General features: G+C 69.6%; 40 protein-coding genes and 1 rRNA gene (1 of these 41 only partly in view). 22 read left to right on the top strand and 19 right to left on the bottom strand.

Annotated features, from left to right (window positions below; genetic code table 11):
* Nucleotides 1-212 precede the first annotated feature (212 nt).
* The 4 genes from rrf (at nucleotide 213) to ACFC1K_RS12030 (ending at nucleotide 3,244) form a co-directional block, all read left to right on the top strand.
* Nucleotides 213-329: ribosomal RNA gene (gene rrf / locus ACFC1K_RS12045) — 5S ribosomal RNA — on the top strand.
* A gap of 258 nt (nucleotides 330-587) precedes the next feature.
* Nucleotides 588-1,553, top strand: a complete 966-nt coding sequence (locus ACFC1K_RS12040; protein WP_310287881.1) for a ThuA domain-containing protein — start codon at nucleotides 588-590, stop codon at nucleotides 1,551-1,553.
* 176 nt (nucleotides 1,554-1,729) lie between these two features.
* Nucleotides 1,730-2,470 (top strand): IclR family transcriptional regulator, encoded by a 741-nt coding sequence (locus ACFC1K_RS12035; RefSeq protein ID WP_310287884.1) that lies wholly within the window; start codon nucleotides 1,730-1,732, stop codon nucleotides 2,468-2,470.
* A 3-nt stretch (nucleotides 2,471-2,473) separates the two neighbouring features.
* Nucleotides 2,474-3,244, top strand: a complete 771-nt coding sequence (locus ACFC1K_RS12030; RefSeq protein WP_310287887.1) for an IclR family transcriptional regulator — start codon at nucleotides 2,474-2,476, stop codon at nucleotides 3,242-3,244.
* A gap of 6 nt (nucleotides 3,245-3,250) precedes the next feature.
* On the opposite strand, the gene ACFC1K_RS12025 is transcribed toward ACFC1K_RS12030, so the two are convergent.
* Nucleotides 3,251-3,922: a TetR/AcrR family transcriptional regulator gene (locus ACFC1K_RS12025; protein ID WP_310287889.1), complete on the bottom strand. Its 672-nt coding sequence runs from the start codon at nucleotides 3,920-3,922 to the stop codon at nucleotides 3,251-3,253.
* Nucleotides 3,919-4,836 (bottom strand): shikimate dehydrogenase, encoded by a 918-nt coding sequence (locus ACFC1K_RS12020; protein WP_375871799.1) that lies wholly within the window; start codon nucleotides 4,834-4,836, stop codon nucleotides 3,919-3,921. Before ACFC1K_RS12020 ends, ACFC1K_RS12025 begins: the two co-directional genes overlap by 4 nt.
* Nucleotides 4,837-4,972: 136 nt before the next feature.
* On the opposite strand from ACFC1K_RS12020, the gene ACFC1K_RS12015 reads away from it, so the two are divergent.
* On the top strand, nucleotides 4,973-5,731 hold the full coding sequence (locus ACFC1K_RS12015; RefSeq protein ID WP_375871798.1) for an IclR family transcriptional regulator: 759 nt from the start codon (nucleotides 4,973-4,975) through the stop codon (nucleotides 5,729-5,731).
* A 4-nt stretch (nucleotides 5,732-5,735) separates the two neighbouring features.
* Complete coding sequence (locus ACFC1K_RS12010; RefSeq protein ID WP_375871797.1) at nucleotides 5,736-6,500, top strand: IclR family transcriptional regulator; 765 nt, start codon at nucleotides 5,736-5,738, stop codon at nucleotides 6,498-6,500.
* A 61-nt stretch (nucleotides 6,501-6,561) separates the two neighbouring features.
* Here ACFC1K_RS12010 and dctP read toward each other — a convergent pair whose 3' ends face one another.
* Nucleotides 6,562-7,617, bottom strand: coding sequence for a TRAP transporter substrate-binding protein DctP (dctP, locus tag ACFC1K_RS12005; protein WP_375871796.1), 1,056 nt, complete (start codon nucleotides 7,615-7,617; stop codon nucleotides 6,562-6,564).
* A gap of 362 nt (nucleotides 7,618-7,979) precedes the next feature.
* Here dctP and ACFC1K_RS12000 point away from each other — a divergent pair, with 362 nt between their 5' ends.
* Entirely contained in the window at nucleotides 7,980-8,117 is a 138-nt protein-coding gene (locus tag ACFC1K_RS12000) for a hypothetical protein (protein ID WP_375871795.1), read from the top strand.
* 76 nt (nucleotides 8,118-8,193) lie between these two features.
* Here ACFC1K_RS12000 and ACFC1K_RS11995 read toward each other — a convergent pair whose 3' ends face one another.
* The 4 genes from ACFC1K_RS11995 to ACFC1K_RS11980 form a co-directional block, all read right to left on the bottom strand.
* Complete coding sequence (locus tag ACFC1K_RS11995) at nucleotides 8,194-8,637, bottom strand: type II 3-dehydroquinate dehydratase (protein WP_375871794.1); 444 nt, start codon at nucleotides 8,635-8,637, stop codon at nucleotides 8,194-8,196.
* 79 nt (nucleotides 8,638-8,716) lie between these two features.
* On the bottom strand, nucleotides 8,717-9,997 hold the full coding sequence (locus ACFC1K_RS11990; protein WP_375871793.1) for a TRAP transporter large permease: 1,281 nt from the start codon (nucleotides 9,995-9,997) through the stop codon (nucleotides 8,717-8,719).
* 3 nt (nucleotides 9,998-10,000) lie between these two features.
* The gene (locus tag ACFC1K_RS11985) at nucleotides 10,001-10,657 is read right to left on the bottom strand and encodes a TRAP transporter small permease (protein ID WP_375871792.1); all 657 of its coding nucleotides are present in this window, start codon (nucleotides 10,655-10,657) and stop codon (nucleotides 10,001-10,003) included.
* Between the two features lie 206 nt (nucleotides 10,658-10,863).
* On the bottom strand, nucleotides 10,864-13,560 hold the full coding sequence (locus tag ACFC1K_RS11980; protein ID WP_375871791.1) for a PQQ-binding-like beta-propeller repeat protein: 2,697 nt from the start codon (nucleotides 13,558-13,560) through the stop codon (nucleotides 10,864-10,866).
* 308 nt (nucleotides 13,561-13,868) lie between these two features.
* On the opposite strand from ACFC1K_RS11980, the gene ACFC1K_RS11975 reads away from it, so the two are divergent.
* The 4 genes from ACFC1K_RS11975 to ACFC1K_RS11960 all read left to right on the top strand — a co-directional run bounded on the left by ACFC1K_RS11975 (nucleotide 13,869) and on the right by ACFC1K_RS11960 (nucleotide 18,413).
* The gene (locus tag ACFC1K_RS11975) at nucleotides 13,869-15,317 is read left to right on the top strand and encodes an aldehyde dehydrogenase family protein (RefSeq protein ID WP_375871790.1); all 1,449 of its coding nucleotides are present in this window, start codon (nucleotides 13,869-13,871) and stop codon (nucleotides 15,315-15,317) included.
* Complete coding sequence (locus tag ACFC1K_RS11970; protein ID WP_375871789.1) at nucleotides 15,314-16,192, top strand: citryl-CoA lyase; 879 nt, start codon at nucleotides 15,314-15,316, stop codon at nucleotides 16,190-16,192. Before ACFC1K_RS11975 ends, ACFC1K_RS11970 begins: the two co-directional genes overlap by 4 nt.
* Nucleotides 16,189-17,952 (top strand): thiamine pyrophosphate-binding protein, encoded by a 1,764-nt coding sequence (locus ACFC1K_RS11965; protein WP_375871788.1) that lies wholly within the window; start codon nucleotides 16,189-16,191, stop codon nucleotides 17,950-17,952. The genes ACFC1K_RS11970 and ACFC1K_RS11965 overlap by 4 nt, the downstream gene beginning before the upstream one ends.
* A gap of 158 nt (nucleotides 17,953-18,110) precedes the next feature.
* On the top strand, nucleotides 18,111-18,413 hold the full coding sequence (locus ACFC1K_RS11960) for a hypothetical protein (RefSeq protein WP_375871787.1): 303 nt from the start codon (nucleotides 18,111-18,113) through the stop codon (nucleotides 18,411-18,413).
* 6 nt (nucleotides 18,414-18,419) lie between these two features.
* Here ACFC1K_RS11960 and ACFC1K_RS11955 read toward each other — a convergent pair whose 3' ends face one another.
* The 3 genes from ACFC1K_RS11955 to ACFC1K_RS11945 form a co-directional block, all read right to left on the bottom strand.
* Nucleotides 18,420-19,784, bottom strand: a complete 1,365-nt coding sequence (locus tag ACFC1K_RS11955; protein WP_375871786.1) for a hypothetical protein — start codon at nucleotides 19,782-19,784, stop codon at nucleotides 18,420-18,422.
* Nucleotides 19,785-19,828: 44 nt separating this feature from the next.
* The gene (locus tag ACFC1K_RS11950) at nucleotides 19,829-20,527 is read right to left on the bottom strand and encodes a DUF2510 domain-containing protein (RefSeq protein WP_375871785.1); all 699 of its coding nucleotides are present in this window, start codon (nucleotides 20,525-20,527) and stop codon (nucleotides 19,829-19,831) included.
* An 87-nt stretch (nucleotides 20,528-20,614) separates the two neighbouring features.
* Nucleotides 20,615-21,472: an aldo/keto reductase gene (locus tag ACFC1K_RS11945; RefSeq protein ID WP_375871784.1), complete on the bottom strand. Its 858-nt coding sequence runs from the start codon at nucleotides 21,470-21,472 to the stop codon at nucleotides 20,615-20,617.
* 122 nt (nucleotides 21,473-21,594) lie between these two features.
* Here ACFC1K_RS11945 and ACFC1K_RS11940 point away from each other — a divergent pair, with 122 nt between their 5' ends.
* Nucleotides 21,595-21,984 carry a PPOX class F420-dependent oxidoreductase gene (locus ACFC1K_RS11940; protein ID WP_375871783.1) on the top strand — a complete coding sequence of 130 codons (390 nt, stop codon included), beginning with the start codon at nucleotides 21,595-21,597 and terminating at the stop codon, nucleotides 21,982-21,984.
* Here the strand turns inward: ACFC1K_RS11940 and ACFC1K_RS11935 are convergent, their stop codons facing one another.
* Nucleotides 21,985-22,470, bottom strand: coding sequence for an SRPBCC domain-containing protein (locus ACFC1K_RS11935; RefSeq protein ID WP_375871782.1), 486 nt, complete (start codon nucleotides 22,468-22,470; stop codon nucleotides 21,985-21,987). It abuts the gene before it with no gap.
* A 142-nt stretch (nucleotides 22,471-22,612) separates the two neighbouring features.
* Here ACFC1K_RS11935 and ACFC1K_RS11930 point away from each other — a divergent pair, with 142 nt between their 5' ends.
* Complete coding sequence (locus ACFC1K_RS11930; protein WP_375871781.1) at nucleotides 22,613-23,746, top strand: peptidoglycan-binding protein; 1,134 nt, start codon at nucleotides 22,613-22,615, stop codon at nucleotides 23,744-23,746.
* 11 nt (nucleotides 23,747-23,757) lie between these two features.
* Here ACFC1K_RS11930 and ACFC1K_RS11925 read toward each other — a convergent pair whose 3' ends face one another.
* Nucleotides 23,758-24,219 (bottom strand): isoprenylcysteine carboxylmethyltransferase family protein, encoded by a 462-nt coding sequence (locus tag ACFC1K_RS11925; protein WP_310287932.1) that lies wholly within the window; start codon nucleotides 24,217-24,219, stop codon nucleotides 23,758-23,760.
* Between the two features lie 135 nt (nucleotides 24,220-24,354).
* Here ACFC1K_RS11925 and ACFC1K_RS11920 point away from each other — a divergent pair, with 135 nt between their 5' ends.
* The 4 genes from ACFC1K_RS11920 to ACFC1K_RS11905 are packed head-to-tail and all read left to right on the top strand — an operon-like array spanning nucleotide 24,355 to nucleotide 28,337.
* Entirely contained in the window at nucleotides 24,355-25,545 is a 1,191-nt protein-coding gene (locus tag ACFC1K_RS11920; RefSeq protein WP_375871780.1) for a M20 family metallopeptidase, read from the top strand.
* Nucleotides 25,542-27,050: an aminotransferase class I/II-fold pyridoxal phosphate-dependent enzyme gene (locus tag ACFC1K_RS11915; RefSeq protein WP_375871779.1), complete on the top strand. Its 1,509-nt coding sequence runs from the start codon at nucleotides 25,542-25,544 to the stop codon at nucleotides 27,048-27,050. The genes ACFC1K_RS11920 and ACFC1K_RS11915 overlap by 4 nt, the downstream gene beginning before the upstream one ends.
* 10 nt (nucleotides 27,051-27,060) lie before the next feature.
* Nucleotides 27,061-27,501: a VOC family protein gene (locus tag ACFC1K_RS11910; protein WP_310287936.1), complete on the top strand. Its 441-nt coding sequence runs from the start codon at nucleotides 27,061-27,063 to the stop codon at nucleotides 27,499-27,501.
* 29 nt (nucleotides 27,502-27,530) lie between these two features.
* On the top strand, nucleotides 27,531-28,337 hold the full coding sequence (locus tag ACFC1K_RS11905) for an isocitrate lyase/phosphoenolpyruvate mutase family protein (protein WP_375871778.1): 807 nt from the start codon (nucleotides 27,531-27,533) through the stop codon (nucleotides 28,335-28,337).
* Here ACFC1K_RS11905 and ACFC1K_RS11900 read toward each other — a convergent pair whose 3' ends face one another.
* The 3 genes from ACFC1K_RS11900 to ACFC1K_RS11890 form a co-directional block, all read right to left on the bottom strand.
* Nucleotides 28,338-30,026: an MDR family MFS transporter gene (locus tag ACFC1K_RS11900; protein WP_375871777.1), complete on the bottom strand. Its 1,689-nt coding sequence runs from the start codon at nucleotides 30,024-30,026 to the stop codon at nucleotides 28,338-28,340. It abuts the gene before it with no gap.
* Complete coding sequence (locus tag ACFC1K_RS11895) at nucleotides 30,023-30,664, bottom strand: TetR/AcrR family transcriptional regulator (protein WP_375871776.1); 642 nt, start codon at nucleotides 30,662-30,664, stop codon at nucleotides 30,023-30,025. The genes ACFC1K_RS11900 and ACFC1K_RS11895 overlap by 4 nt, the downstream gene beginning before the upstream one ends.
* Before the next feature lie 156 nt (nucleotides 30,665-30,820).
* Nucleotides 30,821-31,924, bottom strand: coding sequence for a substrate-binding domain-containing protein (locus ACFC1K_RS11890; RefSeq protein WP_375871775.1), 1,104 nt, complete (start codon nucleotides 31,922-31,924; stop codon nucleotides 30,821-30,823).
* Nucleotides 31,925-32,164: 240 nt separating this feature from the next.
* Here ACFC1K_RS11890 and ACFC1K_RS11885 point away from each other — a divergent pair, with 240 nt between their 5' ends.
* On the top strand, nucleotides 32,165-37,564 hold the full coding sequence (locus tag ACFC1K_RS11885) for a family 16 glycoside hydrolase (protein WP_375871774.1): 5,400 nt from the start codon (nucleotides 32,165-32,167) through the stop codon (nucleotides 37,562-37,564).
* Nucleotides 37,565-37,657: 93 nt separating this feature from the next.
* Here the strand turns inward: ACFC1K_RS11885 and ACFC1K_RS11880 are convergent, their stop codons facing one another.
* Nucleotides 37,658-38,695, bottom strand: a complete 1,038-nt coding sequence (locus ACFC1K_RS11880) for a TerC family protein (RefSeq protein ID WP_375871773.1) — start codon at nucleotides 38,693-38,695, stop codon at nucleotides 37,658-37,660.
* A 262-nt stretch (nucleotides 38,696-38,957) separates the two neighbouring features.
* Here ACFC1K_RS11880 and ACFC1K_RS11875 point away from each other — a divergent pair, with 262 nt between their 5' ends.
* Genes ACFC1K_RS11875 through ACFC1K_RS11865 form a run of 3 tightly spaced genes read left to right on the top strand, consistent with a single transcriptional unit; the run spans nucleotide 38,958 to nucleotide 41,813 of the window.
* Nucleotides 38,958-40,670 carry an IlvD/Edd family dehydratase gene (locus ACFC1K_RS11875; protein WP_375871772.1) on the top strand — a complete coding sequence of 571 codons (1,713 nt, stop codon included), beginning with the start codon at nucleotides 38,958-38,960 and terminating at the stop codon, nucleotides 40,668-40,670.
* Nucleotides 40,657-40,809, top strand: coding sequence for a hypothetical protein (locus tag ACFC1K_RS11870; RefSeq protein ID WP_375871771.1), 153 nt, complete (start codon nucleotides 40,657-40,659; stop codon nucleotides 40,807-40,809). The genes ACFC1K_RS11875 and ACFC1K_RS11870 overlap by 14 nt, the downstream gene beginning before the upstream one ends.
* Nucleotides 40,806-41,813: a zinc-binding dehydrogenase gene (locus tag ACFC1K_RS11865; protein WP_375871770.1), complete on the top strand. Its 1,008-nt coding sequence runs from the start codon at nucleotides 40,806-40,808 to the stop codon at nucleotides 41,811-41,813. Before ACFC1K_RS11870 ends, ACFC1K_RS11865 begins: the two co-directional genes overlap by 4 nt.
* Nucleotides 41,814-41,873: 60 nt before the next feature.
* Here ACFC1K_RS11865 and ACFC1K_RS11860 read toward each other — a convergent pair whose 3' ends face one another.
* From ACFC1K_RS11860 to ACFC1K_RS11850, 3 genes are all read right to left on the bottom strand, one after another.
* The gene (locus tag ACFC1K_RS11860) at nucleotides 41,874-42,263 is read right to left on the bottom strand and encodes a DUF5684 domain-containing protein (protein ID WP_310287958.1); all 390 of its coding nucleotides are present in this window, start codon (nucleotides 42,261-42,263) and stop codon (nucleotides 41,874-41,876) included.
* Nucleotides 42,264-42,315: 52 nt separating this feature from the next.
* Entirely contained in the window at nucleotides 42,316-43,158 is an 843-nt protein-coding gene (locus ACFC1K_RS11855; RefSeq protein ID WP_375871769.1) for a lysostaphin resistance A-like protein, read from the bottom strand.
* Nucleotides 43,159-43,242: 84 nt separating this feature from the next.
* Entirely contained in the window at nucleotides 43,243-43,413 is a 171-nt protein-coding gene (locus ACFC1K_RS11850; protein ID WP_310287964.1) for a hypothetical protein, read from the bottom strand.
* 279 nt (nucleotides 43,414-43,692) lie between these two features.
* On the opposite strand from ACFC1K_RS11850, the gene ACFC1K_RS11845 reads away from it, so the two are divergent.
* On the top strand, nucleotides 43,693-43,807 hold the 5' end (the start) of the coding sequence (locus tag ACFC1K_RS11845; protein WP_375871768.1) for a hypothetical protein. Its footprint extends 293 nt past the window's final position; only the first 115 of its 408 coding nucleotides appear in the window; its start codon is at nucleotides 43,693-43,695; its stop codon lies beyond the right edge, outside the window.

Below are 43,807 nucleotides of genomic sequence, written 5' to 3'. Positions count from 1 at the left end.
TGGGTTGATAGGCCAGATGTGGAAGCACGGCAACGTGTGCAGCTGACTGGTACTAATAAGCCGATGACTTGAAAACACTTCCCCCCACCCCCCTTCTGTGCGGGTGGGTTGAGAATGCTCGCGTCCACTGAGTGGTTCCCGATGTACGGTCGGGAACACAACCAAAAAGAGAACTTTTCACGTTGTGAAAGCACCGAACTCATCGAAAGAGTTACGGCGGCCATAGCGAGAGGGAAACGCCCGGTCCCATTCCGAACCCGGAAGCTAAGCCTCTCAGCGCCGATGGTACTGCAGGGGGGACCCTGTGGGAGAGTAGGACACCGCCGGACACCCATTCACGGAATGGCCACCCACACAGGGTGGCCATTCCGCGTTAAGAAGCCCCACGAATCCCGTAGAAATACGGGAATCGTGGGGCTTCTGCCATGTTGGCGGCCGGCATGTGATCAGGTGCTTGCAGCTCCTCGGCTTACTGGGTGGGACGCGCGTTGCTGCGCGCAATCGGCTGCGCCTAGATTCGCTGCCGACCCGGGCCGTTCGCACATGATGCCCCGAGGTCCCAGCACGAACGGATCAAAGGAGATCACATGAAATCGCTCATACGCTCCGGTGTCGCCCTCGTCGCCGCGGCAGCACTCGGCGCGGGATTGGTGGTCGGGGGAGCGGCCTTGAACAACGGGAAGGGCAACGGGAACGGACTGGGCGGCCAGCCCGCGACCGCCAGCCAGATCTACACGGACGAGATCAAGGACTACGGCGTCTGCCGTGGGACCGACCCCGCCTGCTACAACGAATGGGGCAACGGCTGGAAGGAAGGCGAGCAGAAGCGCATCCTCATCTGGAGCCGCACCGCCGGTCCGCGACACGCTCACCTGGGCACCGCCCTCGGCCCCGGCCTCAATCCTCCGCTGAACGCCAACAACGTCGCCCAGTCGGCGCTCATCGCGTGGGCCGCGGAGCGCGGGATCGCCGCGGACTACACCGAGGACCTCTCGCAGTTCCGGTTGAACAACTACCAGGCGGTCGTCTTCCTGAGTTCGAACCGCGACACGCTCGACGACACCGCGCAGACGTCGCTGATGCAGTACGTCCGCGGCGGCGGCGGTTTCGTCGGAATCCACAACGCGTTCGGCGCCGAGTACTCGTGGGAGTACTACGAGGGCCTGCTGGGTGGGGCCAACTTCTACAACCACGGCCCGAACCGCGACGGCACGGTCGAGACGATCAACAACAAGGACGTCTCGACGTCGTTCCTCCCGCCGACGTGGGCATTCAAGGACGAGTGGTACAACCTGACGCCGTACCCGAGCTTCGTCAACGTCCTCCTCGAGGTCGACAAGGCGACGAGCGAGGCGACCCCCGCGGGTCACGGCGAGTCCCACCCGGTCAGCTGGTGCCAGTACTACGACGGCGGTCGTGCCTGGCTGACGACGCTCGGTCACGACGCCGCAGCCTGGACCGATGCCCCCCTCGCCGGCGACGAATTCTTCAAGCAGCACGTGCTGGAGGGGCTCGAGAGCGCGATGGGCATCAAGCCGTTCTGCGCGGCGTGACCGGCCAAGACGGAGGTTCATAGGTGCTGACCGCGGGGGCCCGGATACGTCGGATCGACGGATCCGGGCCCCCGACGCATGCCGTCGGGGCGCACGCGTCCCATTGGGTGGAACCAGATGCCCGGTGTGGGGGTGGACGCTTGCCGCACCGCGTGAGTCGCACGGATACTGCACACATGCGATCCGCCCTCAGAGACGAGCCGGTATCGGTGCTCGATCGGATCCTCGCCATCCTCGACACCGTGCGCGAGTCGCACGGCTCCACCACGATCACCCAGCTCGCGCTGGCCACCGGCATCCCCAAGTCCACCGTGTCGCGGCTGGTCGGCGACCTCATCAGGCAGCGCTACCTCACGCGCACCGAGGAGGGCGTGGTGATCGGGCTCCGGCTCTTCGAGCTCGGCGCGCGAGCGAGCACGCCGCGGCGCCTGAGCGTCGCCGCGCTGCCGGTGCTCGCGGAGCTCTTCAACGCGACGGGAGAGCACCTGAACGTCGCCGTCCAGGAGGGCCGCGAGATGCTGTCGGTCATCTCTGTGCGCGGGCGTCTGCGCCCGGTGCCGTCACGCGCCGGAGTCCGCGTGCCCTCGGTCACCACCGCCCTCGGCAAGGCGGTGCTGGCGTTCACCGACGACGAGGGCGTGCTCGGCAGCGTCTTCACCGGCCTCGACTCGAGCCGGCGCAACACCTTCGAGAAGGAGCTCGTGTCGGTGCGGACGGCGTCGGTCGCGATCGATCTCTGCGAGACCTTTCCGGGGGTGGTCGGCGTCGCGAGCCCCGTGCTCTCGCCGGACCGCGTCCCCGTGGCGGCGATCTCCGTCGCCGGCCCCGTCACCGACATGGATCCGCATCGGATGGCTCCGCTGGTGCGACACGCGGCGCTCGCGCTCACGCACCGGCTCGCGCTGCAGGTGGCCTGAGGGATGCGCGCCGAACGCGGCGACGATGCTCTCGGCGTGCTCGACCGCATGACGTGCATCCTCGAGGCGTTCGACCAGGACGACAGAGGCCTGGGCATCTCCGAGCTCGCGCTGCGCGCGGGGCTGCCCAAGTCGACGGTGTCGCGGCTGGTGGCGACGCTCGTCCGCCAGCGGTACCTCGAGCGCGACGGCAGGCTCATCCACCTGGGGCTGCGGCTGTTCGAGCTGGGACAGTTGGCCGAGCAACCCCGCGAGCTCAGGATCGCGGCACTGCCCGTCATGACCGACCTGCGCAACAGGACCGGTGAGAACGTGCACCTCGCCATCCGCGACGCGCGCGCCATGGTCTGCATCGCGATGGTGCGCGGACGAGGAGGCGCGATGCCCGCCGTGCGCACCGGGACGCGGGTCCCGATCCACGCCAGCGCGTTGGGCAAGGCGGCACTGGCGCACGCGGCGCCGGCCGAGGTCGACGAGGTGGTCTCGGAGGAGCTCGATGCGTTGACGACCGAGACGGTGACCGATCCGGTGCTGCTCGAGCGCGAGCTCGCCGACATCCGGCGGGGCGGCACCGCTGTCGAGGATCGTGAGCTCGACCCCGACGTGCGCGGGATCGCGGCCGCTGTGCTCGTTCCCGGGAGCGGCCTCGCAGGCGCCATCTCGGTCTCGGGACGTGCCGAAGACTTCGACGCGAGCAGATACGCCGCTGACGTGCGCGCAGCGGCGAAGACGGTCGCGCAGCGGCTCGCCTCATTCGGGCCCGCCCGCGGCTGACCCGTCTCAGACAGGCGGTCGTGCGCCCGGGCGATCGGTCATGGTGGCGACGATCATGTCGCCGATGAGGCGCCGGTGCGAGTCCTGCAGGTGCGGATCCAGCATGTCGCGGTCGAAGATCGCGGCGAACGTGTGGCGGTTGGCGACGTGGAAGCAGGCATAGGCGCTGATGACCATGTGGACATCCACCGCATCGACGTCGTCGCGGAACGCCCCCGCGCGCACACCTCGCTCGATGACCTCTTCGAGCAGCGTGATCGCGGTGGCGTTCTCGCGGAGGATGGTGTCGGACTGCTTCAGATGCTCAGCTCGGTGGATGTTCTCGATGCTCACCAGCTGGATGAACGCCTGGTGCGTCGTGTGGTGGTCGTACGTCGCCTCGGCGATCCTGCGGAGCGCCTCATCAGGGGCGAGCTCGCCGATCTGGATCCCCCGCTCGACCTGGCGGATCTGCGCGTACACGCGCTCCAGCACCGCGAGGTACAGGCTCTCCTTCGAGGCGAAGTAGTAGTAGATCATCCGCTTGGTCGTGCGGGTGCGGGCGGCGATCTCATCGACGCGGGCCCCTGCGTAGCCGTTGGCGGCGAACTCGGCGGTGGCGACCCGGAGGATGTCCTCCTTGGTGCGCAGCGCCCTGGCCGTGGACGCGTCCTCGCGCACGTCGCTCGATTCGCTCATCGCTCGCCCTTTCCCCGGCCTGACTGCTCCTCGGCGCTGATGAGCACGCGGAAATGGCGCTGCATCCGCTCACGATCGGGCTCCCTGCCCGTGATGATGTGGAGACTGGCGCATGCCTGCCCGACGGCCATCAGGCCGCCGTGCAGCACCGGATGGCCGCGGTGCACCGCCTGCCGGAGGAGCTCGGTCTCGAGTGGTCGGTAGACCACGTCCGAGACCCACGCACCCGGGCGGAGCAGCTCGAGATCGAACGCGACCCCCGGGTGGTGAGCCATGCCCAGCGGAGTGGCATTGACGACACCCGTGGCGGCCGCGACGGCCCGGGGAAGATCGTGCGGCGCGACAGTTGAGACGACCTGCGACGGGAAGAGCGCTGCCATTCGGCCGGCGAGGTCATCCGCCTTCGCCGGGTCGACGTCGGCCAGCCGAAGCTGCCGGGCGCCGTGAGAGAGGAGCGCATAGGCGGTCGCCGCACCGGCGCCTCCGCACCCGAACTGCACGACGTCGTCGAACGACGCTCCCGGCAGGCCGGCGATGAGCCCGTCGCGATAGCCCATCCAGTCGGTGTTGCGGCCCACCAGGCGCCCGTCGGTGAAGACCACGAGATTCACGGCGCGGAGGTTCGCAGCATCCGTATCCAACTCGTCTACGAGGTCGAGGACGAGCTGCTTGCACGGGTGCGTGATGTTCATCGCGGCGAACCCGGCGTCACGCGCCTCGACGAGGATCGCGCCGACGTCCGTGGCGGGCCGGCCGAGTTCGATCAGGTCGAAGATGCGGTACTCGTAGTCGAGACCGAGCGCCCCAGCCTCTGCCTCATGCATGGGGGGCGTCAGCGACTCCTGGATCCCCTCGCCGATCAGGCCGACCACGTAGCGGTTCGCCGGGATGACCGGGGGAATCGACGTGCGCATGACACCTCCTTGTGGCGACCGGAACCGGCCGGCACCCGTGATTGCTGTTGCACCATTGCCTCGATCCGTACTAACTAGTACGTTCGAACGCAACGGATGATCGACGACGATTCAACCTGTTGGGAGGGGGAGCTCGATGCCGAGTCTCGCCGAATGGAACACGACTCCCGCCACGCCGGCGCGGCCCGTTTCCGTGCTCGATCGCATCATCGCGATCCTCGACGCGGTCAAGGGGTCGGCCGGATCGATCACGATCACCGATCTCGCGAGCCGGACGGCGATGCCGAAGTCCACGGTCTCGCGGCTGGTCGCGGAACTCGTGTCGCAACGCTATCTGTCGCGGACCGAGGACGGCGTCGCGCTGGGACTGCGCCTGTTCGAGCTGGGAGCCCGGGCGAGCCTGCCGCGCCGCCTCGTCGCGGCTGCGGCGCCCGTGCTCCGGAATCTCCGCGACGTCACCGGCGAGCGCGTGGGCCTGTGGGTGCAGCAGGGAACCGACATGATCTCCATCGCCGCCGTCGCCGGTCGCCTGCCGATGCTCCCGACCCGTGCCGGCATGCGATCCCCGGCACTCACGACGGCCAGCGGCAAGGCGTACCTCGCCTTCTGCGCAGACCCGGCGGTGGTCAGCCGGGTCAGCGCGCCGCTGCCGGAAGACGACGCCGACAGCTTCCGGCGGGAGCTCGCGGACGTGCGCGCCGCCGTGATGGCGACCGACATGGAGGCCTCGTATCCGGGCATCCTCGCCGTCGCCACACCGGTGCTGTCCAGTGATCGTGTGGTGCTCGGGGCGATCTCGATCGCCGGGCCGAGCGGTGCGATGGACCCGGATCGGGTCGCGCCGCTGGTGCGCGCCGCCGGGAGCACGGTGACCCGTCGCCTGGCCGCGGCGTGAGCTGATGCGCACCGCGAGCTGGAACGAATCCGTCAGCGTCCTCGATCGTGTGACGGCGGTGTTCGACGCCTTCGGCGAGCAGGACGAGGGACTCGGCGTCTCCGAGCTGGCGCGGCGTGCGAACCTGCCGAAGTCCACGGTGTCGAGGATCGCCGCAGACCTCGTGGCGCAGCGGTTCCTCGACCGCGACGGGGATCTGCTGTACCTGGGCATCCGGCTCTTCGAGCTCGGTCAGACGGTCGAACAGCCCCGCACGCTGCGGCGGCTCGCCCTGCCGGTCATGTCGGAACTGCGCGACATCACGGGGCAGACCGTCCACCTGGCGGTGCTAGAAGGGGCCGACGTCGTGTTCGTCGCCATCGTGCGCGGTCAGCCCACGGCGAGTCCCCTGGCCAGGATCGGCGGCCGTCTTCCCGCGCATTCGACGGCCCTCGGCAAGGCCATCCTGGCGTTCTCCCCAACCGCGGAGGTCAACAGGATCACGACTGGAGAGCTGGAGAAGCGGACGACTCACACGATCTCCGACCCGGCGCTGCTGACGCGCGAGCTGGTCGGCATCCGGCGACTCGGCGCCGCGACCGAGAAGGAGGAGTGCGCGGTGGGCCGGGCCTGCACCGCGAGCCCGATCCTCGACCACGGCGGCGTGCCCGTCGCCGCGATCTCCGTGGCAGGTTCGATCGCGGACCTCGACCCCGACCGCGTGGCACCCGCGGTGCGTGCCGCGGCGATGACGCTCGGCCGCCGGCTGTCCTCCGACCGCGGGGTGTGACGACGAAACGACGAGGGGTGGGTGCGCGAGCGCACCCACCCCTCGTCGTCGCTGTGTGGGCTCAGCCCGCCATCTCGCGGATGGCCTGGTACGCCTCGAGGTTCTCACCGGTGTAGTGGTCCTCGAAGTACGCCTCGGCCTGGCTGATGAAGGCGTCCATGTCGATGTCCTCTGTCTCGATCACCGTGAACGCGTCGTCGGCACGGTACTCGTCGAGGATCTCCTCGGTCGCCTCCTCGACGCACGTGCGGTTCTCGGGGCGGATCTCGTGGATGGTCTCCTCGAGCAGCGCCGCCTGCTCGTCGCTCATCTTGTCGTACGTCTTGTCGCTGACCAGGAGCCAGTGGATGCCGACGTTGTGGTTGTTGAGCACCGCGGTGTTGAGCACCTCGTCGTAGCTGGACGAGTGCGTCGCGACGATCGGGTTCTCCTGGCCGACCGCGATGCCCTGCTGCAGAGCGGAGTAGACCTCCTCGACCGCGACCGACACCGGGTTCGTCACGCCCAGCGCCGCGGCGTTGGCGAGGAACTGCGGCGAGTTCGGGAACCGCATCGGGACGCCCTCGAGGTCGTCAGGGCTGGTGACCTCGACGTCCTTGGTGGTGAACGTGCGGTTGCCGAAGAACCAGCCGTCGACGATGTTGACGCCGGTGGCTTCGTGGAACGAGGTGAACAGGTCCTCCGAGCCTTCGTCGATCCACGTGAAGGCGTGGTCGACGTCGTCGAAGGCGTAGGCGGCGTCGACGACGCCGATGGGCTCGAACGTCGAGCTGAGCGCGGACGCGCCCTGCAGGTCGATGTCGATGTCGCCGGCCTGGACGAGCGGGAACCGGTCGGCGTCCGGGCCGAGCTGGCTCGCGGGGTAGAGCTCGACGGTGAAGCCGACGTCGGCGCCCTCGAGCCGGTCCTTCAGCAATTCGACGCCGCAGTAGTAGTTCGGCGTCTCCTCGTTCTGGCTGGTCGCGACGGTCAGCGTGACGGGTTCGTTCGCTGCCGCGCTCTCGGTGTTCGCGCTCTCGGGGGTGCCTCCACCGGCGCAGCCGGCGGCGACGAGAGCGGTTGCTGCGAGCGCCGACGCGGCAAGAAGGCCGCGGCGAGTCGAGCGGGCTGTGCTCATGGGACTCTCCTCTGATTTCTTCGCACGTCTTCGTGCAAGTTCTGACGTGACGTTGGGTGGCCGGAGCGCAGCATCCTCTCGACATCGCTCGCACGGTGCGGACGGGTGTCGACACGGTGTCACGTTGCGGCCCGGTGGCAGTGCCGACTCTTACGGACTTCGAACGGGCGGCAAAGCGATGTCCCGGCGAGTGGAACATGCGGCCTCGACACCTGCCGGATGGTCCGCGCCGCTGAATGGAACGACCCGCGCGAGGGGAAACACCGTCGCATACGCTCGGGCGCGACGATCGGCGAGACCGCGCTCCGGGGAGGCTCCTGTGACCGCATCAGACCGCCCGCCGGTGCGCATCGGCGTCATCGGTGCGGGCTTCATGGGGTGCCAGCTGTCGGACCGAGGTCGTCGGCGGCTTCCACGGCGCCTCGTACATGACCGGGACCGCCCTCACGAAGGCCCTGGTGTTCGGCGTCGAGGCCGCCGACGCGATCGCCCGCGGCTGACGGCACGCGCCGGGGCGCAGCATCCGTTTCACAAATCATGGATGCTGCGCCCCGGCGTGTACGAAGGCGCCGGCGCCTACTCCCCGGCGGTGAGACGGTCGGCGGCGTGGATCGCGAGCTCGTAGCCGTACGTGCCCGCACCGGCGATCACCACGTGCGCGACCTTCGAGACGATCGAATGCCGGTGGTCGGCGTCGCGTGCGTGGATGTTGGTGATGTGCACCTCGACGACGGGCGTCGACAGCATGCGCAGCGCGTCCAGCAGCGGCATCGATCCGAAGCTGAAGCCCGCCGGATTGATGACCACCGCCGCGTGCCGGCGGAAGGCTTCGTGCACCCACTCCACCAGCTCGTGCTCGGCGTTGGACTGCGCGAAGAACAGCTCGAAACCGAGTTCGCCCGCGACCCGCTCGCAGTCCGCCCGCACGTCGTCGAGCGTCGCGCGTCCGTAGAGTTCGGGCTCGCGGACACCCAGCATGTTGAGATTCGACCCGTTGAGCACGAAGAGGTTCCTCGTCACGGATGCCTCCTTTCAGGCGGTTCCCATGTCTCCGATGTCCCCGCGACCTGCGCCGCGGGGACATCGGATCGGGGGGGGGCTAGAGCAGGCCGAGGAGCGTCGGCAGGAACGTGACGATGACCGGGAAGATCGTCAGGAGCAGCAGGACGGTCCCGAGCGGGATGAGGAACGGCAGGATCCCGCGGAAGAGCTCTCCCATGGGTCTGCGCGTGATCGAGCCGACCACGAACAGGACCGCGCCGACCGGTGGTGTCAGCGACCCGATCATCAGGTTGAGGATCATGATGACGCCGAGCTGGACCGGGTCGATGCCGAACTGCGCGACGATCGGCATGAGGATCGGGACGAGCACGAGGATCACCGGCGGTGCTTCCAGCGGGATGCCCAGCAGGATCAGCAGCACGTTGAGCATGAGCAGGAAGATCAGCGGGTTGTCGGTGAGGCCGGTCAGCCATTCGCCCAGCGCGCGAGAGACCTGCTCCCGTGCGAGCACCTGGCCCATGAGGTTGGACGCGCCGAGGATCAGGAGGATCCCGCCCGCGATGACGACCGTCTCCTTGGCCGACTTCCAGAACACCTTCCAGGTGAGCGTGCGGTAGATCGCGCCCAGGATGAGCATGTACACCGCCGCGATGCCCGCGCTCTCCGTCGCCGTGAACAGCCCGCTGAAGATGCCGCCGAGGATGATCACGGGCAGCATCGCCGGGCCGATGACGCGCACGGCGGCCTTGCCGAACATGCCGCCGTCGAAGCGACGGCTGGAGGCGACGTCCGGGTGCCGGCGCACCCAGAAGAAGATGTACGCGGCGAGGCCGATCGCCATGAGCATCGCGGGGATGATCGAGCCCGCGAACAGCGCACCGGTCGAGATCGAGGCGGTCGCCGCGAAGAGGACCGCCGGGATGCTCGGCGGCATGACGGTGCTCATGAGCGACCCCGACGCGGTGAGGCCGGCTGAGAAGCCGTAGGGGTAGCCGGCCTTCAGCATCTGGGGGATCTGCACCTTGCTCGTCGATGCGGCGTCGGCGAGGGCGGAGCCGCTGATCCACGAGAAGCCGATGGCCGTGCCCAGGTTGACGTAGGCCAGGTTGCCGGGAAGACGCGGCAGCAGCGCGCGCGCCAGGTCGTACAGACGCGTGGCGATCCCGAGGTTGTTCGCGATCGTGCCGACGAAGATGAAGAGCGGGACGGCCAGCAGCGGGAAGCTGTTGATGCCGTTGACGATCGACGAGATCGCGTAGCCGGCCGACAGGCCGTGGCTGTAGAAGTACAGCATGCTCGAGGCGATCATCGCGAAGGCGACGGGCACCCGCAGCAGCAGGAAGACGACGAACAGCAGGATGTAGAGCCAGAGGTCCACCGGTCAGCCCTCCATCTCGCCGATGTCGAGCTTTCGCTCGGGACGGTTCGCGTAGGGGATCTTGAACGACGAGTGGATGGCGGCCGACAGGAAGCCGACGAGGGCGAAGATGTAGAGCACGCCGAGGGGCATGTGCATGGCCGCGCTCAGCCGGCCCCATTCGGTGTCGATCTTCACCCATGCCTCGTAGGCCAGCGCGAGGCTCGTGACGACCATGATCACGGCGGAGATGACGCGCAGGGCGACGAAGAGCCGGGTCCCGGCGAGCATCTCGTCGAAGATCTCGAGCACGATGTGGCCGTTGCGGCCCACGAGGTAGCCGGTGGTAATGAAGGTCAGCGCGATCATCGACAGCAGCGCGAGCTCGCCCGCGCCGACCCAGCTGATCGCGGGGAAGTACCGGCCGAGCACCTGGTACATCACGCCGAACACGATGCACGCGAACAGCGTGACCCCGATCGTGATCTCGATCGCCGAGAGCACGCGGATGAACATCGGGTCTGCCGGCACGCCCTGGTTGAGCTTGGGCGTCGTGTAGAAGGTGTTCGTCGCCGGGTAGATGGAGTCCCCGGGCGCCGCGTCGCGGGCGTCACCCGCCGCCTTCTCGGGCTCGGTGCCGGAGCCCTCGTCGGGCTCGGCGCCGGGTTCCTTGTCGGTCATGGCGTCACCGCCGCGGTGTCAGGGTGCATTGCCAACCTCTCTGTCGATGCCTGGGAGCGTGCGCACGCGCATCGCTGCCCCTGCGACTCTGGCGGCCGCGATGGCGCGTGCAAAGCCGAGTTTCGTCGAATGGGACACCGGCTCCGCACGTGACGATCCGCCCCCGTCGCGAACGACGGAGGCGGATCGATCGGTGGCGGGAACGACTACTTCGTGACCGTCACGGTGGCCGTGGAGGACAGCTGCTCCTGGACCCCTGCGGCGTTCATGACGTTCGCCCGCACGGTGAGACTCACCTCCCCGGCCGGCACGTTGTTGTCCACGGCCGCGGCGTCGAACTGGAGGATGATCCGGTTCTTGTTGGCGGTGACCTTGGAAGCCTCGACCGGCGTCGACGACAGCGGCGTGACGAGCACCGCACCGCTGTCGTAGGTGTAGCCGGGCGGAAGCTCGACGTGCGCGGAGACCTTGCCGTTCACGCCGGTGAACAGCCCCGTCCCCGACCCGAGGTTCAGCGTGCTCGGCGTGAACTTCAGCGCGCCAGGCTGATCCTGGGGCGTGAGGTACACCTCGATCTTGCCGGTGGGCCGCGGGTCCGTGCAGTCGTTGAAGAAGTACTCACCCGCACGATCGAACGTGTGCTGGTACGTCTCCCCCGGCTGCAGCTTGACGTTGAACTCGCCCTCGAAGAACTGCGTCGCGCAGTGCGGCTTCGCGTTGGGGAAGTTCGGGAACGTCTCGGCCCCCGGATTGCGGAAGGTCACCGTGGTGCCGACCGGCACGCGCAGATGCGTCGGCTGCATGCCGTTCGTCGCCACGCTGTCGCGTGCCGCCGCGGTGTCGGCGGTGCGGCTGGTGCGCGCGAGGAGCACGGTGTTGCCGACCGTCGAGCCTTCGACGGCTGCTCCGCCCACCGGACGGCGGATCGTCAGGGGCGCGGTGTCCGGTCCTTCCTGGCTCCCGGAGTCCGTCGTGTACGTGCCGCCGAGCTTGAAGGCCCAGAGCGAGTCGCCCTGCGTCACCGAGCCGCCGTACGGGTTCGTCGAACCCGCGGCGAACACGGCCACGTACTGCTCGCCGTCCACCTCGTAGGTGACCGGCGCCGCCGCGATCCCCGAGCCGGTCTGGAAGTCCCACAGCACGTCACCGGTGACGGCGTCCATCGCCAGCACCCTGCCGTCGATCTGGCCGACGAACAGCAGATCGGATGCCGTGGTCAGCGGTCCCTGGCCGTGCGACATGTCCGTTCCGAGGTGGTTGGTCCACGCCACCTTTCCGGTGGACGCGTCGTAGGCCAGGATGCCGCCCGTCTGGTACTGCCCGATGGCGCGCAGGCCGTTGGCGGAGGCGCCGTTGTAGTGCGCGACGGGGTTGGTCCCGTACGGGTAGTAGACGAGGTTGGTGCTCTGGCTGTACGAGTGGTTCGACCAGTCGGCGCCGCCGTTCTGGCTGGTGGTCGAGAGGATCGGCGCGTCCCACTGCGGGTCGTACATGCAGCCGAGGCGATGGTCGGCCGGGTACCCCTCCGGGTACGTGAGGAACGGCTCGTCGACCGCGACATAGCTGTCGGGGTTGAAGACGAGGTTGCCCTCTGCGTCCGGCTGGTAGCCGTTGTAGTTCGGCACCGCACGCCACGGGTCGCCCGGGATGTTCGCGGCGTCGAGCTTCTCCCAGACGACGCAGTCCGGCAGGAGCCGGGTCTCGGGGAACGGCTGCGTCGGCGAGTGCGCCTGGCGCGAGTCCGTGATCATGGCCTTCTCCGTCACCGGGAGGACCGGCTCGCCGTTGGTGCGATCCAGCACGAACTGGTGACCCGACTTGCTGCCGTAGAAGACGACCTTCCGCTCCTCGCCGGCGATGCGGATGTCGGCCAGGGTCGGCGGGTGGACGTTGTCCATGTCCCACACGTCATGGTGGATCGACTGGTAGTGCCACTTGTACGCACCCGTGGAGGCGTCCACGGCGACCATCGTGCTCGAGAACAGGTTGTCGCCCGGGCGCTGCGAGCCGTCCTGCGACGAGTTGCAGCTGCGCGCGTTGCCGAACGTCATGTAGTACATGTTCAGCTCGGGGTCGACGGCGCCCTGCATCCAGGACGTGGCACCGCCCTCCTCGGAGCAGTCCGTTCCGTCCGGGAGGACCGGACCCCAGGTCTCCGAGGCGTCGAACGTGACGCCGTCGACGCCCGTGAACTGCTCGCCGCGCTGGGGGCCTCCGAAGAAGTGCCACAGATACGACCCGTCGCTCGCGTCGAGCGCCACGACCGCGCCCCGATCGCCGTCCGCCGCGTGCGCATACACGATTCCGTCGTAGTACACGGTCGCGACCTTGCCGACGCGCCCGAGGTCCTCACCGCCGGGTCCGGTGGGCTGGACCGCCCAGACCTCGGCGCCCGTGGCCTGGTCGAGCGCGACGACGCGGTTGCCGCCGGCGAGCGTGAAGATCTTGCCGTCCCCGGCGGATACACCGCGGCGGGTGCCCGACAGCCCGTAGACGCGGTTCTCCCACTTCCAGATGGAGTCTCCTGTCACACCGTCGACCGCGATCACGCCACCGCTGGGCGTGTCGAGGTAGATCACGCCGCCGACCACGATCGGAGTCGTCTGCTGCCCGGTGTTGCCCGAAGCCGGGGCCACCGCCGACACGTGCGTGCGCCACGTCGGCGCGAGGTCCTTGAGGTTCTGCTTCGTGATCTGGGTGAGGCCCGAGTAGTGCTGATTGCCGAGATTGCCTCCCACGGTCGGCATGTCGGCTCCGGTCGGTTCGAGGCCTGTGAGCCCCGCGGGCGGGACCGGTTCTGCCGGCCGCAGCTGCCCGTACGCGGGTGAGGCCGCGATGGCGAGCACTATCGCCAGCGCGCCGATTCCCGCGGCTCCCAACCTCGTGGTCAGTCGTTTGCGCATCCCTTGCTCCTTGATCGTCTTCGATCTGGCGCCGGGTGGGACTGCGCCCGCCTGGCGCCACTCTGGGGAATGCCGTCCGGTCCTCTCGATCTGGGGATCGGCCGCACCGGCCGGCGCTCGGGACGCTAACCGCGAGGGCGGGATGCGGCAACCGCGCGACCCATCGAGTGGTACAACTCCTCTCCGAACAGGCCCGAAACGGTGGGCTGATCCCGCGCTTTCTGCCCAGTGGGACACCCTTTGTCGGCCGCGTCGGCGTCTGAATAGCATTCGGCGGTCGGCATCAGATGCCCATGGACGGAGTTGTCATGGCTGCTTCAACAAGCAAGTCCCTCTCGCTCGAGCAGGAGCAGGAGCTCGATGAGGTGTTCGCCCGTGCGAAGGCCGCGCTGGCGATCATCGAGACCTACGATCAGGCCAGGGTCGATCGCCTGATCCAGGCCGTCGCCTGGGCGGTCGCTAACCGGACCTCGTTCCACCGGCTGGTGGGGATGGGGATCGAGGAGTCGGGACTCGGCGACTTCGACAGCCGCATGAACAAGCGGATGAAGATCCGCGGCGTGCTCCGCGACGCCCTGCGCAGCCCGTCCGTCGGTGTCATCGAGGAGGACCACGAGAGGGGACTCGTCAAGTACGGCAAGCCGGTCGGCGTGATCGGCTGCGTGGTCCCGACGACCAACCCCGACCTGACGCCCGCCGGCAACGCGATCTACGCAATCAAGGCGCGCGACGTCGTCGTGTTCTCGCCCCACCCACGATCGAGGCACACGACCTTCGAGACCGTCCGGCTCATGCGCGAGGCGCTGGAGGCGGAGGGTGCTCCGGCCGACATCCTGCAGTGCATCACGCTGCCCAGCCTCGCCGCATCCCAGGAGATCATGCGCCGCGCCGACCTCGTCATCGCGACCGGTGGCCAGGGACTGGTGAGGGCGGCGTACAGCTCCGGCACGCCGGCGTACGGCGTCGGGGCCGGCAACGCGACGGAGTTCGTCGACGAGACCGCGGACCTGCAGGAGACGGCTCGCAACTGCATGCTCTCGAAGACCTCCGACTTCGGCTCAGGCTGCTCGGCGGACGGGAACGTCCTCGTCCCCGCGTCGAGGTACCACGACATGCTCGCGGCCCTGCAGGCCGAGGGCGGGTACCTCGCCACATCGGACCAGCGCGCGGCTCTGGGGACGGTGATGTGGGACGACGAGGGGCACCGGCTCCCCGACACCGTCGCGATCTCGCCGCAGGAGCTCGCCCGAGCCGCGGGATTCGAGATCCCCGCTGAGAGCCGGTTCATCCTGGTGGAAGGGGACGGGATCGCCGAAGACAGGCAGTTCTGCAAGGAGAAGCTCACCACGCTCATGGCGGTGCACGCCTACGCGGGCGGTTTCGAGGACGGCGTCGAGGAGGCCAGGCGGCTCTACGAGATCGGCGGGAAGGGCCACTCCTGCGGCATCGCGTCGACCGACGACGCGCACATCGACTACTTCGCGCGGCACATGCCGGTGTCGCGGATCATGGTGCGCCAGCCGAACTCGAAGGCCAACGCCGGCGCGTTCACGAACGGCATGCCCATGACCTCGTCGATGGGCTGCGGCACCTGGGGAGGCAACATCACCTCCGAGAACGTCTCGCTTCGCCACTACCTGAACACGACGTGGGTCTCTCGCACCATCCCCGAGGACCGCCCATCCGACGAGGAGCTGTTCGGCGACTTCTACGACGCCGCGCTCGAGTCGCCGCACGCGGCGAGGGTCGCGTCATGATCTCGCTCTCTCGCGAGCCGGCGCAGGACTCGGAGGAAGTGCTCGACGAGGCGCGGCGGTGGTGGCAGACCGACATCATCGACATCCATCCCGGAGAGATCGCGCTGCGCGGATACCCGATCCAGGAGCTCATCGGCGGCGTCGGCTTCGTCGACACCATCTGGCTCATGCTGCGCGGGGAACTGCCCTCGCCCGCCGAGGCGGCACTGCTCGAGACGGCGCTGGTCGCGTCCGTCGACCATGGTCCGCAGGCGCCCTCGATCGCCATCGCGCGGATGGCGACGACGTGCGGCGCCCCCGTGAACGGCGCGATGGCCTCTGCCATCAACGTGCTGGACGACATTCACGGCGGGCCGGGCCAGCAGTGCATGGAGCTGTATCTCGAGATCGATGCCGAGATCGATGCCGCAGGCGGGGTCGATCAGGCCGTGCGGGCCGTGCTGCGTCGCCACCGCGATGCGGGGATGACGTATGTTCCGGGTTTCGGCCACCGATTCCATCCGCTGGACCCGCGCACGCCGCGGCTGCTGTCGCTGGTCGACGCGGCGGCAGCGGACGGAGTGGTCGCCGGCCGGTTCGCCGCGATCGGGCGCGCCGTCGAGGACGCGATCAGCGACGGCAGGCCGCGGCGGATCCCCATGAACGTGGACGGCGTCACGGCGGTCATCTACTGCGAGCTCGGCTTCACCCCCCAACTCGGGCGCGGCGTCTTCATCCTCTCGCGGTCGGTCGGAATCCTCGCCCACGCCGTCGAGCAGATGACCCAGGGCGGACGCATCAAGGGACCGGTGCCCCCATCGATCGGTTACACGTACACGGGACCGGCGCGCCGATCGGTCCCCGTCAACGGCGACGCAAGAAGGAGAACGCCATGAAGGACCTGGTCTCGAACCAGATCGTCAGGTACCTGGAGGCCCGTGATGTCGAGCATGTCTTCGGGCTGTGCGGTCACACGAACATCGCCCTGCTGGCGGCGCTCGAGAAGAGCGACCGCATCTCCTTCGTGAACGTCCGGCACGAGCAGATCGCCGCGCACGCCGCCGACGGCTACGCGCGGGTGACCCAGCGTGCGGGGGTGGTGCTGACCCATCTCGGCCCCGGTCTGACGAACGCCGCGACGGGGGTCGCGAACGCGGCCCTCGATTCGATCCCCCTTGTGGTCATCGCCGGTGACGTGCCCACCCACTACTTCGGGAAGCACCCCCACCAGGAGATCAACCTCCACGCGGATGCTGCGCAGTACGAGATCTACCGGCCGTTCGTGAAGCGTGCGTGGCGCGTCGACCGGCCCCACCTGATCGCGGAGGTGCTCGACAAGGCCTTCACCCTGGCCGAGAGCGGGCGCCCGGGTCCTGTGCTCGTGGATGTGCCCATGGACGTCTTCTCGGCGGAGGTCGACATCGCGTCGTTCGACAAGGTCGTCGGCGGCACCCGCTCTCTCGCGAAGCCCAGCCTCGATGAGGCCGCAGGCGAGCGGATCGTGCGCAACCTGCTCGACGCCGAGAGGCCGGTGCTGTACGTGGGCGGCGGGATCATCGCGGCGGATGCCTCGGCAGAGCTCGCCGAGTTCGCCGAGCTTCTCTCGCTCCCGATCGCGCACAGCCTGATGGGCAAGGGGGCGGTGCCGGACGACAACCCTCTCGTCCTCGGCATGACCGGATTCTGGGGGACGGCGTTCACCAATGAGACGACCCGGACGGCCGACTGGATCCTCGCGCTCGGGACGCGGTTCGCGGAAGCCGACTCGAGCTCGTGGTACGCGGAGTACACCTTCGACATCCCCGCCACCCGGCTCATGCAGATCGACATCGATCCCACCGAGCTGGGGCGCAACTATCCGCTCGAGGTCGGCGCGCTCGCAGACCTCAAGTCGGCGCTCGCCGTGCTGGTCCGGATCGCGCGCCGACTCGCGCCGACCGGGGTACGACGGGACGGACTGCGCGCGAAGATCGCTGAGAGCAGGTCTGCGGTGAAGCGCGAGAACGCCCCGGCTCAGGCTTCCGATGCCTGGCCCATGCGACCGGAGCGCATCCTCTCCGAGACGCGCGACGTCCTGCCGGACGACGCGATCATCACGACCGACGTGGGCTGGAACAAGAACGGCGTGGGCCAGCAGTTCGACATCCTCACGCCGGGCACGTTCCTCACGCCGGGCGGCTTCGCCACGATGGGCTTCGGCGCCCCGGCCGCGGTCGGAGCGAAGATCGCGCGCCCCGACCGCGTCGTCGTCTCCCTCGTGGGAGATGGCGGATTCGGCCAGAATCCGGCGGTGCTCACCACCGCCCGCGAGGAGAACGTCGCCGTGGTGTGGGTGGTGATGAACAACAACGCCTTCGGTACGATCGCTGGCCTCGAGAAGTCCGCATTCGACACCACGTACGGGACGGTGTTCGGCAGCGCCGAGGATCCGATGTACACCGACTTCGCCGCGATCGCGCGGGCGTACGGGATCACCGGCATCAAGGTGGAGTCCGCGGCGGAGTTCCGCCCGGCGCTCGAACGCGCGATCGCCCTCGGCGGCCCCGTCGTGATCGACGTGTCGATGGTCAACGTGCCGACTCCGACCACCGGTCACTGGAACATCCTGGACATCTACTCGCCGGGCAAGGCGATCGAGCACGTCGCGACGCACTGAGGCCATGGCCACTCGCTGAGCACCCGGTGCGGCCGGTCCGCCGGTGGTGCCCTGAAGGAGGACCCGGGGTATCCGCGGCGGCGGTCGCGCGAAGGCCCCCGAGCCGAGCAGAATGGCCTCGACGGTCGCGTGGCCGTCAGGACGAAGGTGAGGTCGGCGTGGCAGCTATCGACGGCAAGTGGGCGATCGAGGTCGCGACGCTGGCGGGATCCCACCACTTCGATGTCACGCTGACGACGGTCGGAACCTCGCTTTCGGGCACCGCGATCGGCCCCACTGGCCCGATCGCGATCCGAGGCGGCACGGCCTCGGGCGACACGGCCGACTTCACGCTCGACCTCGTCGCCCCGCTCCCGATGTCGCTCGCCGTCACGCTGCACGTCATCGGCGACCGGCTCACGGGCACGGCCCAGGCGGGGCCGTTCCCGCCGTCGACGATCGTCGGCACCCGCACCGGCTGAGCCGGCTCAGACGAGCATCACGGACTCGCTGATCACCCACGCGCCGTCGACGAGAAGGAGCGTGTAGACCCAGTACTCGTCGACGAGGAAGGGCTCTTCGAGCGGCTGGCCGTCGACGTCAGTCAGCGAGTCGTAGGTCTCGTGCACCTTGATCTGCATGCTCTGCATGGAGGGCCGCTCGATGTCGGTCGGGGTGTTCTCGAAGTTCGCTACGCCTTCCGAGTATCTGCGTGCTGCGGGAGCGAAGCCCGCGCACCCGTTCACGTTCAGTGCAACGCGGAAGGACTCCGTCGTCGTCGCCATGTAGGCGTCGCAGTCGGCCTCGACCCACGCCTGGTTGTAGCCGCGGATCGCGTCGACGGCGGCCCGCTCGTTCTCGTTCGCCGGTTCGTCCTCGGCCGCGGCGCCGTTGTCCCCCTCGGCGATGCGCCAGTCGCCGTCTTCCTCGACGAGGTGGTACCGGTACGGCGCACCCGCCTCGTACGGCGGGTCGATCGGCTCACCGAACTCATCCGTGTCGAGGGTACACACCTGCACCACGTCGAGCATGATCTCGCCGACGTGCGGGTCGACGGCGGTGTGGGAGCGGATGTCCTCCTGGTGCACGTCCATGGGGCAGTACGCGTTCTGGTCGGAGATGAACTGCTGGAAGGTGGGGCAGTCGGTCCACCCCATCTCCTCTCGGTAACCCGCTGTCGTCGAAGCGAGCAATGCGTCGCAGTCGCCGGCGGTATAGGCCGCGCGCCAGTCGACCAGCATCCGCGCCACCGCCTGCTGCTCCTCCTCCGTCACTTCGCCGTCGTTGCGCCCGCCCGGCACATCATGGACGGCATCGAGCTTCCACGCTCCGTCGTAGTGGACGAAGTGATACCGGAAGTCGTGCTCCGAGGTCACGGGATCCGTGGTGGGCTGCCCGTTCTCGTCGACGTGGCTCGTGACCGTGGTGTGCACCAGCGCGGCGATCTTGGCGCGGCCCCTTCCCTCGGCAGACACGGGCTCCACCGAGACGGAGTCGAGCGCCTCCGCCCGGCCCTGCGCGTTCCTCGTGAACGAGTCGCAGTCGACGAGACCGATGCGGTCGCGGAACCGCTGGGTGGTGACCTGCACGAAGAGGTCGCAGTCCTGTTCCGCGAACGCCTCTTCGTACTGGGCGACGGTGGCCATCGCGTCCGCCTCGTTGCCGGCTGCCGGCGAAGCCGACGGCGCCGCGACAGCATGTCGGTTCGACCCCGCCGGCAGGCCGGTCGCGGCTGACGCCGGTGACGCGATCAGCCCCGACGTCACCAGCGCGACGACAGCGATCAGTGTTCCCGCCCGCAGGCGCGGGAAGGCACCCATGCCACCCGTCCGCGAGCCCCCAGAGCTCCCCATGGCCGGATCATAGTCCGCTGCCTGCGCGGGGGCACTACCCCCGCTCACTCGAGGTGGTCGATGAGCCAATCGTCTCCATCGGCGACGACCGTGTACTGCCAGTCGATGGATTCGTCGACGGGCTCATCGAGGGCGTTGCCGCCTTCGTCGACCAGCCGGCTGTAGGTCTCGGTGGTGCTCACGACGATCGCTTCATCGGTGTCGCGTACATCCGTCACCTCCACCTCGTAGTCTTCGACGGCGTCGCCGAACGATTCGGCTTCGGTTTCGAAGGCGGAGCAGTCGGCGAGGCCCGCCTGCGCCCGGAAGGCTTCGGTTGTAGCGGCCATGAACGCCTCGCAGTCCGCGTCCTGCCACGCGTCGTCGTACAGCTCGACGGCGGCGACGGCCGCCGTCTGATCTGCATCGGCAGGCGTCCCCCCGCCGGCGAGGCCGCCGAGGCGCGCGGCGCCCAAGGTCAGCAGCGGAATCGCGACGGCCGCGGCGATCAGCAGGACGAGCACGACCGCACCGACCACGACCCACACGACCCAGCGGTTCGACTTCCTCGGCTCCGGGGGCGCCGCGACCGTGGTGACCGCTGCCCCGTCGTGAGCGACCCCGTCGGCGAGCGCGCCGGGCAGCGCAGCGGGCGCCGCGGCCGAGGCATCCGCACCCGCCACATGCTCCGTCCAGCGGGTGCCGTCCCACCAGCGGTTCGCGCCGTGGCCGTCGTCGTACCATCCGGGCGGAGTCGTCGTCATGCGAGAACGATAGACCCGAAGGGCATCGGTCATCGACGGGCAGACGGATGCCTCGCCGCGCCGTCTCACCGCGCGCCGGCGGGGCGGCTATCCGAGCGGTCGCGGGCGGGCCAGGGGCATGGTCGCCGCCATCATCCAGCGGGGGAGACGGAACATCGGACGGTCCTTGCCGAGTGCGTCGATGCCGGCCATCTCGGCGGGACTCAGCTCGAAGTCGAACACGTCGATGTTGGCCGCGATGTGCGCGGGGTCGGTCGATTTCGGGATGGCCACGAACCCGCGCTGCACGTGCCAGCGCAGGATGACCTGGACCGCCGACTTGCCGTGCGCGGCCGCAGCTCCCACGACCGCTGGTTCCGCGAGGAGCTTGGTCGACCCGTGACCGAGCGGGTACCACGCCTCGGGGACGATCGCGTGCTGGGCCAGGTAGGGGAGCAGGTCCGGCTGCTGCCAATGCGGGTGCAGCTCCACCTGGTCCACCGCGGGTGGGATCCGCGCCGCCGGAAGCAGGCGCTCCAGATCGGACACCGCGAAGTTGCTCACCCCGATCGCGCGCACGACGCCCTGGTCGACGGCATCCTCCATCGCCCGCCACGCGCCCTTCACGTCGCCGACGGGCTGGTGCAGGAGCAGCAGGTCGAGAGGGCCGCAGTCGAGCCGCTCCAGCGCGCCGCCGATCGCGGCGCGCGCCTTGTCGTAGCCGTAGTCCGAGGGCCACAGCTTCGTCGTGAGGAAGATCTCGTCGCGGGGGACTCCGGACGAACGGATGCCGCGCCCCACCGCCCGTTCGTTGCGATAGATGGCCGCGGTGTCGAGGAGCCGGTACCCCGTGTCGAGAGCGGACTTCACACTCGACTCGCACACCGCCACGTCGGTGACGAGGTAGACGCCCAGGCCGAGCTGCGGCATCCGTGCACCGCTCGAGAGCGGGATGCTGGTCACCATCTCTGCTGCCTCCTCCGGGGACTGGAGGCGCCCCCGCGCGTCCCTCATCGAACTGTAGATTCTCCGCGCCGCGATCGGGAGTGCCGGCGTGTGCGGGCGCATCCGGCCGGTAGCGTGGGAGCGTGCGGGAACTGTCGGAGGCGGGCATCGAGTTCGTACGCGAACGTCATATCGGCACCCTCTCGACGCTGGCTCCGTGGGGCGGCATCCACGCGGTCGCGGTCGGCTTCACTCTCCACGACGGGCTGCTGCGGATCATCACGTCGCGCGACTCGCAGAAGGTCCGGAACGTGCGCCGCGACGGCACCGCCACGATCAGCCAGGTGGACGGCGCACGCTGGCTCTCGTTCCAGGGCACCGCCACGGTGCACGACGATCCCGACGAGGTCGCGCTCGCGGTCGCCCTCTACGCCGAGCGGTACCGCCAGCCCCGCGTGAACCCGCTCCGGGTCACGATCGTCCTCACGCCGACGCGGCTGATGGGCAGCGGCGGGCTCTTCCGGGAGGCATGACTAGGGTCGGGAGCCGCCCTCAGCCAGTTCGGCCAGTGCTGTCGTGACCGCGCCCCAGCCCTCGAAGAACCCCAGCGCCTCGTGGCGCGCGCGGGCGGCGGCATCGCCGTGGCGCACCACCACGCGGTAGTCGGTGCCGTCCGCGTGGTCGTCGAGGGTGATCTCGGCGGTCATGGCGACGGGCTCCGGCTTCGCCGGGTGCCAGCTGCTGTCGACGGCGTTGGTGAACACGAGGCGGTGGAGCGGCTCGACGACGAGGAAGACGGAGTCGGTGTGCGGGACGAACGGTGCGCCGTCGTCGCTCATGCTCGTGACGAAGGCGCCGCCGGGACTCACCTCGAGTCGGTCCACGCGGGCGACGGTGGGTGCGGGCACCCACCACTGCGCGAGCAGGCTCGGCGTGGTCCAGGCCTCCCAGACGGCGTCGCGCGGGGCGCGGATCACACGGTCGAGGGTGAGGTCGCGTTCGGGGTCGATCGTGGTCATGGCTTCTCCTCCGGATCGCCGGCTCGTCGCAGATTACCTCCGCGTCGACACCCAGGGAACTCATGCGGTCCGCATGACGCGTCGAGACGGTTCGCGGTGCCATGATGTGCCTCACATGCTTCGGTTCAGAAGGGGGCGCGACGTGGACACGCTTCGCACCAGGGTGTCGGCGCGGCTGGGCGCCATCGTCGTCGCGGGCACGGTCGCGGCCGTGGTCCTCACCGGATGCGCCGCCGAGGCCGACCCGGTCGAGCGGGCGAAAGCCCAGGTGTCGGCGAAGGAGAAGGCGGTCGCCGAGGCGCAGACCGAGCTCACCACGGCGTCGGGCGCGTTCTGCGGCGCCAGCAAGGACTACATCGAGGCGCTCGACAGCTACGGCGACGTGCTCAACGACACCGCGCCCACCGTCGGCGATGTCCGCAACGCGGGCGCCGACCTCGCTGCGCCGCGGCAGGACGTGGTCGACAGCGCCGAGGCGGCCGTGACCGCCAACCAGGCGCTGTACGACGCGCAGCAGGAGCTCGTCGACGCGCAGGTCGCGCTCGCCGAGGCGGAGGCGGGTCCGACGGGCACGCCGACCGAACCCGCGCCCGCCGAACCCTCGAGCCCCCCGCTGGCGCCGACCGCCTCCGTCGAGCGGGTGAAGCAAGCGGAATCCGAGCTCGCGTCGGCCGAGGCATCCGTCACCGATGACACGCCCCTCAAGGACGCGGCCGAGCAGTTCAACAGCGCCGCGGTCGCGCTCGAGATGGCGTGGCTCGCGCTGTTCGCAGACGCAGGCTGCCTCACCGACGAGCAAGCGGTGCAGGCCGAGGCCGCGGTCCGTGCGTACACCTCGGCGCTGCAGCAGGACCTGCTCGTCGCGGGGTACTACACGGGCACCGTCGACGGCGTCTACGGGCCGCTGACGGTGCAGGCCGTCGAGGACCTGCAGAAGGCCGTCGGACTCCCGGTCACCGGCACCGTCGACAAGGCGACCGCCGAGGCGCTGCAGGCGAAGCTGGCCGAGCTGGGCGGCGCCGCCGCGCAGGAGTCGGTGGCGTCGACGGCAGCGCTGCAGCAGACGCTCAAGCTCTCCGGCTTCTGGGACGGGCCGGTCGACGGCGTGTGGACGCCGGAGCTGACCGCCGCGTTGCAGGCTTTCCAGACGGAGTTGGGCGTCGAGCCGACGGGGACGGTGGATGCCGCGACCGTCGCCGCATTCCAGAAGCGGGTCTCCGATCTGCAGGCGGCGGCCCCCGCGCCGACGCCCTCGCCCTCGAGCTCGGACGGCTGACCCGTGGCCGGCTACAGCCAGCGGCGCACCCGCGCGCGGTAGTCGTCGTACTCGGCGCCGAACTTCTCGCCGAGGTAGTGCTCCTCCGGCGTGATCGCGCCCCACCACAGGGCCGCCACTCCGAGGGGTGTGAGCACGAGCGCCCAGAACGACGGCCACAGCAGCGCCAGGGCGATGTCGAGCGCGATGAGACCGAGGTAGAGCGGGTTGCGGCTGACCCGGAACGGACCGCGGTCGAGGATCGTCCTGGTCGCGCCGCCCGGCAGCAGGGCGGTGCGGTGCCGGGCCATGAGCCACAGCGCCCAGCCGTTCCACAGGGCGAAGGCGACGATGAGCACGAGCGCGATCACCCGCGACGGTCCGACCGGGATCACGACCGGGTCGCCCACCACGGCCGTGAGGATCCATCCGGCCACGAGCGGCACCCCGAGCGCCACCGGCGGCCAGATCCGATACGCGGGCGCGTCCGCCATGCCCGCAGTGTAGCCCTGGCCACGCCACCGTCTACGCTGAGCCGGTGATCGTCGTGCCGCCCACATTCCGCGACGTGCCGCGGTGGCGCTAGCTGAGCCGGGTGGGCGTCCACGCCCACCGCTAGGGTCGTCCTCGTGGATGCACCCGACCTCGGTCATGCCGCCGTCGACCTCACCGTGGCCCTGATCGGCATCGACTCGGTGAGCCCCAGTCTCGTGCCCGAAGCGCCGGGCGAGGCGGGGATCGCGGCGTTCCTCTCGGACCGGCTCGGGACGGCCGGCTACGCCGTCCGGCTGATCCCCGCCGCGTCGGACCCGCGCCGCGTGAGCCTGGTCGCGACCCGCACGGGTTCGCGGCCCGGGCGGACGGTCGTGCTCAACGGGCACCTCGACACCGTCGGGGTCGAGGGGATGACCGATCCGTTCGCGGCCCGGATCGACGGAGACCGTCTGTACGGCCGTGGTGCGAGCGACATGAAGGGCGGGGTGGCCGGCCTCGTGGTCGCCGCCGAGCACCTCGCTGCGGTCGACGCACCGGGCACGATCATCGTGGCTCTCGTCGCCGACGAGGAGGATGCCAGCGTCGGCGCCGAGGCCGTGCTGCACGACCTCGCCGCGCGTGGACAGCGCATGGACCTCTGCCTCGTCGCCGAGCCGACGTGGCTCGACCTGGCGGTCGCGCATCGCGGATACGCGGTGGTGGAGGTGGAGCTCCGTGGCCGGGCGGCGCACTCCTCGCAGCCCGAGACCGCCGTCGACGCGATGCGCGGGCTCGGTGACCTCCTCACCGGGATCCGCGACGCCGACGACGCGCTGCGACGGCGGCCGCAGCATCCGTTGATCCCCTCCGGCTCGCTCATGGCGACCGTCGCTCGCGCCGGCACCGCGCCGTTCACCGTGGCGGCGTCGGCGCACGTCGTCGTGGAGCGGCGCACGCTGCCGGGGGAGTCGCCCGCCGACGCGCTCGGCGAGGTGCGGGCGCTCGTCGAGCCGGTGGTGTCCGCCACGACCGGCGTTACCGCGGACACGAGGCTGATCCTGTCGCGGGACGCGTGGGAGATGGATGCCTCGGGCCCGGCGTCCGACTTCGCCGACGAGCTCTCCGCTGCCCTCGTCTCGGCGGGCGGCTCGGTGCCGGCGCGCGTCGGAGCGCCCTACTGGATGGAGTCGGCGCTGTGGCAGGAAGCGGGCGTACCGACGGTCGTGTGCGGACCCGCGGGAGGCGGACTGCACGCCGTGGACGAGTGGGTCGACCTCGCTCAGGTCGAGAGATTCCCCGTCGCGGTCGCCGACGCCGTCGGCCGGTTCCTGGCGGGTGGCGTATGACGCAGAGCGATCCGCGCGACCCGCGCGGCTGCGCCGCCGACGCCCCGCTGCTCGCGGCTTGGCTGGAGTTCCAGCGCGACGTCGAGGCGGGTGACGTCGCGCCGTTCAGCATCCCGGGGCACAAGCACCGGCGCGACCTCTTCGGCGACATCGTCCGCGGCGACGCGCCGCTGTTCGCGGGGCTCGACACGATGAAGCAGAGCCGCGGGCTGCTCGCCGCCGCCGAGGGGCTGGCGGCGGAGGCGTGGGGTGTCGACTGGTGCCGTCTGTCGGTCGGCGGCTCCACGCATGCGAACCAGGCGGCGGTGCTCGCGCTCGGCCGACCCGGGCAGCCGGTGATCGTCTCGCGGACGCTGCATCGATCGGTACTGCTCGGCATCGTCTTCGCGGGACTCCGCCCCGTGTGGGTGCGGCCCGAGATCGACGCCGCGACGGGGCTGCCGGGCGCCGTGCCGGTCGCCGCGGTGAGGGCGGCGCTCGCCGAGCACCCCGACGCCTGCGGCGTGCTGATCGGCGACCCGTCGTACGTCGGCACCTTGTCCGACATCGCCGGACTGGCCGATGCGGCGCACGCCGCAGGGGTTCCCCTCGTCGTCGACGCGGCATGGGCGGCCTATTTCGGCTTCTCGCCCCTGGTTCCCGCCCACGCGCTCGACCGCGGAGCCGATGCCCTCGTGACGAGCGCCCACAAGACGCTTCCCGCCTGGAGCCAGGGCGCGCTGCTGCTCGCGCGCACGACGCGCGACGGCGGGCTGCTCGACCCCGACCGGCTGCAGCGCGGATTCGAGGCATCCCACACCACCAGTTCCGCGGGCGCGATCCTTGCGAGCACGGATGCGTCGCGCGCGATGCTGCAGCGCGACGGCGAGGAGCTCGTCGGACGACTGGTCCGGCTGGTGACCGAGGCGCGCCGACGGCTCTCTGAGGTCGAGGGTGTGACGGTGCTCGAGGGGCGTCCGGCGGGCCATCCCGATGGTGCGCTCGCCGTGGATCCGGCCAAGCTGGTCGTGCTGATCGCGGGCACCGGCGCGCACGGCCACGCGGTCGAGGACGACCTCCTCGCCGACGGCATCACGCTCGAGATGGCCGATCGCGACGTGCTCGTGCCGCTCCTCACCGTGGCCGACGACGAGCGCTCCCTCTCGGGGCTGGTCGTGGCGCTGGCCGCCGCGATCGGCCGGCACCGCGGCATCCCTCGTCCCGTCACGCCCTCGGCGGCGTGGTCGGTGGAGTCGCAACCTGCCCTGACCCCGCGCGAGGCCTTCTTCGCCACGCACGAGACGGTCGACGCCGAGGAGGCGATCGGACGCGTGTGCGCGGAACTCATCGCCCCCTACCCGCCCGGTGTGCCGGTGCTCGCTCCGGGTGAGGTCGTCACCGCGGGCGCGCTGGACGCGCTGCGCGAGACGAGGCGGGACGGCGGCCGCATCGCGTACGCCGCGGACCCGACGCTGGACACCATCCAGGTGGTCGCGGGGGTACCGTCGACGACCCCGGACGCCTAAGGTCGCGAGGGTGGGTGTCCGCAGCTTCGAGCACATCGGCCTCATCGTCGAGGATCTCGAGGCGATGGCGGGTTTCCTCGAGATGCTCGGATTCCACCGCGGCGAGAAGGCTCGCGTCGGAGGCCCGTGGGCGGATCGCGTCAACGGGCTCACCGGCACCGATGTCGAGATGGTGTTCCTCACCGCCCCCGACGGCTCGGGAGCGATCGAGCTCTCGCAGTTCCTGCGGCCGGAGAGCCCGGCATCCGTCGGCGATCTCCCGTCGAACACGCTGGGCCTGCGCCATCTCGCCTACCGCGTCGACGATGTCGAGGGAGTGCTCGCCCGGGTCCGTGCCGCCGGGTACGACACCATGGCGGAGCTCGTGAACTACGAGGACGTGTGGCTCGTCTGCTACGTGCGCGGGCCGGAAGGTCTCATCATCGAACTCGGACAGCGGCTCGACGACTGAGTCGCGGGATGTTCACGGAAGGGCGGCTCGTGTCGGCAGATCACGCCTCGGCTTTTCTCGCGCTCCACTCGGGTGCGGGATTCGTGATCCCCAACGCGTGGGATGCGGGGACCGCGCGCATCCTCGAGCAGGTGGGCTTCCCGGCGATCGCCACGACGAGCGCGGGCATCGCGTGGTCGTACGGCGTGCCCGACGGGGGAGCGCTGGATCCGGCCGTCATGTTCGAACGCGTCGCGGAGATCGCCGCCTCGGTGGGCGTGCCCGTGAGCGCGGATCTCGAGGCGGGCTACGGGGACACGCCGGAGGAGGTCGGCCGCACCGTGGCGCTCGCCGCCGAGCTCGGGGTGGTCGGCGGCAACATCGAGGACGCCGTCGCGGGCGCCCTGTTCCCGGTCGAGGAGGCGGCGGAGCGCCTCGCCGCCGCGCGTGACGCCGCACCGACGGGCGGCTTCGTGCTCAACGCGCGCACCGACGCCTACTTCATCGGCACGGCCGAGGATCCGTTCGCCGAGACCGTCGAGCGCGCGCAGCGCTACGTCGAAGCCGGGGCCGACTGCGTCTTCGTGCCGGGCGTCACGGACGAGGACACCATCCGCCGGCTCGTCGCGGAGATCCCCGCCCCCCTCAACGTCGTCGCCGGACTGGTGGCACCGGTCATCCCCGCTCCCACGCTCTTCTCGCTTGGCGTCACGCGGGTGAGCGTAGGCGGCAGCCTCGCCCGCGCGGCGCTCTCCGCCGTGGAGCGTGCCGGCCGCGAACTCCTCGAGACCGGCACGCTGGGCTTCCTCGACGGAAGCCTCGGCTACGGCGACGTGCAGCGCCGGTTCGGAGCCTGACTACCGCGCGGCGCGGTCCTTCTCCCTCGTGCGACGGCGTGCGCGTCCGGTGGGGGCGGCACTGTGCCGCTCGGCCTTCAGCCGTTCCGCTTCGAGCCGCTCGGCCTCCTCGCCTCCGATCGCCTCGCCGCGCGCGACGAGCCCGGCGACGTCCGACAGCGGGATCTGCTTGAGGAAGAGCGCCAGCACGAAGGCGATCGCGATGAACGGCACGAGGTACCAGAACACCGGCGCGAGCGCGTCGGCATACGCGTCCACGACTCCCGTCTTGACCGTGTCGGGCAGCGAGTTCAGCACCGAGGGGTCGATGCTCGATGTCGCCTCGCCCGCCTGCTCGGGGCTGGCTCCGGCATCCGTGAAGACCTTCGTCAGGTTCTCGGTGAGGCGCGTCGTGAAGAGCGTGCCGAACACGGCGGTGCCGAGCGCGGCACCGACCTCGCGGAAGTAGTTGTTCGTCGAGGTCGCGGTTCCGAGATCCGCGGCGGGCACGGCGTTCTGCACGACCAGCACGACGACCTGCATGATGCAGCCGAGCCCGACGCCGAACAGGAACAGGTAGGTGCAGATCAGCCAGATCGGCGTCGACGCGGTGAGCGTCGTCATCAGCACCATCGCGACGCCGACGATGAGCGTCCCGACGATCGGGAACAGCTTGTACTTGCCGGTCTTGGTGATGAGCAGGCCCGACGCGATCGACATGCCCATGACGCCGACCATCATCGGGAGCATGAGAAGACCGGATGCTGCGGCCGACGTGCCCGACGACATCTGGAGGAACGTCGGCACGAAGCCGAGAGCCGCGAACATGCCGATGCCGATCGCCATGCCGATGGCCGTGGCGTTGATGAAGATCGGGTTGCGGAACATCGACAGCGGCATGATCGGGTCGGCCGCACGCGACTCGGTGAAGATGAACAGACCGGCTGAGGCGACGAGCCCCGCGCCCCAGGCCCAGGTCGCCCCGGAGTCCCACCCCTGGTCGGCCGAGCCGCCGAAGTCGGTGAAGAAGATGAGGCATGTCGTCGCGGCCGACAGGAACAGCACGCCCAGCCAGTCGATCGGCTTCTCGGCCTTCTTGTTCGGCAGCTTGAGCGCGAACACGGCGATGAAGAACGCCGCGATGCCGACCGGGATGTTGATGTAGAACGCCCACTGCCACGTCATGTGGTCGACGAAGAAGCCGCCGAGGAGGGGGCCGGCGACGGCCGCGAGGCCGAAGATGCCGCCGATCGGGCCGAGGTACTTGCCGCGCTGGTCGGCCGGCACGATGTCGGCGATGATCGCCTGCGACAGGATCATGAGGCCGCCGCCGCCGAGCCCCTGGATCGCGCGGAAGACGACGAACATCCAGAAGTCGGTGGCGAACGCGCAGCCGACCGACGCCAGCGTGAAGATCGCGATCGCCACCATGAACAGTCGTCGCCGGCCGAGCACGTCGCCGAACTTGCCGTAGATCGGCATGACGATCGTGGTCGCGAGGATGTAGGCGGTCGTGATCCAGACCTGGTGCGAGACACCGCCGAGCTCACCGACGATCGTCGGCATCGCGGTCGAGACGATGGTCTGGTCGAGGCTCGACAGGAGCATGCCCGCGATGAGGGCGGAGAAGATGATCCAGATGCGCCGCTGCGTGAGCAGGAACGGCGCGTCTCCGCCGGGCTTGGCGGTCAGGGCGGTGGCGGTGGTCATTCGGGGGTTCCCATCAATGCGGTCTGCGTGGCGAAGAGGTCGCGCGCCGCGCCGATGCGCCGCTCGAAGATCTGGATGAAGGACTCGGCGTTGCCGGGCTTGAGGAACTCGCCGGCAGCCGATCGGACGAGGGCGCCGACGACCTGCGCGGCGACCTGGGCGCGGAGATCGCCCGACAGGAGGTTCTCGCGCTGCTCGATCAGGCGGGCGTCGAACTGCTCGCCCTCGAACCCGAGTTCGAGCATGCGCGCGAGCAGCCGCGGCTCCTTCTCGACCGCGCGGAACAGGTCCTGCACCGTGTCGGGGGCGATGTCGAGCGCGCGCCAGCGCTCCTCGGCGAGGAGAGCGAGGTCGGTGAGCAGGTTCGGTGAGATGCCCGGGTCGTCGGAGGCGCCGGCGAGGAAGCGGGCGATGGCGGCAGCATCCGATCGCTCCAGAGGGATGCCGAGGACGGCGTCGTCCTTCGAAGCGAAGTAGTTGAAGAACGTGCGCCGCGAGACCGCGGCCTCGCTGCACAGCTCCTCGACGGTGAAGCCGCCCAGGCCGTGCTCGGCGGTGAACCGCCGTGCGGCCCGGATCAGGGTGCGCGTGGTCTCGGCGCGCCGGCGCTCGCGAAGTCCTTCTGCACTATCTGTCACATCATGCAGTTTTGCACTAAAGGTATTCTCGTGCAAATTAGCAGGCGTTGCCGCCCTCCGGTGATGCGTTTCAACAGGTCAACCGCGCCTCCGCAGGACCGCACTGAGTTCGGAGGGCCTGCAGAGCCCCGGTTGACCTGTCGAAGTGGGGGCGGGTCAGTGCACGGGGCCCACCGTGGAGGCGCGCGGCAGCAGTTCGGGCAGCAGGTACACGCGCTGCACCGGGCGCCGCGCGCCCTCGCTGAGGCGGGCGACCATCGTCTCGACCGCGAGACGGCCGACCTGCTGCTTGGGCGGACGCAGGGCCGTGATGGCGGGCTCCGCGCTCTCGGCCACCTCGTCGTCGTACGCGACGATCGCGAGGTTCTCGGGGATCGACCAGCCGTGGTCGCGTGCGTGCTGCTGCAGCAGCACCGCCTGCGGGTCGTTGTGTATGAGGAGGGCGGTGGTGCGCGTCTCGCGGCAGCGCTCGAGCACATCGGCGATCAGCGCCTCGCGGGCGACCCCGTCCAGGGCGTCGAGCGTCGCGTCGACGTCGACGAGGCACTCGAGTCCGAGCCCCTCGACGGCGCGGTCCCACCCGCGGCGCAGCTGCCAAGAGGTGGGCGAGCCGGCCGAGGTGAGGATGCCGACGCGGTGGTGGCCCAGGGAAGCGAGGTGGTCGGCCGCGAGCGAGCCGCCGAAGACGTGATCGGTGGTGACCCACTCCAGGCGCGTGAGCGCCAGCGCCGACGGCACGCGCCGCTCGGCGAGCACCACGGGGATCGGCAGCGCCTCGAGCCAGTGCAGCAGGGCGCGCCCGTCGGCGCCGAGGGTCTCCGGCGCCACGATGAGCCCGTGCAGGCTCCCGGACTCGACGAGCGAGGCGATCTGCCGACGCTGGTCGTCGACGGAGTAGGTCGCGCCCCGGAGGATCAGCTGGACGCCGAGTTCGGTCGCCGCGGCCCGCGCGCCGATCATGATGTGGGGCCAGTAGTAGCTGAGCGACGGCACGACCATGCCGACCCGGAACCGGATGGCGGCGCCCGACGACGCGGGAACGGTCGTATCGAGCCGGCTGCGCAGCGTCGCGCCGCCGTGCACGCGCGTGACGAGGCCGCGGTCGGCGAGCTGTCCGATGTCGCGGCGGATGGTGAGCTCGGACACCCCGAGCTCGCGCGCGAGGCCGGCGACCCGCACCGAGCCCGAGCGGCGCAGCTCGTCGAGGATGTGCTCGCGGCGAGAGAGGCCGAAGGCGGGCGGGTCGGTGGGCTGCTCCATGATCGCCTCAGCGTACAAGTGTGTTCGAATCGGTTCAAGAGTGAACGAACGTGTTCGTTTTGGTTCCGGCATCGATCACTCTCACGAGAGGATTTCGCTGCGGGCACGCGGTCGTGCCCCCTTCGTGCGTCGATGCCGGTCCGGGTCCGCGAGCGCACGGGAAAAGCCCCAGGGGAAACGGAGACTGCGATGTCGCAGGGATGGATGCCTCGTCCGAAGGACGGACGGAGACCACGACGGGTGCGCACGACGCTGGCGGCGGTGGTGACCGCTGCCGTGGTCGCGGCGCCGCTCGCCGTGCCGACCATGGCTCAGGCGGCGGGCGCTGATCCCGTCACCGTGAACGTCACGGGCGCCGACATCGCGGCCGCCGCGCAGAACAAGAACGGCCTCACGTTCAAGGGCTTCGGCGTGCTGTCGGCGAACTCGACGAGCGCGCTCCTGCTGGACTACAAGTCGCAGCATCCCGACGCGTATTGGGAGCTCATCGAGACGCTGTTCGGCGGGGACCACCCGATCATGAACACCGTCAAGATCGAGATGGGCAACGACCGCAACACCTCGACCGGCCCGAACGCCTCGACGATGCGCACGCGCGACGAGTACCCCAACGTCCTCCGCGAGCCCGGCTTCCAGCTCGCCGCGGACGCGCAGCTCGTCGCCCACGGCGACGTGCACGTGAGCCTCCTGCGCTGGAATCGCCCGGCGTGGGTCGCGAATGACGCCGACCAGTACATCTGGTTCAAGAACACCGTGCTCGCCGCCTACCGCGAGTTCGGGATCATGGTCGACTCGATCAACCCCGACACGAACGAGACCTCGAGCCCCAACATCCAGCTGTACAAGAACTTCTCGGGGTGGGTCCGCGGCGACGAGAAGGGCTACGAGGGAGCCACCGCTTCCGATCCGAACAACGGCTTCGCGTCGGAGGAGGAGAAGACCCTCTACCGCGCCATCCAGACGATCGCGGCCGACACCGTCGGCACGCCGCCGGTCTCGTTCGGCAACGCCATGACCTCGGCCACCGACCCCTCGCTGCGCGACGCGGTCGACGTCGTCGGCTTCCACTACTCGAGCGCCGACGACAGCGCGGGCAACATGAAGAAGATCGCCGAGCAGCTCGACAAGGAGGTCTGGAACTCGGAGGGCCAGTCGACCTTCTCGAGCTCGGCCGACCGCCCGAACAACAACGCGAGCGACGAGCAGGGCGGCTTCGGCACCCAGTTCGGCGGCACCAACAGCGCGCTCGAGATGGGCAACTGGGTCACGACCGGCTTCACCGCGTCGCGGCGCACCATGAACATCTTCCAGCCGGCGATCGGCTCGTTCTACGACGGGTTCCAGTACTCGTCGAAGGAGCTCGTGAACGCCCGTGACCCGTGGTCGGGCTGGATGTACTACGACGGCGGCCTCGCCGTGATCGAGCACTTCACCCAGTTCGCGAAGCTCGGGTGGGAGAACGCCGACAACACCGCAGGCATCTGGCGCGCGATCCCGAAGGCGTCGGGCAGCGAGCTCGGCACGGGCAACCCGCCGGGCGGCGCGCGTGCCGGCGGAGCGTCGTACACGACGCTCGCGGCGCCGGACGCGTCGGACTTCTCGACCGTCATCATCAATGACTCGAAGTTCACGAAGACCTACCGGATCGTCGCCAAGGACCTGAACCTCGGCGCCGACCAGACCGGTGAGGTGTGGGAGACCCGGGCGGCCGACGGCGGCCAGGCGTACGACGCGAACTACCTGAAGCCGGTCGGCGAGGTCGCCCCCGCCGCCGACGGCACGTACACCGTCACGGTCAAGCCGTGGTCGGCCGTCACGTTCACGACGCTCGACCATGCGACCGCCGGTGCGGGCGGCAAGCTCTCCGCGAATGACGGCTACGGCAGCGCACTTCCGACGTCGAAGGAGTACACCGACGCCGACGGCGGCCGCGACGTGCTCGACACCGACGCGAGCGGCAACGTCAACGGCGTGACCGACGACGCGGTCCTCTACGCCGACGACTTCGACTACGCCGAGCAGGGCAACATCAAGGGCTACGACCCCGAGAGCGGTGAGCTCGCGGACGGCACGGTCTCGTACCTCGACAGCAGAGGCAACCAGGCCAAGCCCGCCGGCACGCCGGCCGTGCAGAGCGAGGACAACGGCGCCACGCCGCGGTACACGAACGACACGAACGGCGCGTTCGAGTCGGTCGCGACCCCGGACGCCGCGCACGACCGCGTGCTCCGCCAGCAGGTCGGCCCGGGAATGGCCGGCGGTGCATGGAACGGCGGCGACCCGAAGACGACGATCGGCGACGCCCGCTGGGCGAACTACACGGTCTCGTCGGACGTGCTGTTCGAGGCATCCGGATCCCAGTACGCGACCATCGGCGCGCGCGAGCAGGGCGGCACGGCCAACGGTCAGAGCGTCTCGGCGGCGGAGCTGAAGATCGACCCGACCGGTGCGTGGACGTTCATGCGCTTCGGCGCGACGCTCTCGACGGGCACGGTGGCGGGCAACGCCGCCGCGGCGTTCCAGACGGGCGCCGGCGTGTGGAACAACATCGCGGTGAAGGTGGCCGGCTCGGTGTACACGGCCTACGTCAACGGCGTGGAGGTCGCGACGTACACGGATGCCGCGCCCCAGGCGACCGGTCGCATCCAGCTGGGTTCGAGCTTCAGCTTCGTGCAGTTCGACAACCTGAAGATCGAGACGGTGCCCGGCTACACGCCGTACTACGCCGCCATGATCGACGGGATGCACCAGACCAGCTGGGCGGACCGCTCGGTGCCCGTGCTGCAGTTCGACAAGAACTGGAGCCACGCGAACGGCCAGGGCATGTTCGAGTGGCAGCGCACGGCCTCCAAGAGCACGGCGAAGGGAGCGTCGATGACGTACTCCTTCACCGGCACCGGTCTCGACATCATCGGCACCAACGCCGGCACCACCACCCTCGACGTGCTCGTCGACGGCGTGCAGGTCGCCACAGCGGCGCCGACGCTCGCGGCGGGCAGTGAGCGCACCACGTTCATCCTCCGCGGCCTGTCGAACGGACCGCACACGGTCGTCATCAAGACCGCGAACGACGCCTCGATCAACGTCGACGCCGTCGGCGTCGTCACCGCGACGGCCGACTCGGCGAAGGCCGACACCACGGCGCTCGCCGCGGCGGCGGACGCCGTGAAGGGCCTCGACGAAGCCGAGTACAGCGCCGAGACATGGGGGGTGTTCGCCGCCGTGAAGGCGAACGCGACCGCCGCGCTCGACGACCCGGCGGCGTACGGCCTCGACACCGAGGGTTCGGTGGCGATCGCGGCCCGTCTGACGGCGGCCGCGGACGGCCTCGTGCCGAAGGACGTCAGCCCCGACGTGCTCGACCTGGGCGTCGTGACCATCACCTCGACCGACCGGACGCTGCCCGCGAAGCTCGACCTCGCCGGCACGAACGCGAAGGTCACGTGGAGCCTCGCGTCGACGACGAGCGCGAAGAGCGTCGCCGAGCTGGGCACGTTCGCAGCGTCCGGCCGTTCGACCGAGAAGCTGTCGACGGGCGTGTACCAGCGCTTCAGCGCCACGGTGCTCGTCGCGCCGGCCGATCTCGACTACTTCATCGACTCGGGCGCGGCGGGCGCTCCGGCCGGATCGGTGTACGCGGCGGTCAAGGCATCCGCTCCGGGGCTCGTCAACGGCACCAGCGACCAGAAGTGGGATGGAACGACGGCGGGCACGACGTGGGGCTACTCGACCACGGCGACCACGATCGCGGCGGGCTCGCCGGGTGACTGGGGCTCGTCGTACGTCGGCGCCGACTACAACAAGCCGATCACCTACCACCTGACGCTGCCTGCGGGCTCGTACAACATCGTCGCCGTCCAGGCGCCGCGTGCGGGGCTCACGACCAACGTCTACTCGAAGGTGAAGGTCGCCGGCACCGAGACCACGAAGAATGCGACGTCGACGGGATCGGCGACGCCGGTGGCGCAGACGCTGACGCTCGACGCGGACGCCGTGGTCGACGTGGAGTTCGGCACCAACGGCACGAGCGGCTACAACGCCCGCCTCGCGCTCGTCTACGTGCAGAGCCTTCCTCGTGACCTCGGGGTGCAGGGCGCGCTGACGGTCGACGAGGACCTTCCCGAGACGGTGACGGTCGCAGGCGCCGAGAAGGCCGTCGATTGGGATGCCGCCTCCGCCGCGCAGTCGCGCACGGTGTACGGCAAGCTCACGGTCACGGGCCGCCTGACCGACACCGATCAGGCCGTCGTCGCGGGCTACGAGATCGTCCCGCCGGCGCTGGTGTACTACATCGATTCGGGAACGAGCGGGGCGGCCTCGCCGCAGTACACCGCGGTCGCCGGGTCGGTGAGCCTGCGGAACTCCACCGTCGACGAGGTCTCGACATCTCCAGATCAGTGGGGCTACGTCGCCGACGGCATGAAGACGAAGGGCACCACCGACATCAACGACAAGTACTCGACGGGTCTGTACCAGGACACGACGAAGCTCGTCTACCGTCTGCCCCTCGACGCGGGCACGTACACGCTCACGGGCGGATTCACCGAATGGTGGGGTCTGAACCGCGCGATGTATCAGACGGTGTCGGTGGGCGGCACCGAGCTCGCCAAGGGCACGGTCCCGCTGTCGGGCTCGAGCGGGCCGATCGCCGCGCCGCTCACCTTCACGCTGACGGCTCCCGCCACCGTCGACTACCTCGTCACCAACGAGGGCGCCGGCGCTGAGAAGCCCGTCATCTCGTGGCTCGCCGTGGCCGATGAGACGCGCCCCGGCGCGCCGCAGAACGTGACCGCCGCACTTGCGGGCGACACTTCGATCACGGTCGCGTGGGATGCCTCGACTCTCACCGGTCCGGGATTCACGGGGTACCGCGTGTACGAGGCGGGCGGCACCGACCCGGTGTGCGAGACGAGCAGCACCAGCTGCACCGTCCGGGCGCTCGAGCTCGGCACGACCCACGCGTACGAGGTCGCGGGTGTGAACGCACTCGGCGAGGGCGAGCGGTCGGCGGCGACGGCATCCGTCACCCTCCCGGAGGTCGCCTCGAACGACGGCGCGAAGACGGCGCCGGCCAAGGGCGTGCTCTCGTCGAACGACGGATGGGACACCGGCCTCAAGGACGGCACGTTCCAGCTGACGATGAACCTGTGGTGGGGCGAGAACGGCTCGCTGTTCAAGCTGTACCGCGACGGCGAGCTCGTCGCCAAGGTGCCGCTCACGATGATGACGCCCGGCGCGCAGAGCGCGGTCGTCGACATCAAGGGCCTGGTGAACGGCAGCTACGTGTTCACCGGTGAGCTGGTCAACTCGAAGGGCACGACCGCGACGCAGCCGCTCACCGTGAAGGTGACGGATGCCTCGCCCGGCAAGCCCGTCCTGTCGAGCGACGCACGGGGCGGCACCGGGTCGTACACCGTCACCGCCGACCTGTGGTGGGGCACCAACGCCACCTCGTACCGGTTCCTCGAGAACGGCGTCGAGGTCGGCGCGGGCGAGCTGAAGGCGGCCACCCCGGGCGCGCAGCGCGCGACCCTGCCGGTCGCGGGCAAGGCCAAGGGGACGTACACCTACACGGTGGAGTTCACGAACGCCGCCGGCACGACGGTGAGCGCACCGCTCAAGGTGACGGTCTCGAAGTAGCGGGACCCGCGGGCCCGGCACCCGCAGCAGCGTCCGGCCTCCGCCCTCGTGGCGGAGGCCGGACGCTGCTATGCGACGGTGGGGATCACCAGGTCAAGAGAGTTCCTTCTCTGTGTGGGCCGCCGACGTGTGACCTGCGGCGGGGGTGGTCGGATGCGACGTGGGGGCGCGGTCGCCGCGGGTCTTGATGAGGCTCGCCGTCGTCGCGACCGCGATGGTCGCGGCGATGAACAGCAGTGAGAACCAGATCGGGATCTCGGGCGCCCACTGCATCGGCTCGCCGCCGTTGATGAAGGGCAGCTCGTTCACGTGCATCGCGTGCAGGACGAGCTTCACGCCGATGAAGGCGAGGATCACGGCCAGGCCCTGCGCCAGATAGACCAGGCGCTCGAGCAGACCGCCGATCAGGAAGTACAGCTGCCGCAGCCCCATGAGCGCGAACGCGTTCGCGGTGAACACGATGTACGCCTCTTCTGTCAGCCCGTAGATCGCCGGGATGGAGTCGACGGCGAAGATCAGGTCCACGAACCCGATCGCGACGATCACGAGGAGCATCGGCGTCACGAAGCGACGACCGGCCTTCACGACGGTGAGACGGTCACCGTTGTAGTCGTCGCTGACCGGCAGGCGACGGCGAACGTATCGCATGAACCGGCCCTGCGAGGGATCCGCCTCACCGTGCGTGAAAGCCTGCCGATAGGCGAGGAAGAGCAGCAGCGCTCCGAAGAGATAGAAGATCCACGAGAAGTTCTCGATCAACGTGGCGCCGACCGCGATGAAGACGCCCCGGAGCACCAGCGCGATCACGATGCCGATCATCAGCACCTTCTGCTGGTAGATCTTCGGAACGGCGAATCCCGTCATCACGATGAGGAAGACGAAGAGGTTGTCGATCGACAGCGCCTTCTCGGTGAGGTAGCCCGCGAAGTACTCGCCGCCGTAGGTCCAGCCGGAGACGACACCGACCCCGATGCCGAACAGCAGCGCCAGACCGATGTAGAACGCGGACCAGCGGGCCGACTCGCCGATCGTGGGCTCGTGGGGCTTGCGGACGTGCGCGAAGAACTCGTAGACGAAGAACGCGATGGTGATCGCAATGGTGATGACCCAGACGAGCGGGGTGATGTTCAAGGAGGCTCCAGACCTGGCGTGACTGATCGACGCCAAGGTCTTCTCCATCCTCGTGATCGAGGACCGATGACCCGGGATGCACCATGCATCCGTAGTGACGAGCCGATCGTGGCGGAGTACTCCCCTTGGGGTTGCGAGCCTACGGAGCCTTCCCCGGCTCTTCCTGAGAGCAAGCCGAGTGCGCCCGACGACGGCCGCCCGCTTTTCCGGCAGGATGGCGGAAAGCGCCCGCGATCGCTGCGGGCGAGGATGAGGGTCGACGGTGACGCTGCGCAGCTCCCACTGGTATTCGGGCGACGACCGGAACGCCTACATCCATCGGGCGTGGATGCGTCGCGGTGTGCCGGACTCGGCCTTCACGGGGCGTCCGCAGATCGCGATCGCGAACACCGCGTCTGACCTGACGCCGTGCAACGCGCACCTCGACGAGGTCGCGCAGTCGGTGAAGAACGGCATCTACGAGGCCGGCGGCATCCCGCTGGAGCTGCCGGTGGTGTCGCTGGGCGAGACGAACGTGCGCCCGACGGCGATGCTGTGGCGCAACATGGCGGCGATGGCGACGGAGGAGATGCTCCGCGCGAACCCGATCGACGGTGTCGTGTTGCTCGGCGGCTGCGACAAGACGATCCCGTCGCTGCTGATGGCCGCGGCATCCGTCGATCTTCCCGCCGTCGTCGTCCCCGGGGGCCCGATGCTCACCGGCCACTTCCGGGGCGAGGCGCTCGGCTGCGGCACCGACGTGTGGCGGCTCTCGGAGGAGGTGCGCGCGGGAACGCTCAGCGAGGCGATGTTCCTGAAGAGCGAGTCGTCGATGATCCGCTCCAAGGGGCATTGCAACACCATGGGCACCGCATCGACCATGGCCCTCGTCGCCGAAGCCCTGGGCGTCGTGGTTCCCGGAGTCGCGGGAACGCCCGCACCGGACGCCCGCCTGCTCGAGGCCGCGCACCTCACCGGCGCTCTCGCCGTGGCACTGGTCGCCGAGGACCGCCGCCCGTCGACGTTCCTCACGAAGGCGAACTTCCACAACGCGATCGTCGCGCTCGCCGCCATCGGCGGCTCCACCAACGCGGTCGTGCACCTGCTCGCGATCGCCGGGCGCCTGGGCATCGACCTCACGATCGACGACTTCGACCGCATCGGCGCCGAGGTGCCGCTGCTGGTCAACCTGCAGCCTGCCGGGCAATACCTCATGGACGACCTCTTCCGCGCCGGCGGCTTCCTCGCCGTGATGCGCGAGGTGCGCGACCTGCTCGACCCGGGGGCCCTGACGATCACGGGGCGCCCGTTCGTGGAGTACCTCGACGAGGCGCGTATCTGGGACGCGGACGTCATCACGCCGCGCGACACCCCGCTGCAGCCGCACGCCGGCATCTCGGTGCTGCGCGGCTCGCTCGCTCCGGGCGGTGCGCTCATCAAGCCCGCGGCGGCGTCGCCGCACCTGCTGAAGCACCGCGGCCGGGCGGTGGTGTTCGACTCCATCGAGGACTTCCACGCCCGCGTCGATGACCCCGATCTCGACATCGACGAGAACTCGGTGATGGTGCTGCGCGGCTGCGGGCCGAAGGGCTACCCGGGCATGCCCGAGGTGTCGAACATGCCGCTTCCGAAGAAGCTCCTGGAGCGCGGCATCCGTGACATCGTCCGCATCTGCGACGGCCGCATGTCGGGCACCGCGTACGGCACCGTGGTGCTGCATGTCACCCCCGAGGCCGCCGCCGGGGGACCGCTCGCGCTCGTGCGGACCGGCGACTGGATCGAACTCGACGTGCGCGACCGCCGTCTCGACCTCGTCGTGCCGGCGGACGAGCTGGCGAGTCGGATTCCGAACCAGGCCACCGTCGACGGCTACGCGAACCCGCGGCGCGGGTGGGAGCGGCTCTATGTGGACCACGTGCTGCAGGCCGACCGCGGCGCCGACCTCGACTTCCTCATCGGAGCGTCGGGTTCGGAGGTGACGCGTGAATCCCACTGAGCGTGCGTACGACGCGGTGCCATTGCTGGTCGCCGGCTCGAAACGTCCGGGAGACGAGGTGCTGCCGCTGTCGGGTCGGCTGTTCACCTTCCGGCCGGGGGTCCGCGGCATCCGTCCCCACCTGTGGGCGGGGCGATGAGAGCTCTCGTGATCACGGCGCCGCACCGCGCCGAGATCCAGGAGGTCCCCGACCCCGAGCCGGCGGCAGGCGAGGTCGTCGTCGACGTGCGGCGCGCCGGGATCTGCGGCACCGACATCGAGTTCTTCACCGGGGAGATGGCGTATCTGCACGCCGGTCATGCGGCCTACCCGATGCGGATCGGCCACGAGTGGACGGGCACCGTCTCGGACGTCGGCGCCGGCGTCGACCCCGCGTGGATCGGGCGACGGGTCACAGGCGACACGATGCTCGGATGCGGCGCGTGCCGCCGGTGCGAGCATGGCCGCCAGCACGTGTGCGAGAACCGGCTCGAGGTCGGCATCCGCGGTGGGAAGGCGGGTGCGCTCGCCGAGAAGGTCGCGACCCCCGTCTCGTCGCTGCATCGGCTGCCCGATGGCGTCGATGACGCGATGGCCGCCATGGTCGAGCCGGGCGGCAACGCCTTCCGCGCTGTGCAGGGCGCGGATCTGCACCCGGGCGATCGCTGTCTGGTGCTCGGCCCGGGCACGATCGGGCTGCTGAGCGCGATGTTCGCGCGCGCTGCCGGCGCCGAGGTGCACCTGCTCGCCCGCGACGACCGCGCCCTCGAGTTCGCGCGGTCGCTCGGCTTCGACCACATCTGGACGCAGGAACGGATGCCGCCACTGCCGTGGGACGCCGTGATCGAGGCATCCAACGCGCCGCAGCTTCCTGCGAAGGCGCTCGATCTCGTCGAGCCGGGCGGGCGGGTCGTCTACATCGGCCTCGCCGGCACGCCGAGCCTCATCGACACCCGCGACCTGGCGCTGAAGGACGTGACCGCCGTCGGCGTGCTCAGCGCCTCGCCCGGCCTGGCCGGCACGATCGACGCCTACGCCTCCGGTGTCGTCGATCCGCGACCTCTCATCGCCGCGACGGTCGCCCTCGAGGAGCTGCCCGCGATCCTCGCCGGCGAGCGGCCTGCGGGTGCGGGACCGGGTCCGAAGTTCCACGTCGCGCTGTGACCTCGGACGAGAACACCCCCGGCCGCGGGCCGGGGGTGTTCGCTTCGTGAGCAGAGCGGGTCAGACGGGCTTGGTGTACGTGTCGTTGCTGAAGCCGGTGATGAAGTAGCCGATCGGGTTGAGCAGGAACAGCAGGAAGAACGAGAACGCGCCGCCGTGGCCGAACGCCCGGCCGTTGCGGAAGGCGACGATGATCGCGAGCACGATGTTGGCGATCGGCACGAACCACAGCAGTCCGAGCCAGGCCGAGTACCCCGCGACCTTGACGAGCACGAACAGGTTCACGATCGGGATGATCGCGAGCCATCCCGGGTAGCCGGCCTTGGTGAACGTCCTCCAGTAGGCGGCGATCGTGGCGACCCAGTAGATCAGGCCGACGACCACGTAGCCGAAGACGGCTCCGGCGGAGACGGCCTGGTTGATGGGCTCGATGTCAGAAAGCAGAGTCATGCGCTGAGCGTATGGGGTCCGGACGTGCCGACCTCGTATTGCCGCCCGTCGGTCAGGCGACCTTGGTGTCGATGCCCGGCTCAGCCACCGATGCGGTGGGCTCGACCTTCCCTCGGATGAAGAAGAGCAGCACGATCCCGGCGATGACCACGGCGATGTTGCCCTGAGCCGCGATGGCGGTGAGCGCGCCGTCGGCGGGGTAGGCCGACTGCAGGAAGATCGACGGATCGGTCGTCGCGTGCAGCAGGATCGGCCAGATCAGGTTGCCCGTCACGCGCAGAGACAGGTACATCAGGATGCCGAAGGCGAACGTGTAGACGAGCTGGAATCCTGTGGCGAGCGGCGATTGTCCCGACAGCAGGTTGCCCGAGTGCAGCAAGGCGAACAGCAGGGCCGAGACCAGCGCCACCACGATCTCGCGGTAGCCGCCCTTGCGCATGAGGTTCACCACGAAGCCACGGGTGAGCACCTCTTCGGCGAAGCCGATGAACAGGCCTGCGACGACCCAGGCGACGACCACGCCGGCGCCGGTCGCGCCGTAGTCGATCGTCGCGAACCGCAGCACGTTGAACAGCAGCACCACGGCGACGGCGATCCACATCCATCCACGGCCGCGGATGGGCTGCGGGCCGAACAGCTCGCGCAGCCAGCCCACCGACCACGCGAAGACGACGAGCAGCACTCCGCCGAGCGCGATCGGCAGTGCCGTGCCGAACCAGGTGAGAGCCGCCGGATCGTCGGTCGAGGTGACCAGCGGAAGGAACGCGAACGATCCCAGCTGATACAGCGCGTAGTACGCGACCACCAGCAGCAGGGCACGCCACCAGCCGCCCCGTTCCCAGAAGCGCCGCCATCCGTTGGTGCCGCGGGCGGATTCGGTGGTGTCGGCGTGCATCGGGTCCCCTGTCTCGCGTGTCGACCGGTGTCTCACCCTAGCGGCCGGGTGCAACGCCTTCCCTCATCCACACGGGCGATGCGCTCAGCGGCCGGTGCCCCACAGCCGGTTCGTCTGGGCGTGGGCCTGCAGCAGATCGTCACGCGCCGCTTCGAGCGCGCGCTGCGCGTCGATGAAGGCATCCCGTGCCTCGACGAGACGGACAGGGACCCCATCCTCCAGGCTTCCGATGCTGAAGCTGTGCGTCCACGACATGGCGTGCTCCTCTCGTGCGAGCCGGATCTCGGCGCGCCCCCGAACCGGCCGGGGAAGTGTCTCCCCGATGCCGTGCCACGACGCTAGACAGCGGCATCCGTCTCGTCCACGGTGCGATGAAACACCAGGACACGGGCCGTAACGCACGTCCGTGCGGGTGGTCGTACGACCTTCGTCCGATGGCGGCTCAGCCCTCCACACGGCGAGTCTGAAGACACCAGGACGCGCGGCGCTTCGCGTCGCACGCGTCGGAGGCCAGAATGAGCGAAGGGCACAACCATGAAGAAGCAGATCCTCCTCGGGGCCGGCGCGCTCGTGCTGGTCGCCGTCCCGGCCGTCATCGGGCTCTGGGGCAACACGTCGTTCGCGCAGTCCGTACCGGTGCGCGTGCCGT

It is taken from the genome of Microbacterium sp. NPDC056057 (assembly GCF_042266945.1).
Classification (GTDB): Bacteria; Actinomycetota; Actinomycetes; order Actinomycetales; family Microbacteriaceae; genus Microbacterium; species Microbacterium trichothecenolyticum_C.
The sequence above is the reverse complement of the archived record's forward strand: the minus strand, read 5'-3'. Positions and strand labels throughout refer to the sequence as shown.

Coding starts and splice junctions, on each gene's coding strand:
- ACFC1K_RS12040 (WP_310287881.1), top strand. CDS start 588: ATGAAATCGCTCATACGCTCCGGTGTCGCCCTCGTCGCCGCGGCAGCA.
- ACFC1K_RS12035 (WP_310287884.1), top strand. CDS start 1,730: ATGCGATCCGCCCTCAGAGACGAGCCGGTATCGGTGCTCGATCGGATC.
- ACFC1K_RS12030 (WP_310287887.1), top strand. CDS start 2,474: ATGCGCGCCGAACGCGGCGACGATGCTCTCGGCGTGCTCGACCGCATG.
- ACFC1K_RS12025 (WP_310287889.1), bottom strand. CDS start 3,922: ATGAGCGAATCGAGCGACGTGCGCGAGGACGCGTCCACGGCCAGGGCG.
- ACFC1K_RS12020 (WP_375871799.1), bottom strand. CDS start 4,836: ATGCGCACGTCGATTCCCCCGGTCATCCCGGCGAACCGCTACGTGGTC.
- ACFC1K_RS12015 (WP_375871798.1), top strand. CDS start 4,973: ATGCCGAGTCTCGCCGAATGGAACACGACTCCCGCCACGCCGGCGCGG.
- ACFC1K_RS12010 (WP_375871797.1), top strand. CDS start 5,736: ATGCGCACCGCGAGCTGGAACGAATCCGTCAGCGTCCTCGATCGTGTG.
- dctP (WP_375871796.1), bottom strand. CDS start 7,617: ATGAGCACAGCCCGCTCGACTCGCCGCGGCCTTCTTGCCGCGTCGGCG.
- ACFC1K_RS11985 (WP_375871792.1), bottom strand. CDS start 10,657: ATGACCGACAAGGAACCCGGCGCCGAGCCCGACGAGGGCTCCGGCACC.
- ACFC1K_RS11980 (WP_375871791.1), bottom strand. CDS start 13,560: ATGCGCAAACGACTGACCACGAGGTTGGGAGCCGCGGGAATCGGCGCG.
- ACFC1K_RS11975 (WP_375871790.1), top strand. CDS start 13,869: ATGGCTGCTTCAACAAGCAAGTCCCTCTCGCTCGAGCAGGAGCAGGAG.
- ACFC1K_RS11970 (WP_375871789.1), top strand. CDS start 15,314: ATGATCTCGCTCTCTCGCGAGCCGGCGCAGGACTCGGAGGAAGTGCTC.
- ACFC1K_RS11965 (WP_375871788.1), top strand. CDS start 16,189: ATGAAGGACCTGGTCTCGAACCAGATCGTCAGGTACCTGGAGGCCCGT.
- ACFC1K_RS11955 (WP_375871786.1), bottom strand. CDS start 19,784: ATGGGGAGCTCTGGGGGCTCGCGGACGGGTGGCATGGGTGCCTTCCCG.
- ACFC1K_RS11950 (WP_375871785.1), bottom strand. CDS start 20,527: ATGACGACGACTCCGCCCGGATGGTACGACGACGGCCACGGCGCGAAC.
- ACFC1K_RS11945 (WP_375871784.1), bottom strand. CDS start 21,472: ATGGTGACCAGCATCCCGCTCTCGAGCGGTGCACGGATGCCGCAGCTC.
- ACFC1K_RS11935 (WP_375871782.1), bottom strand. CDS start 22,470: ATGACCACGATCGACCCCGAACGCGACCTCACCCTCGACCGTGTGATC.
- ACFC1K_RS11925 (WP_310287932.1), bottom strand. CDS start 24,219: ATGGCGGACGCGCCCGCGTATCGGATCTGGCCGCCGGTGGCGCTCGGG.
- ACFC1K_RS11915 (WP_375871779.1), top strand. CDS start 25,542: ATGACGCAGAGCGATCCGCGCGACCCGCGCGGCTGCGCCGCCGACGCC.
- ACFC1K_RS11900 (WP_375871777.1), bottom strand. CDS start 30,026: ATGACCACCGCCACCGCCCTGACCGCCAAGCCCGGCGGAGACGCGCCG.
- ACFC1K_RS11890 (WP_375871775.1), bottom strand. CDS start 31,924: ATGGAGCAGCCCACCGACCCGCCCGCCTTCGGCCTCTCTCGCCGCGAG.
- ACFC1K_RS11865 (WP_375871770.1), top strand. CDS start 40,806: ATGAGAGCTCTCGTGATCACGGCGCCGCACCGCGCCGAGATCCAGGAG.
- ACFC1K_RS11860 (WP_310287958.1), bottom strand. CDS start 42,263: ATGACTCTGCTTTCTGACATCGAGCCCATCAACCAGGCCGTCTCCGCC.
- ACFC1K_RS11855 (WP_375871769.1), bottom strand. CDS start 43,158: ATGCACGCCGACACCACCGAATCCGCCCGCGGCACCAACGGATGGCGG.
- ACFC1K_RS11850 (WP_310287964.1), bottom strand. CDS start 43,413: ATGTCGTGGACGCACAGCTTCAGCATCGGAAGCCTGGAGGATGGGGTC.